This window comes from Pleionea sp. CnH1-48 (assembly GCF_024124665.1).
Classification (GTDB): Bacteria; Pseudomonadota; Gammaproteobacteria; order Enterobacterales; family Kangiellaceae; genus JAMXSB01.
This window is the reverse complement of sequence record NZ_JAMXSB010000006.1, coordinates 1-57,671: the sequence shown is the minus strand read 5'-3', so window position 1 is coordinate 57,671 and position 57,671 is coordinate 1. Positions and strand designations below refer to the sequence as shown.

Sequence of the window (57,671 nt, the reverse complement as noted above, 5' to 3'; positions counted from 1 at the left end):
TAGCGATGGCATCATTAGAGTTTGAGCTTAAGCGTTATAATCGAGTTAAGAGTTACTTGAAGCGCTATCGTGAGGTTGCACCTCACTCGCCTCAATCTTTATGGTTAGGACTGAGAACGGAACATCAATTGGGTGATAAAGATGCAGTGGCCAGTTATGCGTTGCAACTAGAAAAACTTTATCCTGATTCAGAAGAAACCGAAAAGTTTCTGGACACTAAAGATCAATGGCTATAACCGAAGCAGAACTTAATCATTCTACGGGCGAAATATTATCTCACGCCCGTCGCCAACAATCGATCGAACAGGACGATGTGGCGAAGCGTTTGTGTTTACCCTTACAGCGCATCAAGGAAATTGAATCCGAAAACTATGATGCTTCAATTTCTGCCGCATTTTATCGAGGTTATATTCGTTCTTACGCACAGCTACTTAAACTCAATGATGACGAAGTCATTAAGTTATTCAATAGCTCCGTCGATGAGAAAGCCGAATTAAAAACATTGAGTAACCTCGGGGCATACCGAACTCAACGTAAAGAACTTAATTCTAAGAATGCTGTTTTCAAATCCATTACTTATTTGATCGTCATTGCATTTATTGGTTTGGCTGTTTGGGGGATCAAAGATCGTTGGGCCGCCAAATCGAGTTCTGCTGCGACAACGGCATCCACAACCAATGTGCTGGCTCTTGATGTTGAAGACACTGGTTCGGCAAACATCGCCACAGAAGTGAGCGAATCTGCGACAGGAAGTATCAGCTTGTCCACAGAGGATGCCGCTACTGTTGTTACATCCGAACCTCCTCAACAGTCTGTCCCGCAACCTTCTGAGTCTGCTGTTGTTGATTCTCAAACAGCTGGTGCACAAGAGGTTGAGCCCGAAACTAATATCGCTCTAGAGCAATCTCAAACAGAACAGCTTCAAACGAGCAACTTTACAGAGACAACTGTTACAGAACCTGTTGTCACAGAAGCGACTCAAGCTCAGGATATATTACTAGTGACTGTATCGGGCGATTGCTGGCTCGAAATTTATGACAACACTGGTGAACGTTTAGCTGTCGGACTTAAAAAAAGTGGCAAAGTGATGTCGTTGCAAGGACAGGCGCCGTTTAAAGTAAAACTGGGTAATCCTTCTGTTGTTGGCATCCAGCTAAATAACGTAGCGTTTGATATGTCTTCTTTTGCGCCCGGCAAAACAGCGAATTTTGTAGTAGGAAAATAAATTATGAAAGGTGTTTCTTGGATTAAGCGTCGACAGTCACGCAAGATATGGGTCGGCAATGTTCCTATTGGTGGTGATGCACCTATCGCTGTGCAGAGCATGACAAACACTGAGACTTGCGATGTAGAAGCGACCCTTCATCAAATTAATCAACTGGCAGACGCTGGAGCCGATGTGGTTCGTGTTTCTGTCCCTACCATGGATGCTGCCGAAGCATTTAAGTTAATTAAGCAACGGGCTCCAGTTCCTCTTATTGCTGATATTCATTTCGACTATCGTATCGCCTTAAAAGTGGCCGAGTATGGTGTGGATTGTTTGCGTATTAACCCGGGTAATATTGGTAACGAGCAACGTGTTTCGGCCGTTATTGAGACGGCGCGAGATAAAAATATTCCTATCCGTATCGGTGTGAATGCGGGTTCTTTGGAAAAAGACTTACAGAAAAAATACGGTGAGCCTACGCCAGAAGCATTGGTTGAATCAGCACAGCGCCATATTGATATTTTAGATCGCCATAACTTCGATAATTATAAAATCAGTCTAAAAGCATCGGATGTTTTTATGACGGTTTCTGCTTATCGTATTTTGGCATCACAAATCGATCAGCCTCTGCATCTAGGGATCACCGAAGCCGGTGGTGCTCGCGCTGGTTCGGTTAAATCTGCTGTTGGTCTGGGAATGTTATTGGCAGAAGGTATCGGTGACACCATTCGTGTTTCGCTTGCTGCAGATCCTGTAGAAGAAGTTAAAGTTGGTTACGACATTCTAAAAAGCTTAGGCTTACGCCAACGCGGCATTAACTTTATCGCTTGTCCATCATGCTCTCGTCAGCAGTTTGATGTGATTAAAACGGTGAATGCTCTTGAAGGTCGACTAGAAGATGTTCGAGCGGCAATGGATGTGGCCATCATCGGCTGTGTGGTTAATGGGCCGGGTGAAGCAAAAGAAGCTGATATTGGTCTAACCGGAGGCGCAGGTGCCAGCCTAATGTACTCTGAAGGTGAGAAAGATCATAAGATCGATAATGAGCAATTAGTGGATGAATTAGAAAAGGAAATCCGTAGTCGAGTTGCTCAACGAGAAGCGGATATCGCTGAGAAGTCTCACGGTCAGGAAGTGATAGCAACTTCCTAAAAATTAAAGTCTTGATGTGTTTGTCTGTAAGGCGGTATTTGTTACCGCCTTATTTTTTTGTTCTGGGTTTTTAGTACTATCGGCCTTATGGAGTTCTATGGCCTGGCAAATTGCAATGGAAAAGAATTGATTCTGGGGTTCAATATGAAAATAAAATTAGAAGTTTTGGTTTCACTGACTGCGATGGTCACTGCTATTGCTGCTGTTGTTGTTGCTATTGTGCAAACTCAGGTTATGAGAGAAGAAGCAGAGCTAGAGCGTACTCATACCCGTCTTTCTGTTCGCCCTTTTATTGTTATTAACTCTCATACGGATACTACAAATTCCCAAGGTTCATTTTCTATCGAAATAAAAAATGAAGGATTAGGACCTGCAGTTATTGAAAGCTTTTTGCTAGAGCTTGAAAAAAAGAAAATTTCTGGTTGGCGAGCACTGGTGGATGCAGCAAAAAAGAATGAAAAAAATAATCAACTATCGTTAAAAATATCCGAGTCAACGATCAATAAAGGAATGCTTCTTCCTGCTGGCGGTCATCGCCAATTTCTTAGGTTAGAAGCCGATGTAGAATTTATTAAAAGAGTCAAAAATGTTGGTGATAAGGCTTTATTATCATTGTGCTATTGTTCATTGTACGAGGAATGTTGGGCGATCACGAGTGAAATGGAACGCCCCGATAGAGTCATGAGTTGTGAGCAATAAATAATAAGGTTACCAATTTTCTCTAAAATCTTTGGCCCAATATTTCTGAGGTAGTGTCATTGCATAATAGGGCTCTTGAGGTGAAACTAAGATAGGAAGCAAACCTCGGCGTAGATAACCTTGAGGCAAATGTTTTCTACAAATCATGATGGATGATTCTCTCAGCTTAAGACCAGAAGACAGTTCATCTGGAATTTTTAGGCCGAAAGTACGAGACACTTCACTAGTTAGCATGGCTGCTATTTTAGCCTTCTCCGGATCATCTGGTGTGGTATTTTTAAGTTCATACAGAGTGTGGGCGACAGTTTTAAGCGTTTCAAATTGAACACTTATATTTGGCTCTGGACAATAAACAATGCTCGCAGGACAGTCATGGTCGTCATTGGGAGTAAAAAGTAGCTGATTGGCCTGAACAATGTGTCCCCAGACAATATTTCCACGGCTGATTAGTTTTCCTTGGTTTTGGAAAAACTGGTAGAGATTATCACTGGATGTGCACCAGTTTGGACGGGGGATTTTTAAAGTAAATTGCTTTTTAAGTCGTAACAAAAAATTATTGTGATCAGAAAAATAGTTTTTCCGGCATTGATCAATGTAATTATCAAAATGGCTCATAATGCACTCTTATATAAACTTTCCATACTTTATTTGGGTAAAACTCCTTTTTACCTTAAGATTTAAGTCAAATTGTAAAACAAAAATGAAAGTGCTTAAATAGCTTTATCGAGTAGATGAGCATGTTGCTCTACTTATTTGAAAACTGGAGTTGATCATCATGTTGTATTTCGCCTATGGCTCTAATATGTCACTAAGACGGATAGCTGCAAGAATTCCTTCTGTAAAAAAGGTTGGAGTAGCAACATTAAAAGGTTATCGATTAGCTTTTCATAAGAAAGGTAAAGATGGTTCGGCCAAGTGCGACGTTATTCAAACTGGTGAGAGCAATGCTTCTGTACTCGGTGTGCTTTATGATATCTGTACGAAAGACAAAAGTATCCTGGATGAAATTGAAGGGGTTGGCAAAGGATATGAATTAAAAGAAGTTTTTGTCTTTAATGATAAAGGTGAGGAAAAGAATGCTTTTCTTTATGTTGCATCTGTTATTGATTCTACAATGCTTCCATACAACTGGTACAAGGAGCATGTGCTTAGAGGAGCAAAAGAAAATAAACTCCCATCAAATTACATTCGTGAAATTGAGGCCGTTAATTCAATCAAAGACCCCAACTTAGAACGCCATCAAAAAGAAATGGGAATTTATTCTCCCTGAAAGCTGATTTTTACCATTCTTCGGCACCCGTTGTGGAGTCACAATAAACGCTGACAGGATTCATTGGATTGCAAGGGCTGTTCGCTTCGCTTTCTGGGCTGGGCTGCTGAACTCCGTAAAGAAGATGCACAGCCAGGATATCCAAATCACTGACTGATGGCTGATGCCCGATAGTACTCTGATACTGAGGTAATAAGGTGGTAATCGTGTCGTATGAATTATCACGAGCAAATGCGTTTCGGCTAAGGTGAGTAATAGAATCATAGTCGTAGGGCAGGCTAAGATCATTGATACCCAGTGTTTTATCGAACAGAGATTCCATACCGGGTGCTAGGTTTGCAAAGTTTATGCTTACATGACTATCTCTGTTAGCTCTTTGGTTCTCATGGTGAAAGCCTAAAGTATGCATGATTTCGTGCTGAATAACTGGAGTAGTTACACAGCTACGAGTGATGCCGGATTCCAGATTTAAAGTCGTGACGCCATTTTGCTTTCCTACAAAGCTATAGCAGCCTTCGTAATTATTGGTTATCGATACGTAGTCGTTATGAATGGTAGGGTTATAAGATTTAAATTGGATAGATATTTTTGACTGTAAATCCTCCAGTGAGTCTTCAATTGTCTGTAAGTCCGTAGAGCTAAAACTGCCATCAATTTTATAGGGCACAATAATAACATCATAACCATTGTGCCTTTCTACAGGCCACAAATGGTTTTGGATATTGTTCATTACCGCACTCGAACTAAAAGCGCTGCTGGAAAGTACTGCAAAAACAAAGCAGAGCGAAGTTTTAAATAGATTATTCATAAATATTTCCTGATTTTATGAGCAAGGTAAGAAGAAACCGATTAATCATGAGATTATATTTACTTGGTTTTGTATGGGTTCCTTCCGTAATGTAGAAAAGTAGTTTAATGGATTATCTCTTAATAGGTATGATTATTCGAAAATAAATCTCCAATAAAGATTTGTTTTCTCGTTTAGGACTTTCTATACAACACTTTTCATTCATACACATCCTTACAAATTTCTCGTTTGCCTTGGTGTATTCTTCATTAATCGGAATAGGCACTTTCTTGTGCTTTAAGTTTAAGACAACCCAGCTTTAATCGTTCGAAAAATAAAAATCAAATAGGAGAGCTCGATGAAAAGTGATGTTAAGAAACTCATGCTTGTTGGTGCATTAGCTGGAATAGCTACTCATACCTTTGCTGATTCTATTGGAGAATATGATTCTGCAAATTGGGTCGCTCAGGTTTATCAGGGACGTGGGCACACTACTTTAAGACAGATGGTAATTCCTGGAACCCATGATTCAGGAACATACAATATGAATTCTTCTTCCGACCTAGCTCCAGATGCTAATGCTATTTATGCTGCGGCAAAAGGTGTCGTAGCTGACTGGGGAAGGACGCAAAGCTACGACATCTATACTATGTTGCAAAAGGGAATTCGTCATTTTGATCTAAGAATACTTCGCAAAGACAATGAGTTTGTGATCGTTCATGGACTTGTCGGCATGAAAGTGAGAGATGTTCTGGCACAAGTTCAACAGTTTGCCAATGAACATCCTAAAGAGCCTATTATTCTTGAGGTCGATAAAACGCCAAGCGCTAGTGACATGCCTGCGTTGTTAGATATGTTTGACGAATATCTTGCAACCAGAAAGCCTGATACCAATATTCGCGCGGCACACTTAACACTCAATGATTTATGGAAAGAGGATCCTGTTGACGGTGTGAATAATAATGTTGTAGTGATGTGGGGTTCGAGCAGCTCGCAAGGAGAAGCGCGTGGTTATTATGGCGCGTCACAGAAGGAAGGTACCTGGGCCGATACTGAGAACTCGACGGACTTGCATAATCGACTATTGAATGGTTGGGTTCGTAATGGCCGAGTTTACAAGGGATTGAAAAATGCGTCTCAAGATAAAATAGTTTCTAGCTCCTTTACTTTCACTCCACAAACCTCAACCATTATTGAAGATGTTTTTAATGTATTCAGCTCCGGCAGCATTTTAAAATGGACACAAGATTGGATGCGTCCTTACCTTGGAGAATGGGTTCCTGGTTGGGTGGAACAAGGCTATCGACCTAATATTATGACGGCTGATTTTTTTGAATATACAGCCATGATTCCTTTGGCGGTAAAATTAAATACCATTGAACCTGCTCAGCCCACACAATCATTGATTGTTGCTAGAGCGCCAGGTGTTGATAAGATTTGGGGCGATCATGGTTCTGGTGCAGATCGAGATGGTGCCATTTGGCGACCCAGAACAGCTAATGGTTATTATCCTTTGGGTGATATACCTACAGGCTCTCATCATTTCGATCATAATGTGCAGCTGTATTTAGTCAAAGGCGATCAAATAGGTGTTACCAAACCACTCGGATATAACTGGGTCTGGAATGACAGAGGAACGGGAGCGGATACTGATGCTAGCATCTGGCGACCTATTGCACCCAACGGGTATGTTTGCTTAGGAGACGTTGCTACTACGAATCATGGGTTAGCGCCCTCAACGGACTTGATTCGTTGCGTTCATAAAAGTTATGTAACGGCTTCGCCATATCAGAACTTTAAATGGAATGATGCAGGTTCGGGTGGCAAGTATGATGTATCGTTATGGGATGGCCACAACCCTGATGGTAGTACACTCAATATTGGTTCGATGAGAGCAAATCGAAGCCATTCACAACCCAGTAAAAACTTATTTCAACTAATAAAAAGAAAAAGCATTGAGGATATTGGCTTGTAAACTTTAACTAAAGCAGTGGATAGGCTATCCACTGCTTTAATTTTATTGTTCCCAATAAAACTAATGTTTTTATAATATTAATGCATGTTGCGATTCTCTATTGTATCGCAGATTTAATTCCCTTGCTTTTCCTATTCTAAAAAGTTTGATAATGAGCCTGCTACCTTACTGGCTTCTATTTTTGAGGATGCTTTTAATTCTAGTCAGACAAAGAAAAAAAGACAGAGTATGTCCTCAGACTTCAAGTTGTTAGCGAGAAGCCTGGTGATGGTAGACTATTTTGAGGACGACGTTTTGACCGTTTCTTTAGGTAGAATAGTGCCTTTCAGCATAGGCTTTTCTTTCAATATTTTTTCCATTTCTGGAATGTTCTTTTCTGACAAAGCTGACTTAAGAGTTTCTGAGTTGGTTTTCATTCGTTCCAGTCTAGCGTTGTTCTCTCTTGCTGGAAACACTTTTAATTCGTCAAGATGTTGCTGACCATTGCCTTCTTTATCCAGTTTATTGAGAGCTTCTAAATTTGATTGAACGAACCCTAGAGCGCCTCGCTTATAAATATGCAAGTCGGGCTCTTTGTATTCTATTCCGGCATGGCCTTCAGCACATACTATATAGTCTTTGTCGGCCATCACTACGGTAACCGCATGATATTTACACCCAGTCGGGTTTTTTCCTTTATACATACAGACCATTTTGTCTCCCGGTTGCAATTTAATCTCTGCTAACTTCCGTTCAGTGCTTTCATTTAAGTTTGAAAGGGTTTGTATTTGGGAACTCGGTGAAGGGGCAATATTTTCATTGCGCATTAACTGCTGCAGTATCGTTGCAACATTACCACAGTCATTTTTCATAACCAGCGACTGTTGAGCATAACGTGTAATATTCTTTTTCGAGGGCAGTTTTTTAATTTGTGGATCAAGTACTTCTTCAGATGTTTTCTCCAAGTTTTTCTGGGCCGACTTTTCTTGAGAAGATGACATTAACTTTGGAAAGAAGCTTTTTTCATCGTATTTTTTCGCTTGTGAGCTGTTGTGCTCTATTTCCTGAATTTCTTTTTTAGGAAATAGTTGTGCATTGAATCGGTAAGCCTTAAAAATATCACCATGTTCATCTTTCACAAATCCTTTTGTAATAATTGACTGTGGTCGTGGTGATAGCTTGTGTGAATCATTGTCTTTTAGTGAAGAAATGGAATCTAGAGCCTCATCTGGAGCCTCGCTATCATATAGAACATAAAGAGTATTGTGTTCATCGTTTATTACTACTTTTCCGTCAGGGCTTGAGTTTTTAAATTCATCCATTTTCACGACTTCGAGCTCTTGTAGCACTGGAGCGGGTTGTATCTTCAGTTTTAAAGTAAGGCTTTTCGAAGCTGGTTCTGTAAGTTTTGAAGTCAAAGCCTTTGAGCTTGAAGGAGAAGAGGTAGGTATTTTCCTTTGTGTTTCTATGGGTTTTAACTTAAGTCTTTGACTTTCCTTTGTTTTATTTGATGTTTCTTTGCTCGTATGAGGTTTCGGGGAAGTATTTATTTGGGTCGAATTGGTGATACTAGTTTGCATGGATGCCTCCTTTTTAAGTTTCACTTTTGATGACGGAGCTCCTTAAGGTTTCAGTAATAAAAAGTTGAAATAGATTCACTTATTTAGCAGTTACTTCCAATTTCCTCTTATTGGTAATGTAACATTCACCTAAAAAGGTAGTTGTAACTCTGGTGTTAAGAATGAGAGCTAAAAGGATGTTAGTTAAACGAATGGAAGCTAAGTTAGTAACTCATATAGGACTAAGGTGGACTACTCGTTATGTGATTTTTCTCAAGCTGTGTCATTTAGCTGAGCGCAACTACGCTGAAGGAATCCATCGGTTGTGAAGTAAATGATGCCTGAATGGGAAGCAACTAAAGAGAGACTGGATGATTTATCGACTCTTCTATTCAGGCATTAGCAAGCGCTTTAACCTTTCAGTCAAAAGGCGAAAGAAGTAAAAAGGTTGCAGTTCTTATAACTCTAGGTTGTGTCGTTGGCAGTCCAATAGCTTAGAACGCTTAAGGACTGCTCTAAGTTTGTATTAAGTTGAGTTAGAATGTATCGATTTGACAGCCTTGTTCAAAGGTTTTTTCTATCGGTAAACCTTTGTCTAGATATAGGACGATAGTTGAATCATCAATGGCCTCCACATTTATATCTTTTTCGTCTAGTGCTTTCATGTATTCAGAACAAGACTCGATATTAGATAACGAAGATATTTCCACCAAGCTAATAAGTGCTTGCTCGATACGATCAACTTCTAAATTATCTGTACTTTGAGCATTTAAGGACAACAAATTTTGCCTCATTTGGCTGTTGCCTTCACCAACTATCTCTAGTTTTGGAGTTTGGTTGTTGTCCTTATCTACTATTTCTAGCTCTGAAGTTTGAACCTTTGTCGTCGAGCAGCTGCTTAAGAAAGCTATAGTCGTAATCATGAAGACTGCATTCTGTAGTTTATTCAGAATCATTCATTTGTCCTATTGGTTATGTTGGTTACTAAAATAATTAAGAAATTAAATAAAAGTTAATAAGGGCTTAGCTTAATCAAATTGATCAATTGCATCCTATCTGCACCTAGCTAATGCCACCTTTATTGCCCTGTAACGGGTTGATAATTCAAATAAATATGCAGCAAAGCTGCTGACTTTAGTCGTTCCCTTGATTAAAGTCTGTTCAAAAAACAGGCAGGATTCTAACGAATGTTGAATTCTAATGCAAAGCTTTTTGCTTTAGGGTTAACCGAAGGACAAGATATCCATCGATAGACATCATAACACTTTAAAAAATCATCCGACTCAACTATATTTATCTCTCAACTTTCAATAACTTATTGCGTAGTTGTCCTTGTGTGAGGTTTTCACCTGAATGTGGTCTAAAACATCTAAAAATAACTGCTTCTTGGCAACTTTTGTCGTCTTTTCTGGATACTCTGTAGGCGCAGAGAAACAGACTGACGATGATATCTATTCAATGACCATGGAAGAGTTGTTGGGGGTTAAGGTTTCTACAGCGACTAAAAATGAGCAATCTATTGCAGAAGCGCCATCAATCATTAGCGTTTTAAGTGCTCAAGAAATTAAAGAAGCTGGTATTACCACTTTGTTTGATGCGTTGCGGTTGATCCCAGGATTCTCACCGCTCAACCAGCTAAAAGGCGATCAACTGATGGTTGTTCGCGGTATTGGTCTCAGAGATGGGGTACTTGTCTTAATCGATGGAGTGCCCGTTAATGATGCGTTAGAAGGGCGTTTTGACTTTTATTCTCGCACCCTCGATGATATTGAGCGTATTGAAGTGATTCGAGGGCCAGGCTCCGCGCTGTACGGAAGTTATGCGGTTTCATCTGTTATCCAGTTATTTACAAAAAAGCCTGGCAGTCAAAAAGAGCGTATTGAGCTTAAAGTCGGTGCCGGTTCTTTTGATGAAAAGCAGTTTAAGGTCAGTTTTAATGATGAAGTCACTTCTCTTAGCCCTGATTTGAAGGTAAGCGTGAGTTTTAGCTACTTTGACAATAAGGGCGATGAGCTGCCTATTGTACAGGATGCTATTTTTACGCCAGTTCCTGGTCGCTTTTTACCTCCGCTATTGAATCCCACATTAACGCCGACCATCAGGCAGGCAGAAACCGAAAAGTACAACGGTCATGTTAATCTGAGTTATAAAGATTTCTCGTTAGGTTTTGTTCATAGTCAGATTATTAGCAATCCTATTCTGAGTCATTTGGGGATAGTGACAGAGCCTGGAAAAACGATTCGAGAATCAACGCAGGATGTTTTTTCTTTGACCCACCATTGGCGTGATCTAGCCAGTTGGGAAGTCACTAGTAAATTCTACGCTGTATTAAATGAGTCTAAGCTCTTTGGTCAGAGCCAACCTCCACAAATTCGTGGCGATGAAGATCAGGACGGGCTAAATGAAAATTTTCCTTCGGGCATTATTGAGAACTTTCAACACAAAACACAAAGTTTGGGTATTGATATTGCTGCAACTTACGAGTTTTCTGAAAGTCATCAATGGTTGATTGGTGCAACCTTTGATTCTACGGAGTTAAAGGAAGTGCACAAAACGGCGAATGTTTCATTGGCTGGACGTGGACCTATCGAGATCTTTCCTGCTCGTGATATGACTTCTGAATTTATGCCGCAAGACATTAAGCGAGACTTTAACGCGCTCTACTTGCAAGATAGTTGGCAGGTTAACAATAAAGTGCAGGTGACTACGGGGATTCGGTTTGGTGATTACAGTGATTTTGGTAGTACTCTGAACCCGAGACTCGGTATTGTCTATCGAGTGACGGATGCTGTTTACAGTAAGCTTCTGTATGGCCAAGCTTTCAAGCCTCCTGCATTCTCTCAGCTATTTGATGCGACGCCGACATTAAGTGCGAACCGTCGTCGTGGAAATGCTAATTTACAGCCCACAGAAATTAATAGTATTGAATGGCAAGTTGGGTACGAGTTCTCGTCAACGATGGTCTCGTCATTAACGTTTTTTAATAATGAAACCAGCAATGAAATATTCTTTAATGCAACATCGGGTATTGAGCAATGGCAGAATGCTGGCGAAAGACGTTCTCGGGGTGCTGAGGTAGAGTTTCGGGGACAGTTTGCTGGGTTAGATTACGTAAACTTTAATTACTCGTATCAAAAAACGACCGGAGTGGATACCGGGGCTGGAGCTAATATTCATTCACCTCATCGATTCAATGCTTACGGAGCTTATGAGTTTAATGATTGGCAACAACTCGGTTTTGGTTTTTCATTTTACTCGTCGCCTGAGCGAGAAGAAGGGGATGATAGAGCGAAAGTTGGCTCTAAACGATTAGTTTATCTAAATCTTCAAAGCAAGAACGTTTTTACTCACGGGCTAGACTTTACATTAACAGTGTCAAATTTGTTAGATGATGATGGTCGTGATGAGATTGAGGCATCCATTGGATTGTTAGATGACATTCCAATCGAGGGCCGAAAAATTCAAGCGTTTTTGAGTTACACATTTGACTGAGGGGTAGCTAGTGAAAACTCGTGTAATTAACTATTTTTGTGCGTGCCTGGTCTTGTTTTGTCTGGGCAGCTGCCGCGATACGCAATTTGAAATTACCAACGAAGGCTCTTCATCGAGTGGTTCGACTCAGTTTGCTGATGTGGTTGGAACGGTCACTGACTCACAAGGGAATCCCATAGCTGGTGTTGCTGTTGTGACGATACCTTTTAATCGAGAAGTCACTTTAGATAGCAATGGTCGAAAAGTCATACAACAAGCAGTGACCGATGCTAATGGCCGCTATCAAATTGATGAGCTACCTCAAGGAACTTATAAACTATTGTTTCTTGCTAGTGGGTTTATAAAAGTTAGCGTACCAGTAGGGCCTGTAGACTTTGTTCCGGATAACTTAGTGAATGGACAAATCAACAAGGGAACCGTGTTGCAAGTTTTTCCTGCGCAGAACGATGGCGATTCGCCAGCCGTTGCTCTTTTTGATCCCGAAGATAAGCAACGCATGACCGAACTATTAACCGCTCATGGTATTCGTTATCAATCGATGATTGGACAAATGAACCAGCTTGATGCAAACAATTTTAACGTGTTGGTTATAGGTCTTGATGCGACGGTGTTTTCACCTTTTTCAGAGCTAGTTACCAATCAAGCTGTAATTGATAACTTCCTGGCTAATGGCGGTTCTATTTATATTGGTCAAATTAATGACTTTACGGTTGAAGCCACGCCGATTCCCTTTTTAATCGGCGATCAGCAGTTCGCACTGCACACAGAAGACGCGCCTTTTAATGACTTTGTATCCGGAAATATTGTGGATCCTAATCATCCTTTGGTGGCTGGTGTCTCTTTTACTGACTGGAGTTATATTGAAGCAGGACAGCAAACCGTTAAGCAAAATGTAGTGTTTGATGCGGCACTCAAGTCATCCATAGAAAACAGTCCTAACTGGAACATTGTCGTGACTACACCAGCAGAAGATTTTACCAGTGGTTCGGGAACGGTGTTGGCTGAGTCTGATGTGATCATTGCTGAGTACACAGATCCTAGAAGCAGTTCTAAGATTGTATTAAATCAAGCGGCCTACTATCAGTCGACCTTTGGTGACGTGACAGATGCCAACGGCATACGATTGACCAACAATGTGATCGCTTATATTAAATCTTTAAATCAATAGCCACTGTCTTATTAGCCCATTGCAAAAGCTATGGGCTAATCTTTACGATTTCTTTGCGCGAAGAAATGCTCTGAATAATGAGCATATTGTCACCCTTTATGTCGCTAGGCCACCAAACCTGTTCTTTGAGTTGTTTTACAACCTGATAGTTTTGAGAGGTGATATTTAGCTTCCAGAGCTGATCTTGAGCATTGATTCCGTATAAATCATCTTGTGATAAAACAAAGCGCTTTCCGTGGAACTTGTGAGGAGCTGAAGAAATCTCTTTAACGACTTCTCCAGATTTTTTCCACAATCTTGATTTCCAGTCGATAAATAATATGGTGTCATTGTTGATGACTTTGGCCCACTTTACTGGTCCGATACCAGTAGAGGTAAATGTTAGTGTATTGAGATCAAGTTTGAGCCATTCATTGAGTTGGTGATGGTCGGCTACCACAAGCAGTTGATTGTCATTGTTCCATTGCTGTAGGAATTTTAACGGACGTTCTGTATCTATGGCTCGATAGTCTCCAGATAAACTGACAATAGTGAGCTTGTCATCAACAATTAGGGCTATGCGTTCTCCGTCCGGAGACCAGCTAATACCATTAATACGGCTATCAGGAGGCAACTGGCTTAGTTGCCAGAGCTTTTTGTTATCAAACAACCAAAGTTGGTCGGCTCCAGAACGATTCGAAACAAAGGCTATTAGATGACCATTGGGCTGGTAGTAAGCACTGCTATCATAAGCTGTCGATCGTGCAATGCTTGGGTAGGGTAAATAAACCTGATTGAATCCAACGGATGCTGGAGGAGAGTCCGGTTGTGCCAAACTAATGGCTGCAATATCCAGATCAACATGGCCGTAAGTCGCTACAAGTGAGTCCTCGTTTGGGTGAAAGGTGGGTGTGTAAAGATCCTGGTATGTCGGAGCTTCTAATTGAGTCATCTCTCCATTTAACGAGAGTTTATAAAGACCTTTGTTCGTATTGGTAATTAAGTATTTTCCACTGTGATGAAAAGCCGGAGAAAAGTGCTCATAGTAAGAAAAATGCGAAGGAGGTTGAATGTTTGCCCTGGTCGATACTTCGCCGTTGGTTGTTAGTTGTTCCAGTTTGTGAGTACCATCGAGAGTTTTGCTCACGGCTGCGAGCATGTTGCTTTTAGGGGAGTAATCAAAATCATAGAGCTTTGAATCTTGCGGCTGATAAAAGTCACTTAAGGTATGGCTGCGCACATCATAGTGCACCAGCTTATTGGCCTTAACTCCCTGCCGCAACATGACGATATTGCCATCATTTAACCACTTGGGAATTTGAGTGAGCTGGGTATCACAATCCAGGCGTTGAACTGGAGCAACAGGCCCATTGAGTGCACTGATAAAGTCGAGTGTCTGGAGGCGCCAGCACATGCGCAGTTGACTTGGGGAGGCGTGACAGTTTTCTTGAAGAATAAAGGCCAGTTGGGTTCCATCAGCTGACCAACTGTGGGGGCCGTATACTCCTGGTTCCTGCGTTAAGCGAAATTCTTGTTGGGTCTGCAAATCTTTGGCCCAAATATGGTTTTGGCAAACATCGAGGTATCGATGAAAAACCAGGTAGCGACCGTCTGGCGAATAGTTTGGGTAGAACTCTTTTTCGTCGCTTGCGGTCATAGGTTCTAGCGTTTCAAAGGATTGAATACCAGGCTCCCGAATAAAAAACGCACTCAGCAGCAGAATGCCTGTAATAACCGTTGCGACGGCGGCTACTCGATAAGGATTGGCTGTTTGCGTCACTGTCGTGGCTATATCTGTTTGCCATCTGACATCGGCTTCGAGACTGTAGCCCTGTTTAGAGTGGGTTTTAATGATCGTCTGGGTCTTGCTATCGTCTCCCAATGCTTTGCGTAGTTGAGCGATACAACGCTGTAGAGTATTAGGGCTTACAGAACGATCACTCCATACCTCATCCATTAAATGGTCATGGCTGACAACTTGCCCTTGATGTTTGGCCAAGATGATTAGCACCGAGATCATCTTGGGCTGTAGCGTTTCAGCACTTCCATTGTGCTCAATCTGGTTACGAGATATATCAATCTGATAGTCATTAATAGCAAAGTTTTTATTCATACTGATCAAAAAGCCAAATCCGTCGATCAAGACAACATTTACCTATTTTATCGGATCAATTGACCAAAATGGCCAGTTATTAAGGCTACACAGGTAAAAATCAGCTTTAAATCAGTCAAAGCAACACTCTTTTTGAGCTTCTGGCTCTAAATTTCCTCAATAGTGAGCCAAAGGGGTCGTCAGTCATTTTGACTTACTGCCTTATATTTGAGTGGCATTAATGCAGATAGCTCGATGATTGGCACCTATTGGATCGCTTCCGATCTATCTACCAAAGCTACTGTGAAAAGGGGAAAACTAATGAAGTTGATTATAGTGTTAACCGGGCTTCTATTGGGGTCTTTGGCCCAGGCCGAATCAGGTAAGGCGCTGGTTGAAATTGTTGAGGAGTACTACGAGCGACATCATGCTTTGTCGAAACCGGTTGCTTCAGAAAAAGACATCGACAAGATTTTTGAGCTCTTCTCTGATGATTTTGTATACATACATGAAGGTTATGGAGGTGAGTACTCTCGGCAGAGAATCTACCAAGGGTATGTCAGAAATTTTCAGGGAGGGCGTTATAAGGACGATCTACAAAAACATAAAATCGCTAAATATGTGGTGGGATTGAATATGGTCGCTTTAACAAGAGTTGATGGAAAAACGACCTTGTATGAGTTTCGAGATGGAAAGATAAAAACGATTAAAGAGTATTGGTAATGCTTGTGGGTTGTTCTGTTATGCCAATGACAGTGGATAGAGAAATGCACCCGCGGTTGTCATCCAATGATTTTAATAAGGGTTAGGTAAAGCTCAGATGAAGATTAAAAAATATATTGTTCTATTAGTGTTAGCCGTCGGGTTTTTAGGGCTGGCTCATGGCGCAGGTGTTAGACCTGGAGCAAAAATTACAACCAAGAAAATCAATGATAATTTCTATGTATTGCTAGGTGGTAATGGTTTAGGAGCGAATTGTGGGGTTGTGATCGAAGATAGTGGGATTTTGCTGATCGACTCAATGAACATTCACGAACAAAGCCATACTATGTTACTCAAGGCTATTCGAGAGATATCAGATAAGCCTGTTCGTTATGTTATCAATACTCACCATCATCGCGATCACAGTGGAGGAAATGCGTTTTTCAAAAAAATGGGGGCAACGATTGTTACTCAAGAAAATGTTCATTATCGACCAGGAGACAGTCTGGCGGACATAACCTTTAAAGATAAGCTAACGCTGGAGTTTGGTGACGAAACGGTGGAGCTATATCACGTAGTCTCTCATACTTTTAATGATGTTTTAGTTCGACTTAAGAAGAATAATGCGCTTTTTACTGGAGACAACCATGCTACCAGTTGGGGGCCATCGTCAGGTTTCTATGGCATTGCAGGGCAAGTAGAGTTGCTCGATAAATCTATCAGTATGTCAGACCCCAATACAGTGGTTGTGCCAGGACACGGTTATTTAACGGACGTAAAGCATCTTAAGCAGTTTAAACGAGATTCTATTGAATGGACTCAGCATGTTATGGCGATGCATAAGAAGGGAGCTGCGCCAGAAAGCATGATCAAAGACTCGACCCTACTTGAGTTATTTCAGCGCTTTAATGGTGAAAAGCGAGAAAACTTTATGACGGATGACATGATGAAGCGTCGTATCGGTTATCAGATAACATCTGAAACTATTAAACCTCCAATTGTTCTTTGGCATTACGAGAAGTTAAAGCCTTATCTTGGCATCTATGAGCTTAATGACAAGTCTTTGATTGAAGTGATAGAACAGAAAGGGCACTTGTACATACGCAAGAAAGGCGCATATATGACGGAACTTATTTTTCGTGGTAAGAATACATTTGAGTTACGAGAGTGGCCCAAGGGAGATGAACTGACCTTTGTTGATAAGAGCAATAAAACAAAGCATATTCAGTTGGTGGTAGAAGGGAAGTCGTATGCTGGAAAGAAGATAAGTGACCTATAAAACATAAATTTGTTATGAGTTTGAACTTATTGAAAATTGAGTTTAAATGATTGCTACGACAAGGAAGTCAAACGACCATAAGCTCTTAGAGTCATGGTTCTCATTTTCTTAATATACCCATCGCCTTTCAAGATGCGGCGCTGATGTTCAAGTTGCAGCGCTGCGCGCACTCACCCCAATCACTTAGTCTATCTAAGCTCAGGGGATTCGCTTGCTGGCCGTCTACCTGCACCTTGAAATACTTTGGCTATAAAAAGTGGTGAGTTGATACTCTACTGCAAGTTTGTTAAGTTTCTTTGGTAGTGAGTGCTCTGGATCGGGCATTAGCGAAAGGGAAACAATATGACCACCGAAACTAACATCAAAGGATTAAAGCTTTTCTCAGGTATCGCATCGATAGTCTGTTTGATATTGGCTTATCACTCTTGGGCATTACAGCAGAAAGTTAATCAATTAGAATTAGAGCTGCAAGCCGCGTTGCAGCCTCAGATTGATTCTGACTGGGATATTTTAAGTGGACTATCCGCCAATACCAAAAGCCAGTTGGCTGTTGTTCACCAACAAGTTGAATTGCTGATGAAGCAGTTTTCTGCTGTAGGTATGGGGGGCGGTTCTGGCGGAGGCAACTTATTTGTCGAACCTTCGATTGAACAGGAAGACTTGCCTGAACTCTACATAATTAGAGTCAGCGTGCCTGAAGAGCAAGACGTTGAAGTTCAGACAGAGTTCTCAGATGGCATGTTAACCATATCGGGCAAGGTGATTCATTTGCCTCATCAACACAATACATCGAATGGCTCTTCACAAACAGAATTTACGCGCTCAATGTCATTTTCTGAACCCGTAGACCATTTTAGAATGACCATCGAGCACGAAGTCGATGGCGTCAGCATTATCCTGCCAAAGAAGTGATAATGAGTTTTTAGATAATAATTTTTACTTCTCTAGTGGCTTCTTTAGATGTGGAGCTAGCCCCTAAAAAGTTCATCGTAAAGAAAATCAATAGTGATACTAATACTTTTGAGATAAAATAGGGCGTCCCTAGTCACAGTTGCCTGATTGATATGTTAAACGCTTTTCACCAGTTAAAGGAGAAAGTTAAGTCTGAGTCTAGCAAGACTTATCGTGCTCGAGGCATTCTTGTGGAGCGTTGTTCTGATTGTCAGATAACACCTGTCCATTGTATATGTGGAAAGCAGCCAAATTTAAAAAGCAATGTCGACTTTATTCTTATCTATCATCGTGATGAAGTATTTAAGCCAACTAACACTGGTCGATTAATTGCCGATACATTCCCACAAGGCACTTACGCTTTTTGTTGGGATCGCAAAGAACCTCCTACGCAACTATTGCAGCTATTGAAGGAGCCAGACCGCGAGTGCGTTATTATTTTTCCTGCTGATGACTCTCAACAACGGGAAGTTTTTTCTGCTAATACTAGCGCTACTGATAAGAAGCTCACGTTTATCTTATTAGATGGCTCATGGCGTCAGGGGCGACGAATGTTTAACTTTAGTCAGTGGCTAAAAGAATTTTCTATTATTAAGCTAAACCCTGAAGAAAAAACGTTATATACCACTCGAAAAGCAGCCTGTGATTCTTATCTTTCTACAGCTGAGTCTGCCGCTCTGGCATTGGCTACGGTTGGAGAGTCAGAGAGTGCAAAGGCATTGTTTGAGTACTTTGCTTTATTTGATAAGCACTATCAGGCGATGAAGCAGAATTTACCAGTGCAGCAGTATTGAGTTAAAAAAGAAGTAATTTATTGCATGATTAGCGGCCTTTTATTTGTAATAAGTTAGTAAGCGCATGGACTACTAACTTTGTATGTAAGATATGGAGCTCTTTTTAATCGAAAGCACATTAAACTATGGGCTTAATCTATTGAATTTATAATAGTTTATTTTCTAGAACGATTTTAGAGCATTGAGCTGCCAAAAACTGGATTTTGGCACTCTCATTAAGATGGTTTAAGTGGCCCTGTAAAAAATATGGATATTATTCACAAGAACAAGTACCCATACTGAAACAAATCTCGTTTTGTGGTATTTTCGCGTCGTCAAATTTTAGTAAGAGTTTAATATGAGACTGTTAATTTTTATTTTATTATTTTTATCGTTTAGTGCCAGTGCGTCGGTTTACTACCAAGGCAAGTTTTATTTGGATTGTCAGTCATGTACGACTACGGAGCACTTTAAAGCACGTGCTAAAAACCACTTCGAAACTGTTTTTCCTCAGAATCAATACTTAATTACGCCTGAAAAGACTTACATTGTTAGCTCGATTCAGGAGCGACAAGTAACTGCTAAAACCATTCGAATTCAGCGAAAGATCGCAATGCTTCCTGGATTAAGAGAAGGGGCCAGTCAGCTCCAGATAACGGTTAAGGTCGCTGCGAATGATAGCTGGACTAATTTCTTAGTCGATGAGTACATATCTAATCACTATGATTTTTCTCTAATTGATTTCGGCACCATAGCCAGAGTTTGGAATAAAATATATCTGCATGATAAAAATATTATGTGGGAAGGAACACCTAACTTTGGTGGAGCAATTGAGCCTTTCATTAATTCTGAGTTAAGTTCTTTGGGTTTTAATCCTTTTCATTTTGTAAATACACCATTAGCTGTGGAAGCTGTTACCACTGATGGGTATTACGTTACTCTGTTTCAAAAATCTCCTGTTAAGGAAAGCCCTAGTTGGGAAGTTTTTTCAGTCCAAAAGGGAAACTTGTATTTAGATAGTTCTGGTAATCAATTAGGTGGATTGTCATCTGAACCGCCTAACGCTACTTGTTTTACAAGTTTATGGAAAGAAATTTGCCGAAGTCGTAGTGAAAATACTGTATATGGAGGTATTTTAGTTCGGGAAAATACCAATAAAATAGCTGACGATGGAGGTGGCGCAAAAGTATCTGGATGTCCAACTGGTGCAAAGAACTGCAAGAGAAACTAACTTTATTAGCTTTAAAATTAAAGACAGCTCGGTGATATTTCCAAGCTGTCCTTAATCTTTGGCTTTATTTCTGGCTTAAGGCTCGCAACGCATTCAATAATTAACAAACTCAAAGGTAGTTTTATTTGTAAATTTAGCATAGATATGGCTGGAAGCTTTGATGCAAATGTTTTCAAGCGACTCGGCATCAGTTGGTTTTCAAATAGATGGTGAAATAAGGAGTGAATAAGGAAAAGTAAGGAGAGTACGCGATAAAGGATTATTTGTAATGGTATATAATGTTGTTGTATCTGTATTTATGTTATTGTTTTATTAAGCTTTAGGAGAGAAGTGACTCAAAAGGTTTGAACTTGATAATACACAGGGAATTTATTGAAAGCTGGATGCTTTCGGGAGTTAAAACGTAACTATTATGCAAGTTAGTAAAAAATTGTCCCCAAAATGACTAATTAGAACTGATCGTCATCTCTTTTTGTGGTATTTTTGCGTCGTTAATTTTAGGAAAGTTTATTATGAGAATTTTGATCTTTATTTTATTATTTTTATCTTTTAGTGTTAATGCTTCAGTTTATTACCAAGGCAAGTTTTATCTGGACTGTCAATCATGTACGACTACAGAGCAATTTAAAGCTCGTGCAGAAAGTCATTTTGAAACCGTTTTTCCTCAGACTCAGCATCTAATTACACCAGAAAAAACTTATATTGTTAGCTCGATTAAAGAGGATGTGGTAACTGCAAAAACGATTTTAGTGCAACGTAAAATAGCAATGTTACCGGGTCGGTTTCGAGAAGGTGCAAGTCAATTACAGGTTACTGTTCGAACCGTTGCTAACAGTGCTGAAACTTCTCAGTTGATAAGCGAGTACTTGCAAAATTACAATGCATTCTCAGCCTATGAGTTTACCGACATCGATAGCTCTTGGCTGATTAGAGAAGCCGATGACTCTATTGCAGGCATTTGGAATAAGCTCTTTCTAGAAGAAATGACAACGGTTGGACTCGAGCCAGAAAAATACCCAGCATGGCAAGGGAGTGTGAACTATAATGTGCTTGTCGAAAATTTAGTTAATGCCGAGCTGGCAAAGATTACTTTTAATCCTTTTCACTTTGTGAATACGCCTATGGCGCTTCAAGTAAAAACAACGGATGGCTACTTTGTTGATTTAATACAGAATTCGCCTATAAAAGAAACTCAAAGTTGGAGTATCTTTGCTGTTAATAAGGAAGCTAAATTTTACGATGAGTCTGGTAACCTATTAAACCAAGAGCTTACGGTACCTGATAATGCGTTGTGTTTAGCGACTGGTTGGTCGGAAGTCTGTCGCTCTGTGGTGGGTAATCAGCCATATGGCCATATTTTATTCAGAAGTACCAGTGATCCCCATCCATCAAGAGTTGGAGGTTGTCCTTCTGGAGCCAAAAACTGTAAAGTTAACTAATCCAATAGATATTTATGATAGCTCGGTACCTACCGTATTTAACCATTATATTTCTTTCCATTGCTGCTCCTATAAGTAGCAACGCCGAGCTATTAAAATCTACTTATCCCGTTAAGCGGCTATCTGGAGAGATAGCCCTTCCTCAACAAACCGTTCGACATATCATTAAGGATGAAATGGGATATGTGTGGATAGGCACACAGGATGGTTTGAGTCGTTTTGACGGACATTCCATAAAAAACTATTTGGTAAGTGAGCAGGAGAAAACTCAAGGATTGGGTAGCCAGGTTCGACATCTTATGTTGAGCCGCAGCGGCCATATATTGGTGGTGACTGAAAAAGGCATTGTTGAATACGATTTTAATAAAGACCAGTTCAGTCCTGCATTTACTGACGATACCCAGAAACAACTAACTGGCACGCTATCGTATATTTTTCAGGATAATAAAGAGCGTTTATGGATTGGTACTCACGACAGCCTTCTATATGAAGTAAATCAACAGCAAGTGACGATTCATCGACTGGACGAAAAAGAAAGTGATGGCCCCATTTTTATTAAGCATATCCAACAGGATGCAGAAAATCGACTTTGGATAAGCACCAGTCATGGCATTTGGATAAGAGAAAAAGATGGTTCTCCATTTCTTACATTAACCAATAACTCTCACCAGTATGCTAAATGGAACCGTCGACCTGCCGAAAAAGTTGAGTTTTATCAAGGTGGCATTTTTATCGCTTCCTATGACGGATTTTATCATCTGGACGCAAAGAGTCTTCAACTCGAAAACCTATCAATAGTAAATAAGCACGAAGATCCCAGAGTAAGAAGTTTGTCTGTTACTTCTGACGGCATTGTTTGGCTTTCTACTTTTAGTGGATTAAAAAAATATGATGCGAAGAAAAAAGAGTTTGTCGGTTTTACTTTAGATGAAAAGATATTTTCCAATAATAGCGTTGTGAACACAGCTTTTGTTGATTCTAATAATGTTCTGTGGATAGGCAGTGAGTTTGAAGGTGCTTTTTACAGTCATTTGATTACAGAGCGATTCGGTTTAAAGAGAACTGAAAATCAAAGCCCTGACTGCCTGTCAGGTAACGCAATATTTTCTCTATCAAAAGAGGAGCATGATCAGCTTCTTGTCGCAGTCTGGGGAGAAGGTCTGCATATTCTGGACTACAAAACGAATCGCTGTCAGGTGATAAATCAACACGATAATGAAGACATTTCCAGAGCTATTAAGTCCATCATGATTATGAAGAAGGAGGGAGATAGCTGGTGGTTTGGTACGTCCGGAAATGGTCTGCTGCATTACAAACCTAAGACACAAAAGTTTACTCTCTACGCATCAACGATCAACTCCAAACCTGGTTTTGCAAATCTTGATGTTTTTGGGTTGGCGCGAGATGAGAAGGATAATCTTTGGGCTGGTACTTTAGGTGGGTTGTATAAACTGCATTCTGATAGGAAAACTTTGCTTCATTACTCTGAGCAAAGTGAATCGCCCAAAAAACTCCTAAACAACGAAATTCAAACCATTGCCATGGATGTTGCTAGTGAATCACTCTGGATAGCAACAAATAAAGGCGTCGACCGTATGTTTCTTGAGACTGAAACCTTCACTCGAGAGCAACTGCCAGACGTGATGAAAAACGTAGATAATGCTATCTATGCACTAAAACCAACACCTGATGGCGGGCTTTGGATGGGGACTGCAAGTCAGGGACTCTATTATTTCGATGGTAAAGATACTTTTAAGCATTTTACGGAAAAGTCAGGACTCCCTAACAATACTATTTATGCTTTAGAGCTGGATACACGGAATAAACTATGGGGAAGTACCAATAACGGTATTTTTCGGTTGGACACAAAAGATTATACTATTCGTCACTATGGCGAAGCTTACGGGTTACAAAATAAAGAGTTTAGTCCAGCAAGTAGTTATGATGCGAAAAATAATACACTTTATTTCGCTGGCTTACATGGTTTAAATGAAATCGATCTTGAGCAACTGAATAATTTTTCTGAGAGGTCTACTCCTGTTATCGATGAGTTTTTAATTGATAATAAGTCAGCGGATTTAATAACGGAGCCTCGGTATACCAAGGGCCTAGCTATTCAAGCTACTCAAGACGTTACTTTAGAGTATAGTGATAAATTTGTGGGCTTTAAATTTAATGCTCTACGCTTTTTTGAGTCTAACGATGTGAAATATCGTTATCAACTCAAAGGATATGATGACCGCTGGATTTCAACATCGTCAAACAATCGTGTTGCTACTTTTACTAATTTACCCGTTGGGAAATTTGATTTACTTATCAATGCTACAGACTCTTCTGGCCAATGGGGGAAACAGGTTGGTAAATTAAACATTACTGTTAATCCGCCCTGGTGGTTAACTTGGTGGGCGAAAGCTGCCTACGTTTTGTTAGCGGTTTTTATCCCTACGGTGATTTATATCTATCGAACTCATGCCATTCGCAAAAGAGCAGAAGAGTTAGAAGTGACCGTCAATCTCAGAACTCAAGAGCTGGCTGTTCAGAAAACATTAGTAGAGAAGCTATTACATCAAAAGAATAATGACTTCATTAATGTGTCTCATGAGTTCCGAACACCTATTACCTTAATTCTTGGTCCTGTTAAAAAGCTACTGACACATGCAAAGCAGGAACAAAAAGCACCGCTCGGTATGATTCGGTCAAATGCAGAGCGCTTGCTTAAGTTAGTTGATGAGTTATTGGAAATAGAGCGTCTAAAAGTTAATAAAGCATTGCCCAAGCAAAGATATGCTTTAGATGAGCTGGTGAGTGATATAGCCAGTGCCTATGAATTAGCATCACACAATGGGAGTTTAACTTTTACTTCATCCATTGAAGAAAATATTCAGGTTGAAGTTTTTCCTGATGCGATTGAAAAAATCCTTTCGAACCTGTTATCAAATGCAATTAAATACAATGTCGAGGGCGGAACCATTGAGTTAATGATTAAAGCTCAAGGGGAGCACTTAATCATAAAAGTTAAAGATACGGGCATTGGTATTCCTAAAGAGGTTGTAGCCAACATATTTCAAAAGTTTAATCGTGGTGAAGAAGGTAGACTACAAGCTCATGGCAGTGGGGTGGGACTTGCTGTGGTTCAAGAAATCGCGAATGCTCATCAAGGCAACGTAGAAGTCATCAGTAATAAGGACAAAGGCACTCTTTTTACAATAGATATGCCCTGTGTGGTAGAGGTTGGCGCAGTATTAGAAGAAAACATTGAGTCCGTTACTCAAGCCGATGATAAGTTGATGTCAGTTGATTCAAGTGCTTTTGATGACATCGATGAGCAGCAGCCTCTTGCATTGATCATCGAGGATGATACTGATATGAGACAGTATCTGGGAGAAGTCGTCGAAGCCAACTATCAATGTATTAAAGCTCATACTGGAGAGGTCGGTATTGAGTTAGCGCAAGAGATGGTTCCTGACATTATTATTTGTGACATTATGATGCCCGGAATAACTGGGCATCAGGTGTGCCAGCAACTCAAGATGCACGAGTCTACCAGCCATATCCCAATACTCATGCTCACAGCACGGGTTGATAAAGAGAGCCGTATACAAAGCTGGAAGTTGCTTGCCGACGAATATTTAACTAAGCCTTTTGATGATGAAGAGTTATTGATTCGACTCGACAGCTTGTTATCTATTCGAAAGAAACTGCAACGTTATTATACTGACCTGTCTTTTGATAAAGTTGAGCTCGCTAGCACTAACGCATCCGATGCTACTCTCGAGACTCAAAGTAGCAAAGATGATAAGAAGTCTGTTTCAACGGAAAAAGACGAAGCTTTTGTAGTAAGACTCAAAGCCTATTTAGAAGAGTATTATGCTTCAGAAGACTTGTCAGTGACTTTGTTAGCGCAAGACTTGCATCTTAGCGAGCGTCAGTTCCGAAGAAAAATTAAGGCGCTGTTAGGAGTTTCACCTATGGAGTTTGTGAGGAATTTCAGAATGGAAAAGGCTTCAGTTTTGCTTAAGGGGGGAGAAGTGCCTTCTAATGTTTATTTAAAAGTAGGTTATTCATCGCACACCTACTTCAGTCGAGAGTTTAAAAAATATACAGGAAAGGCTCCTTCAGACTTCAACTAGTCACAGTTATAGTGAGCAGGATACTTAGAATAAAAATCCGAAGGTTTAATAACTATGCCAAATCTATCCCGATTGATGACTGTCATTCTATTGGGAACTGCATCTATGGCTGGTGCCGCAGATGGTTCTTACGAAAAAATCGAAGACTTCCGAATATGGTTTCCTAAAGCTCCTCTTTATAATACCCATGAGGGAACGGGGGATGCCGCAGGACTCTATTGGAAAATATGGACGGCTTCTTATCAAGGGGTTGAGTATGGATTTTCGATTACCGAAGATCGTTTGATAAAAGAAAAAATTGATCGTAAAGACATGTTAATTGAAGGCTCAAAATTCAATTCTGAGCGCTGGGGAGGGAGTACTCAATACGGCGACTTTTCGGACGAAGGTGATTTTTTGTGCTTATCTTTCTCAAACACTATTCCCGAGCATCAACGCTTCGCAAAGAATAAGCTATGTGAAAAAGATGGCAAAACCTATCACTTCTTGATGGTTTATGGCGAAGAAAACAAGGCGCTTGCTGCTAAGTTATCTGAGCAGTTTAAGTTTAAATAATCGTCAGAAAACATGACCTACACCAATCAAAATGGTGTTTGATGGCTTGCATTATATGGATGCCATTAAGTTGTAAGGTTTTGTAATTAAAGGAAAAATTTTAAATGGCCGATTTTTACCACAGGATGGCCGAATAGTTCTAACTCGCATTTCTCCGCTATGAGAAGATCGCGCTGATGACTGAGTAGTGCAGTGTGGGCACGTGTGCAGAAAGGAGTCTGCAACTCTAACGTTGATTAATAAGTAATCTGAATAACTTGATTGGTGAAGGATAAATTATGTTCCCCATGTCGATGATAAAACGATCAATGATCTATTTGTCTGCTCTATTTATTACCTCGATGGTACATGCGCTAGCATTCCCAGAAAAAGGAGGTTTTGTTCCTAAGGAAGGCGGCGGCTGCCTGCCCGGGTTTAATTGTGGGGGAACACCGACTCCGCCCGCTCCACCAACTAATTTGGTGGGGCCTACAACCAATACGAATGGGAGCTATACACTCACCTGGACGTCGCCAAGCATCCCGTTGTTCAGTTCTTATGAGCTTTATGAGACCAAGAATGATGGTAGCATGGTACGGATTGCAAGTTTGTCCAATACGGCGACCAGTCATTCTATTTCAGGTCGTAGCGATGGAAAGTACCGTTATTATTTGAGAAGTTGTCGTACAACGGACACTAGCCTGCTCTGCTCTGGCTACACCTCCAGCTCATATACGACTGTAAAGAAGATACCTTCTGCGCCTTCGGCACCTGCCAATATTAACGATAACGACGGTAGCTATACGGTTTCATGGAGCGCTGTTGCTGGAGCGACCTACTACAATGTCCAGGAACGTTTAGCTGGAGGTAGCTGGGTTAATATTGCGTCTAATTATTCTTCCTCTTCTATCAGCCGTTCAGGAAAAGCCAACAATACAACCTACCAATATCAGATTCAGGCATGTAATGGAGAATCTTGGGCATGTTCAGGTTTTAGTGCTTATAACACGGTGAAGGTGCGGTTTGCGCCATCTAAACCCAATGCACCCGTCAGTCTTGATTCAAAGTCGACCAGTTACACTGTTTCTTGGTCAAAACCATCTGGAACCGTGACCCACTACAATATTCAGGAAAAAGTGGGGAGTGGCAGCTGGACGAATTTGGCTCTCAATCATACATCGACCAGTATAAGTCGTAGCGGACGAACCAATAATGTGAATTACCAATATCGAGTTCAGGCCTGTAATGATTTTACCTGTTCTTCTTTTGGATCGGCTAATCTGGTTCGTGTTCGATTAATTCCGGCTGCTCCTACTGCTTCAATTTCTTCTTCACAATCTAATGGAAGTGTTACCGTCAGTTGGAATAAATCGGCCAATAAGGCTGTTTATTATGATTTACAAAAACGCTTAGGCAGTGGCTCTTGGACATCAGTAAACAGTGGATTATTTGTTAATTCAAAATTAGTGTCAGGGCTAACGGATGGTTCTTGGACCTTCCGAGTACGTGCTTGTAATGAGTATTCGTGGTCTTGCTCTGGCTATGGCAGTGCGTCTGCCAGTACGACGGTTCGTATCATTCCATCTATGCCGTCTGCGCCCAGTGTGCCTGTTAATGATGTCGACGGAAGGTTTAGTGTTTCGTGGAGCAAGCCTAGTGGAAATGTCACTGCTTATGATGTGATTGAATATAAAAATGGTAGCAGCAGTTATACACTTGTGGCTTATCGCACCAGTGCAACATCGTTAACCTTAAGTAGTCGTGGCAATGGTTCTTATACCTACCGTGTGCGAGCGTGTAACGATTTTGCTTGTTCATCTTATGGTAGTCATAGCCAATCGATTCCTGTGCGATTAAAACCCAGTGCACCGACGCCGTCGATTTCGTCTTCTCAGTCAAATGGTGGTGTCACTGTGAGTTGGACATCGTCTCCCAATAGTGCTGTTTATTACGATTTGCAAAAACGTCTAGGTAGCGGTTCATGGACACCTGTAGATAGCAAATTATCGACATCTTCTCTAAGCGTTTCGGGTCTTACCGATGGTTCCTGGTCCTTCCGTGTGCAAGCTTGTAATCAATATTCATGGTCTTGTTCTGGTTATGGCAGTGCTTCTGCCAGTACAACGGTTCGTTTAATTCCTTCTGTGCCTTCTTCTCCCAGTGTTCCCGCAAACGATGTTGATGGCAAGTTTACGGTTTCTTGGAGCAAGCCGAGCGGCACCGTCACTTTTTATGATGTTATCGAGTATAAAAATGGCAGCAGCAGTTATACGGTTGTTGCTAACGATACCAGTGCAACATCGTTAACCTTAAGCGGCCGAGGTAATGGTTCTTATACCTATCGTGTTCGTGCATGCAACGATTTTGCTTGTTCTTCTTATAGTAGTCATAGTCAATCAACTCAAGTTTTGTATGTGCCAGCGGCACCAGCATCTATCAGTGTTGTTGCTCAAAGTACCAGTAGCGATGTTGAAGTGAGTTGGGCAACAGCCAGTGGGCAAGTTTCAGAGTATCGTTTGGAGTTTCAAACTAATGGTCATTGGGAGCAAATATGGAGTACTCCAAATGCAACGCGTAAGCTGGTAAGTGGATTAACTAGCGGTACTTACTATTTTAGGATCCGAGCTTGTAATGCAAGTGGATGTAGTTCTTATACAACTAGCAGTTTGCTAACTGTCGCGATAAAACCTCAATCACCAGCTATTGTAGAACTGCCTGAAATTTCAACAGGTGAAGCTGATATAAGTTGGTCGGCAGTAGACCATGCTACTTATTATGATGTTCAGAAAAGACGCAATGGTGGTAGCTGGGTTACAGCGCGAGTTAGTGATACCAAAACCAGCGGAAAAATTTCAGGTTTAACCGATGGCAGTTGGGATTTTAGAGTCAGGGCCTGTAATGGTTATGCATGGTCATGTTCTGAATATGGCGCTGATTCAGGAGAAACTTTAGTAAGATTAGTTCCTACTCTTCCTTCGGCACCTTCTGGTCCCGCAACAAGTACTAATGGTTCTTATACAGTAAGTTGGAGTAAGCCTTCAGGGAATGTATCCGTCTATGAATTAATTGAACGCAAAAATAATGGCGGCCAATGGAGTGTTGTTGCAAAAGATACAACTGCTACTTCTGCAATGTTATCAGGAAAAACTTCTGGTGATTATGATTATCAGGTTAGAGCTTGCAATCAGTATGGGTGGGCTTGTTCGGAATACAGTCCTGTTTCTGAAGATGTAAAAGTAAGATTAATTCCAGCTGCGCCAGTAATTGCGTCTCCGACTTCAAATACCGATAGTGATGGTAAGTTTTCGGTGAGCTGGAACAGTGTGTCTCATGCAACTTTCTATGTGTTGGAGAAGCAAGTAAACGGCGGCAGCTGGGGTGCTGTTTCATCCAATATGTCGGGTACTTCTTATGATGTTAACGAAAGCTCTGATGGTGTTTATGGCTTCCGTGTTAAAGCCTGTAATCAATACGATTGGTCATGTTCTCAAGAAAGCGATGTAAAAACGGTCAGTGTAAATATTGTTCCTGACTTTGCAAATAAAGATGTTGTTGAAATTCCTGATGCGGCTCTGGTTTCCATTCAGGTGCCTGAGCAACAGGCTGTTGGAGCAGTACAAGGTCAGGCAGGTGTTTCTGGTGGTGCTGCAACCTATAGCATTCCAATCGCTGTACCTCCTGGCCGTAATGGTATGCAGCCCAGTGTCTCGTTGAACTATTCCTCTCGTAGTGGGAATGGTGTCGCTGGTATGGGGTGGAACTTAAATGCAGCTCAGCTTATCAGTCGTTGTGATGCTACTTTTGCATCAGATGGATTCACTAAAAAAGTGAGCTTCTCTGAAACTACTGACAGACTTTGTTTAGGGGGAGAGAAGCTGAAACTTGATAAAGACTCTTCGGTATCTTACGGAAAAGGTGGTGCGATTTATCGACTAGAAACGAATCCAAGAACCATTGTTAAGCAATATAACGACTTAAACACGAATAGCAGCTACTTTGTTGTTCAATTAGATAATCATCAAACCTTAACATTTGGTTTGGCTGAACAAGCGAAGCATAAGCTCTCTGGAAAAAGTGAAACCTTAAGCTGGATGCTAAATACACAAAAAGATCAGTTTGGTAACCAAATTGATTATGAGTATGTAATCGATTCTGGCGCTATTCGCCTGGTCGATATTTTTTATACTGGTGATGGAACTACGAAAGGTGATAGACAAGTCCATTTTGATTATGAGGTTCGTGATGATATTAACGAATCTTACATGGTGGGTGGCTTATCGAAACAGCAATATCGACTAACTAAAATCACGACGAAGTATCAAAGTAGTGAGGTTAGAAACTACACCATTGATTATGGTGATTATGCGAAAGGAACTGGCCGTTCGCTAGTCAGGAGCGTTACTGAGTGTGCTGGTAATATGTGTTTACCTGCGACTACTTTTGATTGGAGTGAGTCTGAAATTAACTATGACTCGGCCAAGCGTTTACCAATTGATGATTATTTGTTCTATGAAATGAATCAAAGGAGTTCTACTGTTTCCGTCTCGCAAGATATTAATGGAGATGGCGTTAATGAGCTGATGATTAAAAGTCCCTATCATAGCTTGGGCGATTTGCTGATGGATGGGAAGCGACCTAATCCTGAGTTTATTTCAATTAATAGCGCTGGTAATTTCGATGTAATTAAGCCAACTGAACATGAAGTGATTGCAAATATAGCTGGAAGTTCTAGGCAGAGAGTTGACTTTGATCAAGATGGCAAAGTGGACATCTTATATTGGAAAGATGATGAGCTGTATTTTGCTTCATGGAATGGAGGTACGTTTTCCTCAAAAAGTACTGGTCTAAGTGGTAAAACTGATTATCACTATGTATATGATGTTAATGGAGATGGTCTTCAGGACTTTGTTAGCAAAAATGTTTATTACCCCAACTGCTCCACAAAAGGGAACTTGAAGTTTTGCTCTGCTGTTGAGTTGTTTAATGAGTCAACTATTTTCTCAGGATTTAGTAGGTTTGATTACTTCAGACTAAAAGATATTGATGGTAATGGAACTTTAGACTATCTCGTGACTTTATCTCCCAATGAAAACTATGGGGATTTAGATGATGTATATGCAATTATCTACTTTGAAAGAGGAATAGATGGAAAGCTGACTGCTGTTCCTAAGTTAGCTTCTAATGTGAACTTCCCCTCTAAAGCACAAAACTTGTATTACATATTTGCTGATTTAAATGGCGATGGTTTACAAGACATTTTGACTGCTCAGAATGGATTCTGGAATTATCAAATAAATCTAGGAGATAAAACATTTGGAGACCCTGAAAATACTCAGAAATCTCAATGGTTGTATGAAAAAAGGGGGGTTGCAGGAAAAACATACTGGGCAGCGAAGTCTGGTGTAAAAGTACTCGATTGGAACGGAGATGGAAAAGAAGAACTGATGCTTCCAGGGCAAAATACGTTGGAGTATTGCGTAGATTACATGGGATATCGACTTGGAGCTGAATCTGTTAATTCTACAGTTTTTGATTTAATGACAGATGGAGGCTCCACTTCAATCTTCGGGTTAAGTGCAATAGATGTGCATGGCAGCTTTTTTTCACAGTTCCACTCATTAGGTGGGTATAACTCTATAACGAGTATGGCAGCGGAGCTTCAAGAGCAAGCTGTTCAAGCGATGGAAATGACTCGTGAAGAAGTTGACTTATTGGACGTTGCTGTTATTTGCGGCGAGGGATTATATGCTCAAAATGGTATGCTTGCTCAGTTTGATAGAGGACTATATAAGTACGATGCATTTAGTCTAAGTGGCACTCTACAGTTTGTAAAAAATACTACCGATATAACGGCTACGCCCAATCACTTTAGTGGTGACATATACGGTAATGGTGTCAGTAATTTATTTGATATTCGTGGATATTCAATAAAGAACTTTAATCGCTACTCTAGTGGCGGAGAAGGTATGTCTGGAGTAACTCAAGCTGATTTGGTCGGTGGTCCAGGCACTGAAAATGGTATCTACGAAATTAAAAATGCATCTGGTCATCAAGATATTCTTCAAAGCGTCAAAAATGGACTAAAGCATGAATCTCGTTGGGAGTTCGCAACGTTAGCAAACACAGATTCTCGAGCGCTAGGTATTCCTAAGCTTTATGAAATCCCCAATGATGCTGATAAAGAAAGTCTTCACTTACATCAAAACTTAGTAACTTCTTCGATGCCTGTTGTGAGTGTATTTCATCAACAGCATGGTGCGAAAGCTGGCGATGAGTGTTCTAGTTCTCCGTCTATTTATCACTCACACTGTAAGGCCGGGTTCAATACCAAGTTATATAGTTATCGTAATGCTTTAGTTGATCATAAAGGGCATGGCTTCCAAGGCTTCAAGCAAATGATTGTTGATGACCTGGCAACAGGAATTCGCAGTGTATCGAACTATCATCAAACCTTTCCTCTCGGCGGACAGATTAAATCTGACTTGACGTGTTTGATACGTGATGAAGATGAAGATTGTTCAGAACATGCACTAACAAATAGTTCGATTGATTGGACGATGATTCCTGATGACTCAAAAGAGCTGGAGTTAACGGTGCTTTCGAGCCAAGACAATTTTTCGTATCCACCAGGTAGCTACTTCTTTATTGCACCAAAGTTTAGTGTTATTACTAACTATGATTTAGTCAACCGAGGAACTGAGCTTTATAAAGTTAGTGAGTCGTCAACCTATGATTATCTAGGTAATCCTCTTATGGTATCAAATACTTATGAAGAGTCTGGAAGCACTCATAAAAGGAATGTTGTGACCAGTCATAGTTACGACTATAGCGATGTTTCTGAAGGATGGCTGAATAAACTAAAAACAATTACTAAAACGACTAATGCGATCGTTTCAAGAAATGGTCTACCTATTCAACCTGGTACAGATACAGAGCAGTCAATCTCGACGACTTATGAATCATGGAATAATCGTTTGCCTAGCAGTATTTTGGTTTCTCCCAGCTCAGGTAAGTGGTCACGAACGGCCATGACATATAGTCAACATGGGCTACTGGCATCTAAGTCGCTATCGGCAGAAGGAGAAAGTTCTGCTCGTGTGGAAACATCAACATTTAGCTCTGATGGATATTTTGTTAAAGCAGTCAACAACTCGCTAGATCATAAAGTTGAGCTGAAAACGTCAGAAAAACATGGTGAAGTTGAATGGAACGAAGATATCAACGATGTCAGAACTTCATTTAGTTACGATAGTCTTGGAGGGTTGGTTGGCCAACAAACACAAGGAGCTTCACATGTTTCCACTCGCATGCAATGGTGTCTCGGATATGCTCCGGAGAATGTGTTATCAGAGAGTTGTGACGATCCTCTAGCCGCATATATTAGCTCAGCGTATCAGTCTGGCTCTCCAACGGTTAGAACCTACTTTGACAAGGTGGGAAGAGCAATACGAGTAGAAAGTGCAGGGTTTTCTGAAAGTGACACTGTCATATCAAAAACAACTTACGATCACTTGGGGCGAGTTACTTTTGAGTCTGTCCCACAGTTTTCTACTGAGTCAACAGAAGGTACTCACTACACCTATGCTGATGACTTAGGCCGTCTTACTCAAAAGGTTATCGACCAAACAGCTAGCCAAGAACTTGTAATTAAGTATCACTATTCAGGCTTTAAAACCAATATTGATGCTAATGGCATTTCAATGAGCCGAGAGCGAAATGGACTTGGACAGCTGGTAAAAACTACCGATGCCTATCAGGGCGTTTCTCGATACGCCTATAATGGCATGGGCTTACCTATTCTTTTAGAGGATGCCAAGCAGCAGAAGATTGTTGCTCAATATAACGCGCTCGGACAGAAAGAATGGGTAAAAGATCCCAATATGGGACAAAAAACTTTCACGTATCATGGGTTCGGTAGTGTTGAGTCGGAAAAGGATGCCAATGGTCAGTTATCCTACTATCACTATGACATACTTGGACGACTAACTCAGAGGGATGTTGATGGAGTTAAAGAAGCTAGCTGGACGTATGATGATGCTCGCAAAGATGAGAATAGTCTTTGTTTGGGAATGAAGTCAGGTGAGACAGTCCATCGGTTATCTGAGAGTTTCAGCCGTGAATACAGTTATGATGCTCTGTGCCGTATTGCAACTAAGACAACTCATATTGATGGTTATAGCTTTTCGCTGGAAAATCATTACGATAAGAACCATGGTCGGTTGAAAGGTAAAACTTACCCCAATAATCTTGTTGTAGGTTATGAGTACAATGATAGGGGCTTTTTGACTCGCACTTTTAATGTGGGTAATGACTATACTTATCGTCGAGTAGATGCAATGAATGCTCAGGGGCAATGGGAAGCCGTTACTCTGGCCAATAATATTGTTGGTATTGATAGAAACTACTATCCAGAGACTGGGCAGCTTGCTCTAAGTACACTTACTAAAAATGGAAGTGAGTTACAAAAGCTTATTTACGATCAATATGATGCTTTCGGAAACCTTAAGAAGCAAGCAGTTGATAATTATGGATTGAATGCGAGCAGAGGTGAGGAGAGCTTTGATTATGATAATTTACATCGCCTAATTCAATCGAACAGAGTTGTTGATAACGTTCAGTATAGGCCTGTTAGTTACAGTTATGATGCGGTCGGAAACTTACTCAAGAAAACTGACTTTAGTATTGATGGTAATAATGCTTATGTTTATGGAAGCAGTGAAAGAAGTTATGGCAACGCTGGCCCTAATGCTGTTCGTAGAGTGACTCAAAAGAATGGTAAGGGATATCGCTACTATAACTATGACAATAACGGAAACTTGGTTTCAGACAGCCTAATAAGCGATGGAGATTTAGTTTCGGATAGCATTCGACATATTACGTATAATGCGTTTAATAAGCCTACAAAAATAGTTGTAAGTGGTGGAAGTTTCCTCAGTCCGCTTGACCAAGTAGTTACCTCTTCGTCTACGACTCAACTTTATTATGGTGCAGATCAAATGCGCTATAAGCAAGTGAGAGATGCGGCAGGTATTGCTACTACGACTTTCTATATCGATAAGGTTTTCGAGAGGACTACGACAGGAACTAAAACAGAAAGCAAAGTCTACCTAGATGATATTGCGGTTATTACTGAAACTGTTGATAGTCACTCGGCTGTCCATAGTATTGGATTTTTCCATCGTGATCGTCTTGGCTCAATGGCCGCTGTATTGGATGAAAAAGGAGCAGTAAAAGAAACTCATAGTTTTGACCCCTTTGGTCGACCAAGAGATGAGAAGTATCAAGATAAATTGATGCAAGTCCTAGCCTCTGATGTTACAAATCGAGGCTTTACGGACCATGAGCATTTGGATTCATCGCAAATCATCCACATGAATGGTCGAGTATATGATTATAATCTTGGCCGCTTTATGAGTGTTGACCCATTCTTGCAGGAGCCAGGTAATAGTCAATCGTTTAACCCTTATTCTTATGTGCTAAATAACCCAATGGCAGGGACTGATCCGAGCGGTTATCTGTTCTTTTTGATACCTGTTGCCGCCAAAGCAATTTCTTGGGGGCTTGCGGCTTATGGTGCTTACGAGACTATCGATTCTGGTGTTGATGCTTACCAGAAGCTTTCAGCTGGTGAGGTTTCTGCTAGCGCTGCCATGATATCTGTAGGAAAAACGGCTGCGGAGGAACTTGCTCTAAAGAAAATGAAGATGGCTAAAGAAGCCATCGGCTATGTTAAGGATAAGGCAGGTGCACTTGCCAACAAGTTGAAAAGCAAGGTAGGAAGCAACGGAAGTAAGAGTGTCAAAACAGATTCAAATAGCTCTAACTCGAGTACTGGAGGAAAAGACAGTGAGAGAAACAGCAGTATTAACTGTGTTAACTCATTCTTAGCAGGTACTTTGGTTCTAACTAAGGATGGTTATCGGCCTATAGAGGAATTGAAGGTTGGAGATACCGTTTTTTCTCAAGACGAACATGGTGATGAGCAGGGCTTTAAAAGAGTATTAAAAACCTTCAAAGAGTGGCACGAAGATGACACACGTAAACTTCAGTTAGAAGATAATGATGGCAATATAACGGTCATTTTTACGACAGACGAGCACCCTTTCTTCGATATCGCAGATGGTTGGGTTGATGCTGATGCTTTAGTAGTTGGTGATAAAGTTGCCACTGATAAGGCAGGTGTTACATTAACAGTTATCACTAATGAAGATATTGCTGATGAGTACTATGCTTATAACTTGACAGTGGAAGACTTTCACACGTATTTTGTGACTGAAGCGGATGTTTGGGTTCATAATGATAGTGATAATTGCAGCGATGGGATCAGTGGCTCTGGTGATGTAGAAGATATTAACTTATATCGAGGGATGAAAGGAGACTCAAATGGTCCCGAAACAGGAGCTTCTGCAAGAACGCTAGGAGCTAGACCAGATACAGATATTCCTGTGGACTGTAAAGGCTGTGTTCATCCAGATACGGGTGGGGTTTCTGTTGCTCCTGACACACCTCAAAATTTACCAAGACATAGAAGGCCTTCTGAGCATGGTGGAACGGGAAAAGATCCTGTTTGGTCGATTAAGAGCTCTCAACTTGGTGAGAAGTTAAAATACGTTCAAGACTCTGATACACATGGAACAATTCAGCCATCTAAAAGTATGAGGTTGGAAGAATACCAAGAAGCACTATCTGAAACTAAGGATTCATGGAGCAAAGAATGATTGATAAAAAGTTAAAGCTGAAAGTAGGTTCCGCTATTCGTGGTAACTTGGACCTAGCTGGAATGTCTCTAATTTTAAAAAAGTATGAACAAAGTGGTGGAAGTCAGTCTGATGCAATTGATACTCTAGAGTCAATGAGAGTAGGTCTTGAAGAAGAGTATGAAGATAAACTACTAGAAATGTTGGATGTCGCATCCGGCTTTTGTAATTCTAAATTTAAGGTATGGTAATAACAGGGTTACACATAGCTCTAGTAAAGACTCGGCTTACAAGAGGTAGCATATGCTTCTTGTAAGCAGGTGTGGAAAAAGAACTATCTGACGTCCTGTTTATGAGAAGTTACAAATGCTTTCCGTAAGCAGGGCGCTTTTCAATCAAAGGTACATAAATGAGAGAAGTTAAGTACATGATGCATGCAACTAGTGGTTGGCGAATTAGAGAGTATTGAAGGAAGAACATAAAGTTATGAAAAATAAAGAAGTGATAGACGGTTTGGATTTTGAAGGGAAAGTAGTCTCGTTTGGAACAGAAAGTGAGAACTTGGCAATAAAAAATATTTCATTCGAAAAACAGTTTGGAAGAATCTTTGTTGTTGGAGAAGTCCCCGCAGGAGCGACGAACAATGATTGGGCGGCTGGTCGTCCATGTGCGATTGCGTGGGATTTAATACAGGACTACATGGTGTTTGATAGTGAAGATCAATACTCTGAAGCCTTGGAGAAAAGCTGAGTGCAGAAGTGAGTGAGACTGTTTTTTATCATTAGAAGGTAATGAGTTGTGGACAAGATGGAGCTTATTAGTAAACAGATCGCTTCTGGTTCTGAGGGAGCTATTGAAGCGGCCATTAAATATTTAATGAAGTTAGATGTGATTCTTGACTCGGTTTTGCGAGAGGTTTCTTAATGTGGTTTAAGCTAAGTGCTATGGTCGGAATATCTAGTGAATTTTCCTGAATTAAAAAGCTCTGCAAATCATCGAATGTAGATACTGGACGATTTGCAGAACTTAGTATTTGCTATTTAAATACCTTTGGTGAGTTCTCTGAGTGATTTAATGTAAAGACTCATTCTGTATAAAACGTATCCTATGGTGATTGCGAAAAACAGGCTAACAGGCGTTAAGGTCATTTCATGAAACTTGAACAATAAATAAATCGATGGAACTGCTACAATCGATAAGAATCCAGCCCACTGATTTTTTTTTAAAACGCCAAAGAGCAGAGAGCCTAACACCACAAGCGCGATAATTAACAGCGGAGGCATTACAACAGAGTTAGTAGTAGCATGAGCTGTTTCTGGCACAATACTGGCACCAAACCACTGTATTTTTGCACCACTTTCTAAAGCTGCGTTAATAATTGCGCTATAAAATATTGAGTAAGTCAGCAAGAAAAATCCGATTATTAGAGTTCCTGCATAATAAAACACCTTCGGGATATGGAGTGAGCTAAGCCAGTTTAAACTCTTCTGTTTATTAGGAGTGCTCTGGGATTCGGCTTCCAATTCAAGCCTGCTAACGCCAAATGCAGCTAATAGAGCATTTAAGGTTTCTAAAGAGCAGGTATGAGTGTTTTCCAGTCGTTGTATAGTGCGAAGACTCACATTGCATATCTCTGCCAACTGTTGTTGAGACCAGCCTTTGTTATTGCGTAATTTCTTTGCTACATCTGTTTTCAAGTTCATATTCATAATGGAAAGCTCCAGTGGTTGAAAACTCTAATTTAACCTAGCTTTCCCTTCTCCAATGACGTTACGACACCGACTGTCATAGTGTTTACGTATAAAAACGCTCAAAAAACAAACTTTTTAGGCGTTTAATTATCTTTTCCCTATTCTACTGAGAAAAAACAATTATTAGCAATGGCGATACTTTGTTAAATATTGGCCTTTACCGACCCTTTGCAATGTATGAGTTGCATACAAAAAAAGGGGGCATCTCTAGATTTAACGTATGGCTTGGCTGTTTCTGACATCCAAGAACATAGCACTTAAGTTCTTGAAATATTATCCTTGTAATTAAGTTGTATATACCCAAAGAGCGAAGCCTGCAGTCTCAAGTTCAAAGGAAAGTTGAGTTGCTTTTGACCTAGAGGAATCCATATTGATTATTGGTTGGCTTGGTTCATCAATTCAGAAGAGTGGGGACTACTAGACACCCTGTTTGTGAGAATCCATAAGTGCATCTCGTGAACGGACGTTTTTTGATCAAGAGTGCTTATCTATTTGAGTTTTCATCAAATGCTAAATTCTACGTATTATTGGAAAATCACTCTGCGAAAAAAAGCACTTTCTCTTCATGAGATAAAGCTTCATTTAACAGTTAGGATAAAAGGAATTTGTTGATTAATGTCCCTGTATTTTCTCTGGTAAGTTTATATGATGGTGGCATTGGAACTGGAGAGAAATTAGCTCTCGTATATAAAGGAAAAGTATGAAGATACTAATCGGTTTGGTATGTCTGCAAACTATAGTGCTGGTCTTCTTGGCGGCAAAAATATTCTCCATTGAAGAACAGGTTATTTATCTTAAGCCTGAGAGTCAGCGTAATTATGTTGAAGTGAGAACTGATGACGCTCAATACGAAGATATAGAGCCAGAGACTAAATCTATCACACTAACGGATATCCAGCAGGTAGTAAAAAAAGAACTCGCTTTGGCTTTGAGTGAGCTGAATTTATCGAGTGAGAGTTCTCACGTCAGTCTGAACTCGCAGCATGAAGCAGAGTCTAGTCCCGAGGCGGTGATGTCAGTTGATGAAAGCCTGGACTTATACTTAAGTGATGGTGATTTTTCCTTACAGGAGCAAGGCGAATTTGAAAAAGCTTTAGCTCAACTCAATCATTCTGATAGAAAAAAGCTCTTGCAAAGTATGTCGAAGAAGTTAACGCAACAAAAAATTGCTATTTATCAATAATCATTCAACGATTCTAGAAAAGGAAAATATCATGAAAATGAAAAGTATTGTACTGTCTGTTCTTGTTTCTGGGTTATCACTTCAAGCTTTCGCTGGTTTAACTCAGCCTGCGCCAGTTACTATTGATACGGAAAATCGATTTGCATCCGGTGATATGGCCACAGCACGTTTTTCTAAGAACGCATCTGAAGCGATAGGGTGTGGCATTCGGAAAGTTGCCGTTTCGGATGAAGAAGTTATTTCTTTTGGATTTTGTCAGGCAAGAGTATCGGAGGAAGATGATGGTTTTGTATTTTGTTCTACCCAAAACAAAGAACTATTAGATGGCATTAACTCCATTAGCAGCTACTCATTTATCTCCTTTGCTTGGAATGAAGACGGAGAATGTACACGTATTGGTAATTCTACCCAGTCCCACTATATTCCTAATTTTAAGCGCAAGAAAAACAAGTCATAATGCAACGAGGCGTTTGTTTATATAAACAAACGCCTCGTTGAACTTTCTGTACGTCTTCTGTGTCTATTGTTCATGTTTTTTCTGATTAATTACAACATGAACAAGAAAAAGTTATTATCGTTATTCTTTTTGTCTACATTTTCGGTATCTCTACTGGCTGGTGAGTTGTTTACTGGTTTTCCTGAACAAGTAAAACCCAATGACAAGTATGTTTTTTATTCTCATGGTTTTATTGTTGAAGGGGATAATCCAACACCGGAGCATCCTCGTTGGGGAGTCTACGACTACCCTCTGGTCAAAAAGTCACTGTCTGATGCAGCCTATCATTTGATTGCCTATCATCGTAAAAAAGATATTCAGCCTATCTTGCATGCAAAGGAGTTAGCGAACAGTGTTAACCGTTTGATAAAAGCGGGGGTAAAACCTGAGCAGATTACTTTGCTTGGTTTTTCACGCGGTGGCTCGTTGTCAGTAATGGCTTCAAATGAGTTAAAAAACAGTAAGGTAAATGTGATTATCCTCGCAGGATGTGGTGGCATATTACGTAGACATTCAGAAACACAAGCGTACGGTAGAGTATTGTCGATTTATGAAACATCGGACAAAACCGGATCATGTGACCATGTGATAGAAAGAAGTCCTAATGTGGTTGATTTCAAAGAACTGGCAATATCCACAGGTAAAGAACACGGTGCTTTTTACCTGCCTAGAAAAGAATGGGTAACTCCCGTTAAAGACTGGATTAAGAGCAAGCCATCTATTAGTAAACAATAACTGCAGACAGCCTGCCTTTTATGATAGTGCTAGATATTGAAGGTCACTCTTTCGATATCTAGTACTTTCTGAAAACTTGGTCGCTGAATCGTTGTTTTAATCATTCGAGTAACGTTTTTTCCTAGCGTAATATCAATATCAAAAAAACTCCCCCAATTTGCATAAACACATAGCAAATAATCAATAATCGAAGGGTGCTCACCCATCATAAACGTCCGAGTCGCGAGTTGTTTATCAACAAGGGTCCAAAGTGCAGAGATAGCGGAAGCTCCCTTTTGATACATTTGCTTTTGTGCGTCCCCGTCTAAGTTCTTCATAGCAAAAAACAAGCGGTTATAAGCGGGGTGCATCGTCGCATAATTGAAGAATAAGTGTTGGTGGAAGTTAGCTTTCTCAGCGAGACCTCCTGGCAGGTTTGAGTCTTTGTGTTTTTCGAGAAGATAGAGTGCAATAGCTGCGCCTTCACGTAGTTGAAGATCGCCATCTTCTAACACAGGGACCATCATAGCAGGGTTAATCTCTGAGTAATTATCAACTTCATTAATGTTTATAATGTTCACATCTTGTTGAAGCTCATTGAGTAGAACATGAATACCCATCGAACACGAACCGGGTATAGAATAAAGCTTGTACATAGTGGTTTCCTTTTATCTGTTGCTAGCGTGAAAAACTCTGCATTTGCTCGATAATTTCATTAAATAAATCGAGAGCTTTGCGATGTTTAATAAGGGGAGCACCCTGACCTGCATAATGAGAGGTATAACCAGGATTACTTTGTTGGCTGGAGGCGTGTTTAATCGGGCCAGTAAAGAAGCTTTGCATTGGAAAGGGCAAAGGTAAGTGAGGAGATTCCTCGATATTGTTAACAAAAAAGTTAGGAATAAACCGTGCGAGCCGTCCTGTGAAGGCTCTACTTAATACGGTGTGATGAACGGCATCGCTAAACAAGGCTTCTCGATGGAATGCATCGGTTCCTGATTCATCACAGGCCAAAAAAGCTGTGCCTATTTGTACTCCCTGAGCACCGAGTGAGAAAGCCGCTTTAACACCGCGAGGATCAGCAATCCCACCTGCAGCGATGACTGGCGCTTTTACTCGGTCGACAATTTGTGGTACAAGCGCCATGGTTCCATGAAGAGAGTCTTCTGCTTCTTTCATAAAGGACACCCGATGTCCGCCCGCTTCGAATCCTGTGGCTACGATGGCATCGACTCCTGCATGGTCTAAGGCGAGAGCTTCGTCTAAAGTTGTTGCTGTGCCGATAGTGGTGATGCCTTTGCGTCGGCAGGACTCGAGGATATCTTGGTGGGGAATACCAAACACAAAACTGAAAACTGGTGGTGCTGCTTCTATTAAAGCTTCGACTTGTTCTTCGAAACGTTCGGTGTATTGAGAAACATAAGTTGGAGGTGTGATGTTCAGCGCTTCGTAAAAGGGTCGAAAAAGCTGAAGGTAGCGCTCGAAATCTTCTTGTTGCATACCCAAGCCACCTTCATCATGGTCAGAGACCCACAAGTTGATAGCGAAGGGATGCTGAGTTGTCTGTCTAACTTGATGCACCAAGGTATGAAGTTTATCCGGTGACAAAATGTGCGCGCCGTAGGAACCTAACCCTCCTGCATCTGATACTGTTTTGAGTAATTGAATGCTTGATAGGCCTCCGCCAAAAGGTCCTTGAATAACGGGATATTGAATTCCGAGTGTGTGGCTTAATGCATTGATATTCCACATAGATAAATCCTTCTATGGTGAGTGTGAAGTCTAAATCTATTGTAATCATACCAAGTTACTTTTGGATACTAAGTTCTTGACGAAAACTCAAAAATGTAGTTACCATTTAGTAACTTAGTTCTTCTTTTCAGGTGAATTTATGGCGGTTGTTAGACGCAAAAATAGAGTAGCTCCCCCTCCAGAAAAGTGCCCTCTTACGGAATGCTTAAGTATTATTGGTGGTGCCTGGACACCCAACATCATCTGGTATTTGAGTGTTCAGCCACGACGTTTTAGCGAGCTCAAAAATGATCTGGGAAGCATATCACCAAAGGTGTTAACAGAAAGGCTTAAACGACTAGAAGCGGATGGTGTGGTTTTGCGAGAAGTAAAACCTACTTCTCCTCCCACTGTTGAATATTCATTGACGGAATTGGGGAATGAGTTGAAGCCCGCGATCGAAGCCATTGTCAATGTTGGGCACCGTTTAAAAGCACTAAAGCAGCAATAAAAGTCTCTGCGCTATTAATTCTTTCTGTCTTTTTCCAGCGAAGATAAAACACCGCGCAGCATACTGATTTCTTTGGCCGATGGTTCTGCTCTGCTGAATAGATGCCGTAATCTCTGCATGGTTTCGCTGGGCTGCTTGGTTCGTAAGTAGCCAGAATCCTCCAGTGACGATTGCAGATGTTGGTAGAAACGATTGACGTCTTCCTGCGTAGCAAACTGCGCTTCTTTGTCGGTTATTTCTTCGTTAGTAGCAACATGATTACTTAGTTGTTTGAACAGCTCATAACAAACAATCTGAACCGCTGCAGCCATATTTAATACGTCGTATTCGGGGTTACCGGGGATATAGAGAATTTGCTGACATAAATTAATATCGGCGGTACTCATTCCCATTCGTTCTCTACCAAACACGATGGCGATCTTTTCGGCAGGATTTTCTTTGATCCACTGAACTGCTTGCTCACAGGTGCGTTGAGGCCGTCCATAACTGTGTTGTTGTCGAGCCGTTGTTGCAAACACCTGAGTACAATCCGCTATGGCTTCCTCAAGACTGTTGACCAATACCGCTGACTCTAGTAAATCAACAGCTCCTGCTGCACGGCTGGTGGCTTCTGGATCAGGGTATTTTTTTGGATTAACCATATAAAGCTCTTGCAGCCCCATGGTTTTCATTGCTCGGGCAACGGCGCCAATGTTTCCAGGATGATAGGTTTGAAGTAAAACGATTCGAATGTTTGGTAACTTTGCAGACATCTAAGTGCTCGTTGTTTGGCAGTATAAAAAGTTTTAAAGTTGCTGACGATAAGACTCGCCAAAGCCGCTTATTGTAATCTTTCACCAGGCTTTCTTCTAGAGTGTTGCCTTTACATTCTAATAAAGCACCGGGCATGGTTTTTTGCCAGTTATCTAAGTTTTTGTAATCTCACCGAGTAATGCCGCACTGAGTGGGCTTTTATCTCAACTCAGGCTCTTCTAACTTATTGTTGCTAATGATATTTTTTTAAAGATTAGATACTTTACCTAGGTTACAACTTTGTACTTTACGGCCTGTTGGTCTATAAGTTGATCTTTACAGGTTCTATTTTTACCCAAAGAAGAAACAACGAGAAAAGTTATGTTCAAAGTGCTCAGCTTTAAGATGAAGATAGCACTGCCTTGTGTAGTGATGGCGCTCTCAATGTTGGCAATCGGTGGATTGTCAATCAGCACTAAGTCGAGACTGGTTGATAACATACATGTTGTTGTTAACCAACATTTGCCCGCCGTTTCTTTAATTCTTAATGCTGATCGCGATCTGTATCAGGCCAGAGTCGCACAGGAGAATCTGGTTATTTTTGGCAAAAACGGGCAGCCAACGGATACCTTTAAAAAAGAGTTTGATGAAAATGCCACTCAAGCAAAAGACAGAGTTAAGCTGTTTTTAGATAAAATGAACGACCAGCGGGCCTCTGAATTATTAGCTCAGTTTGATAGCCACTACCACTCCTGGTTTCAGGCTGCGCAAGAAACCATAAACTTGGCTCAAAGCGGTCGCTTTGATGAGGCCTGGCGTTATAACACTGAGGTGACGGTTGCGCGGTTTGAGCAGCTGCGAGACTATTATGATAAAGCCGGTGAGCTTGCCGATGCTAAAGCCGCTGAACATGTTGAACATACACAATCCATTAGTGAGTCGAGTGCTTATTGGGTGTTGATAATTCTAACGGCGACCTTACCGTTGAGCTTGTTAGTAGCATGGGGAGGTTATCGCTCTACACTCAAAGTAATGAGAGAGTTCCAATCTCAGGTGAGTGCTGTTTCAAAAGGAGATTTAGCGGCTCGCATGATCGTCCATTCGAAAGACGAACTGGGAACTATGGCTGAGGACTTTAATAAACTGATTAATCACTTTCAGGATATTATTCGTTCTATTCGTGGTCATGTTGACACCATCAATCATGAGACTGCTGGCTTGGAAAACATTGCTCGTGCAAACAGTGATTACGTTAATCGACAGACCAGCTCTCTTGATCAAATGGTATCGTCGATAGAAAAAGCACAAAGAGCCACTCAGGATATGGCTCATAATGTGAGTAGCACTGCAGAGCGGGTGAGTGAAGCCACTGGAGCGGCGACACGAGGATGTGATATTTACAGTCGTTCAAACGAGAAGATGCAGGCTTTGTCTACCAAGATGCAAGAGGCTCGTGCAGGCATCGAGCGTTTGGCCGATGGTTCAAAGAAAATTGCCTCCATGATTGATGTGATTCAGGGGATAGCAGAGCAAACGAATTTGTTAGCTTTAAACGCTGCGATAGAAGCTGCCCGAGCGGGTGATCAAGGACGCGGGTTCGCAGTTGTAGCGGATGAAGTGCGAGGTCTTGCAAGCCGAACTCAAACATCGACAGCAGATATTAATGCCATGATCGATGAGCTGAATGCGAATGTATCTGGAGCTGTCGATTTGGTTATGGATGGATGTGAAACCGCAGAGGATACGGCATTACTCTTTGTTGAATCTAACACCGCGAATCAACAAGTGATGACTTATATTCGAGATATTGACACTATGTCTACTGGAATCGCCTCAGCGGCTGAGCAACAAGCTCATGTTACTCAAGAGGTTCATGACAATATTCAAATCTTAAACAGTGGTGCTTCAGAAAGTACTCAACGTTCAGATGAAGTATCGCGAGCCACCAGTGAGTTAATGGGCAGAGCCAGCGAGCTGTCTAAACACATCAGTCTTTTTCAAGTAGGCGAATAGGGGAGGATTTAAAAGCTCCCCTCTTTGCTCAAACTGCTTTTCTTCTCTGCATAATCTTTCTTTAAAAAATATTTAATCGTTTTAATCTAGGTCTTAGGTCTGATTTTTCCAAAGTGCAAAAGCTTTAGGCTCTTTAAACCACTTGGGCAGTGGTAAACCAAGGCGTATCTCTGCAGTTGAAGAATTCTCATTCTGTTTGAGATAAATGCATGTTCAATGTCTAACTACAGGAGCGAAGTGATGGACGTTAAACTCAGGAGTATCCGACTATGTTTACTTTTTCTCATTCTTTCGATGAGTTCATTAACTTATGCACAGGGTAAAAGTTTTAACAATCCAATCAACAACTCGTTGCATAAATTTGTTGCTGCGAATTACACCGACCTCGGTGTTAACGCTGATGGCAGCATGCCATCGGACCAAACGACATTAGTTAATAATGCTAGCGCAGATCTTGAACGGTTAAAAAATCTAGGTGTAACTAATGTTAGAGTCTGGGCCTTCATGGGATACGACACACATGAATACAGCAAGATGTCTAACCGAGTCAATTGGCTGGCCAACTTGGCAAGAAGCAAAGGGATAACATTAACCGTTGATCTCTTCGACGCATCTGGAGAAACCACACTACAGACCTTGCTTAATCATAACGATCATATTAACAACATGATCAACTATGTTATTGGAGGGAATGCTAACAAGAATTATATCTACTGGTCACTAGGAAATGAAGTCAAGGGGCATACTGATCCGTTAGCATTTGCATCTTACTATAAGGACAAAACCGATATGATGCGACAGAAAGGCGCATTGCATATCAGCTTTCATCCTGTTCCCGGCTCCTTGGAGCACCTATGGAATGGCGTCACTAGAGAAGCGGCTAAGCAAGTGATTGATGCATCCGATGATATCTCTGTTCATTTTTATGCTGCGGGAGCCAGAGCTAATGAGATGAGTGTGAATGGATTAGAGTTTGGTTCTACCATTCAGTGGATTAATTTAGCTCATGAACGATGCAAACCTGCGATTATTGGCGAGTTTGGAATTTCCAATCTAAGCCAACGAACGGACGCTAACGTTACCGACTGGTTAAACTACTTTAGAGAAAATCTGAAAGTGGATCAGGTATCTTTTTGGCAGTTTACTAAAGACGAGGCCGGGCATGTTGATCCTCAGTGTTTTTGTGCGACAAATCTCGGAGTAGGTAACGGCCCTCATATTTCTGCAATGAATGGCTATCTTGGTGTTGCGGCAACACATCCTGGACAGTCTAGTTGTGGCTCTCAACCTCCAGGTGGTGGCAACATCAATTTTGCAACAGGAAGATCTAACCCTGTTTATATCAAAGCTTATCATGGTCAGTACCTAAGTTCCGAGAATGGTACTCAGTTTATTAATGCCAATAGAAATGTGAGAGCTGATTGGGAAACTTTTTATATCTTTCCCAATAGTGATGGCACCTACAGCATTCAGGCAACCAACAATTTATACCTGGACGTTAATCAGCGCAGCGGACATTATTTGCAGTTTAATAATTCAAACAGACAATGCTCAGACTGCAAGTTTATTATTGAGCCTATTGGAGGTGACGTGTATGGAATAAAGCCTGCTGCTACAGGTAAGTATATGTCATCGGAAAACGGACAAAGTGCAGTAAGAGCCAATCGAAGTCATCTAAATATTTGGGAACAATGGACCATAAAAAATATTAGTGGTGGCAGTTCTAATAACTGGAAAACCGTATTTTCCAATGCAGCGGAGCTGGTTGTTGGCCAAGTCTATTATTCTAACAACAACGAGTTTCGTTTGGTGATGCAAGGCGATGGCAACTTGGTACTTTATCGATCCAATGGAACACCGGTTTGGCATACTTCAACTCATGGCAATCATGGTGCCCGTTGTTTTTTGCAAAGTGATGGAAATCTAGTGATTTACAGTACAAGTGGACAACCATTATGGCATACACATACTTATGGAAATAGTGGCGCAATATTGCAAATGTCTAATGATGGAAAAATTCGTATACGAAAGAATAATCAGACGTTGTGGCAGTCGTCTTAAAGTAAAAAAGTGGCTGCTCAATAGAGAGCAGCTGCTTTATATAAACAATGGTAAGCTAATAATTTTTACACATGTTAGTCAAATAGCTCTTCGTAGCGGTCTTCAGATTGAATGTCTTTGTTCATCACTTCGTATTCCATCAAATCGATATCCATAGCGCCAGCTTCTGCAGCATTTTCTAGATGTTGCCACATCATTGCCTTATCTCCTACATGATGATAATAAGATGCAATAGCCATTGATAAATACATATCCGCTTCGAGCTTTTCTAGCTCGGCTACCAGACTTCTATGGCTTTCAGCTCGCTCAAACTTTACCAGAAAAGTGAGCAAGAAAGTGCCCGTACTGATATCTGAAGGGGCAATGTTATAGGCTTGTTGAAAGCATTCTTCTGCTTTCTCCAGGTTGTTATTTTTTGAATAGAGCTCTCCCATTCGTAGGTACAGATCGTCGCGACCCTCAAAGTAGGTAGGGTTAATCGATTGCATTTGCTCCATGAGTTCAATCGCTTTACTGTGGTCATCTTTTTCGAGCGCTTGCTCTGTTTTAGACTTAATAGCCAAAAATTCTTGTTCATTCATGATTGATATCTTCCTCGTATTTTTCTACTTAAAGCAGTAAAGTCACTGAGAGTTAAGTTTCTTTTTATTAGTGTAGACTCCATAGTGACTCATTAGCTTATCCAGTTTGGGCTGAATAACCGTTTGACAAAAGGGTTTATCTGGATTGCTATAATAGTAGTTTCTATATTTTTCGCTATTCTCTTTAAAACGATTAAAAGCCAAAACTTGGGTGATGATCATTTTATTAATATCGGCTTGTACTTTTGTGATGCAGTTCTCGGCTTGTTGAGCCTGATGTTCGGAGAAGTAATAGATGGTGCTGCGATATTTGCTTCTCATTGAGTGGTTAGAGGTGCTGCTGTGAGTGGCTAGATGTATAGTAATGAGTGCTTCCAGAGGTAGCTTTTGTGAGTCAAAGTGAACAATAACGCCTTCAGACAGTGAATCATGCTCATCGAAGGAAGCCAGCCAACCTTGTTCTACCTTTGTCACTCCTGATAAAGATTGAAATACGGCTTCTGTACACCAGTGACATCCACCGCCAAAGCCTATTTTTTGGTGATGAGAAGTCGTCACTTTTATATCCCTCTTCACCTGAATATCTTCAAAGATAGGGTTTCACTGACTCAGATATATAGAAGTCCACCGACTTTTCAGTAATGTCTTTTGGATCGTGTATTTTAATGTGCCTTCTTCTTTTTCCACCACCTTCTAAAACTTTATGAGGATCAGGGAAATCTGCTCCATCACTGAACTCGATAGAAACATGCTGTTTATAAGAAAATATGCCACCGACTAAATAACCCGAAACATTGAAAACGATTCCGCCGTATTTAATGTCTTCATCTAGTGGTACTTCGGCTTGATGAAATAGTTTTCTTATGGCGCTGATGGTGTCGTATCGTTCACTAGAAACAAGCTGTATATCCTTAAGAAAGTCTTCTAACTTTGATGACATAATGGGTTTCCTTTTCTAGAGTTCAGGGTTTCTTGAAGCTTATCAAATTTAGTAGTGTGTATCACTTTTTCTATCAGCTTTTATAGGGTTAGCAAGGCTCTTCCCACACTGGCGTATCGGCGAGTTTATCAGAAATAAAATCGATCAAATGTCGACAGCGAAGCGAAAGAAAGCGGTTCTTTGGATAAACCGCATACGCATGCATGGTTGGCAGCGAGTACTCTGTTAATAAGGGAATAAGTTTTCCTGCTGTCAACTCTTGATGAGTGATAAACGTAGGCAAACAAATAATGCCATGACCTTTGATTGCCATTTGTTTTAAGAAGTCCCCGTTGTTGGCTTTCATTTTGGAGTTGACTTCGACACGCCTTGGTTGGCCTTGTTTGTCAGCTAATAAAAGGCTGTTGTTGCCACCGCTGTATTGCAGAAAGGCATGCTGACTTAGCTCTTCAAGGTTTCCTGGAGTTCCATTTTGTTGAAGATAGTCAGGGCTTGCACAAATGACATGTCGCACCGATGTAATGCGTTTGGCCTGAAGACTGGAGTCGTCTAGTTTGCCGATACGAATAGCCAGTTCATATCCTTCTCCTATCAGGTCAATCTGACGGTCGGAGAGATCCAGTTGAAAGTTGAGTTGTTCATTTCGACGAGCAAATTCATCGATGATATTGCCCAGTTGCAAAAGCCCAAATGACAAAGGCGCGGTGATTTTTAAGGTGCCTTCAATACGGGAGGTTTTTCCACTGGTTTGCTCATTCAGCAGATTGACTTCTTCAAGGATGCTTAAAGCGTGCTGATAGTAGCGATTGCCTGCTTCTGTCAGATTGGATTTTCGTGTCGTCCGGGTCAATAGCTGAGTGGAGAGTCGCTTCTCAAGGGTATTCAAACGCCGACTAACCGCTGACTTCGCGATATCTAGCTGTTCGGCTGCTTTGTTAATACCGCCTGCATCGACGATACGAACGAACATTTCCATATCTTCCAGTTGGCCCATGGGTGTTCTCAAAATCAGAATAATGATTTGTCATTCTCTGTGTTTATCCTTTTTTCGTCAACAGTTAAGCTATTGTCATTGTTTAGAGACACATTACATTTTGGAGAACACAATGACTAAAGTACACGAGCTTAGCGCACCTGCAGGTCGCTTCTTATTAGCAATGGTTTTTATCATGTCTGGCCTTAATAAAATCGGTGCTTATGCTGCTACTCAAGGCTACATGGAGGCCATGGGCGTTTCTGGGATGCTATTGCCTGCGGTTATCGCGCTCGAAGTGATTGCAGGAATTGCGATTGTGATTGGCTGGCAAGCTCGTATGGCTGCCTTTGCATTGGCTGGGTTTAGTGTCTTATCTGCCATACTGTTTCATGCAGACTTTTCTGATCAGACTCAAATGATCATGTTTATGAAAAATATCACCATCGCTGGTGGCCTATTAATGATCGTTGCGCAAGGTGCCGGTGCCTATGCCATCGACAGCCGAAAAACAGCGGAAGCTTAGGCAGAAAATATTCATAAAAAGTGCATCAGGTTTGAGTGACCTTTGAGCTCACTCAAATCCGTTGTAACTAAAACATGCTCTGATATGACAACGAAATAACTAGGAGACACACATGGGACTGCTTGTTGAAGGCCAATGGCGCACCGACTGGTACGACACTAAGTCGACCGGAGGCAAATTTGTTCGTAAAGATTCCTATTTTCGCAACTGGGTGACCGCTGATGGTCAGGCTGGTCCAACGGGACGAGCTGGGTTTAAGGCTGAGTCAGGCCGTTATCATCTTTACGTTTCGTTAGCATGTCCGTGGGCGCACAGAACACTCATCTTTCGTCATTTAAAAGGCTTGGAAGATATGATTTCGGTTTCTGTTGTTAACGCGTTTATGGGAGAAGAAGGGTGGACTTTTGAGCCAGGAGAAGGCGTTGTTGAAGACAACATTAATCAGGCCAAACGAGTGCATGAACTTTACACGCTGGCTATGTCTGATTATACCGGTCGAGTGACTGTTCCTATCTTATGGGATAAGCAACAAAAAACGATTGTTAGCAACGAATCGGCAGACATCATCAGAATGTTCAATAGTGCTTTTGATCATTTAGGAGCAAAAGCAGGCGACTTTTATCCCGAAGAAAAAAGAAAGCAAATTGATGAGCTAAATGATCTGGTTTATCACAATATCAACAACGGTGTTTATAAAGCCGGTTTTGCAACAACACAAACCGCTTATGAAGAAGCCGTTAATGAGTTGTTTGATACCTTGGAGCAGTTGGAGTCCATACTTAGCAAGCAGCGTTATCTGACTGGAAATCAAATAACAGAAGCCGATTGGCGTTTGTTCACCACCTTGATTCGTTTTGATGCTGTTTATGTCGGTCACTTTAAATGCAATAAAAAACGAATTCAGGATTATGTTGCACTGGGGGCTTATCTTCGCGATCTGTATCAGCAGCCGGGTATTGCAGACACCGTCAATATTGAGTACATCAAAGCTCACTACTATGCTTCTCATACCAGCATTAACCCGACCCAGGTGATTCCCGTCGGGCCTGAGCTCAATCTGAACGAGCCTCATCATCGAGAGGCTTTGTCTTAAACCGCGCATTTTTTGCTAAGAAACCCAACTTAAGGAATATCCCATGCGTTGGAAAAATACCGAAAGAAATTATGGTGTCATTGCAAAAACATTACATTGGCTGACGGCTTTATTGTTTTTAGGTGCTTATGTCAGTGTGTATTACCGACAATGGATTACTGAAGCAAAAACACCAGAAAACTGGACTGCGTTGCAGTTGCATTTATCGTTTGGAGTATCGATTGGCGTCCTGGTATTACTGAGAATTATTTGGCGCTGGATGAATCGGCAGCCTGATGAAGAACCCGGAACAGCATTGGAGCATAAAGCTGCTCGCTTCGGACATTACGCGCTTTACGCCGTTATGATCATTATGCCTTTGACTGGCTATATGGGGACGGGTGTTGCGACGGAGTTTTTCTTTTTATTTGATGCGGTTAAGTTTTCTGATACCTGGATGTTTACCGGGTTGATTGAGCAAGGACTTGGAATAAGCTTTGAAGCTTTCGAAGCGCCGATTGATTTTATTCATAAAGAGATTATGGGGGCCTGGGTCGTTTGGTTACTCATACTGGGACATATCGGTGCGGCTTTATATCACCATTTTGTAAAAAAAGATCGAACGATTAAAAAAATGACAGTCGAGCGTACTGAGAATTAACCATCTTTCATTCGGACCAGTGAAAGAGACTATTGAGAGGAGACATCATGAGCAACCCAGTTATTGCAGACAATAAACCTGTAAAGGTGAGTTTAACGAAAGGTGAAGAATATTATTTTTGCGCTTGCGGGCGTTCAAAAAATCAACCCTTTTGTGATGGCTCCCATGCTGGAACAGACTTCAAGCCAAAAGCTTTCACTGCCGAGGATGATGGTGACGCATACCTTTGTCAGTGTAAACATACGGGGAGTGTGCCGTTTTGTGATGGCACCCATAAACAGTTTGATGCAACACAGGTAGGCAAAGAAGGTCCGGGCGTTAAGGTTACGGATGCAAGTATTCCTGTTGCCAATGCCACTAAAGAAGAGCCTACGGTTGAGTTTATTCATCAACTGGCTCGTGAGGGACTATCTAAACTGGGGCATCATGGTCCTATGACTTCCATGGGGATACCTCGTTATCAGTTACCTCACTGGGATGAACTGCAAGTGATGACCGCACAAATGGCGGCCAAACCTTTGATGGAAGACATGCCTGTTAATACCGAGCTGGTGATAGGACCACAAGCTAAGAAGCCGCTTAAACTAAAAATTCCGCTGTTTGTTTCTGATATGAGTTTTGGGGCGTTATCCTTTGAGGCAAAAGTGTCTATGGCCAAAGGCGCTGACTTGGCAGGCACCGGGATTTGTTCGGGAGAAGGCGGCATGTTGCCCGAAGAACAGCAAGCCAACTCACGTTATTTTTATGAGCTAGCGAGTGCGCAATTTGGTTATGACGAAGCATTGTTAAAGAACGTTCAAGCGTTTCACTTTAAAGGCGGGCAGGGAGCTAAAACTGGAACGGGAGGCCATTTACCTGGCAATAAAAACGTTGGAAAGATATCAGAGGTTCGTGGCATTGAAGAAGGCCAGCCCGCCATTTCTCCTCCGACCTTCAAAGAGCTTCATACGGCGCAGGACTATAAAGCCTTCGCAGATCGTGTGCGTGAAGTAACAGGAGGAATTCCCATTGGTTTTAAGCTGAGTGCCAATCATATTGAGCAAGATATTCAATTTGCTTTAGACGCCAGCGCGGATTACATCATTCTTGATGGACGTGGTGGAGGCACAGGCGCAGCTCCCGAGATGTTTCGTGATCACATCAGTGTGCCGACAATTCCCGCTTTGGCTAGAGCGCGTCGTTATCTGGATGAGCAGGGCGCGAGTGGGCGAGTCACACTGATTATTACCGGTGGATTACGAGTGCCTATGGACTTTGTGAAAGCTTTAGCTCTGGGAGCCGATGGTGTTGCGGTTTCTAACAGCGCCATGCAAGCCATCGGTTGTGTGGCCGCGCGAATGTGTAATACCAATAACTGCCCTGCAGGAATTGCTACGCAAAAGAAAGATTTAAGACAACGGTTGAATATTGAAAAGTCGTCAACTCAGTTGAAAAACTTTTTTGAAGCATCAACCGAGCTGATGCAAGTAATGGCTCGAGCCTGCGGCCATCATTCGTTGAGTGAGTTTAATCAGGAGGATTTAGCAACCTGGCACCGAGAAATGGCATTGTTATCTGGTGTTCGGTATTCAGGAGTGAAAGAGCCTGGATGAGCTTGATGGTGTGATCTGTTATGATAGAAAGCTCTCAAGGTTGAGGGCTTTTTTGATGACGATAGAGAAACTATGAAAAAATATATAAATAAAGTATTAGGATTAGCGCCAGAAAAAATTGGCATTAACGATGAGCAGCTCGTGATAGAAAAGGAAGGGCAAGCGTTACAACTAGAAGTAAAAGATATAAAGGAAATTAACTTTCATTACCATGCCGTCAATGGCGTTATGTCTGTCTGGGAGTTTAAGGATATGTCTGGTGATACACTAAGTGTCAGTGGAGATGCTAAAGGTATGGATAAAGTGCTCTTGTTTCTCGAGTCAAAACTTGCCAGCTTTAACCTTGAAGGTTTTGACAGAATGTTAGCAGAAGGTGATGTTGTGGACTCTCTTTGTGTCTGGAAAACTCAATAGGTAAAGCTCAAAGAAAGACTCATCATTTTTAACAGAGAAAAATAGAAGCCTTTAAGTACAAGACTTCTATTCAAAGTGAAACTGGGAAGTGAGAACTTATACTTTCACTAATGAGACATTGCAAGTCGCCTTGTTGACAACGGCATTTGCAGTTGAACCAAGAAGCGCTTGAACACCTTTCTGTGAATGGGTGCCCAAGATAATCAGATCTGCATTTTTCTTCTCTGCTAGAGAACATATATGTTGGTAAGGCTTACCTACTTTTATAAACTGGCATTTCTCAGAGATATCAAACTCACTCGCTATCTCTCGAATTTTAGGCTTAGCTTCTTCTTCTAGTTCCTTTTGGTAATCCTTTGGAAGAAGAGCATAAGGGATAACATGGACAACAAGAAGCTGGGCATCACATAGCTTTGAAAGTTGAGATGCGTGCGAGAGTACTTCTTTTCCTTCATCAGAAGCTTCAATGGCGCAAAGAATGGTTTTAAACATAGTATTATCCCGTACAATAATGTTTTGTATTCTCAGTGTAACTACATTATAGCCATGCTGGCTTGATCTAGGTCAAGAGTCAGCTCATTTTAGGCATTGAGCTTTTTAGTCTTCTATTGTTGTTATCGCACTTGTGAATGATGTTGTTAAAGTCTTGCGCCATGCAAAAATTATGTGCTGTCCCAGATACCCCAAAATTTCCTCAAGAAACATTGAGAACTGTTACTTTTTACTCTCTAGTCGGTCAACTAATTTTATAGCTTCTTTTAAAGCTTGTTCTCGCTCTGGCAGGAACACATTTTTCACCCAGTCTCGATGAGGTGGCAGAGTCTCTCCGTTTCTTTCTTTTTCTTTCAACACAGGTTTGAACTTGTGCCAATGCGCATGAGAGCCATCTTCGAGGTATTCATTAGCTTTCAATATATCGCTTTCTATTTCCTCGATTCGATCCATTATGGCTTTTTTCTTGTATTTTGCTTCCATTATTATTTCAATCCTCTAGATGAATAACGCCGCCAACAGGGGACGAAAAGCCAGAGCTAAGAGCCAATTTTTTGCTCCCTCTAGCCTTGTTAATATTAGTTGCACGACAATATCTCATTGAATCTTGGTTTCGTATATTTAATCTCTGCCACAACGTCTTCGGGGTCGCCTCGATGATGATATTCGCCCTCATCAAAGGCCAGGTAAACATCGTAAGCTGGTGATGGTAGAAGTATTGTTGTTTGATGATAAAAATACGTCATCTGTCATGAAGTCAAAGAGCCAGTTTGCAGCGCCATCACTAAATTCAAAATTGTATCGACCATCTTGGTATCCCTTTGCCAGAGCAATTGCGAATGAATTTACAAAATCAACTAGCGAGAGGTTTTGCGAACTTGCGAAATCTACTGCCGTACTATAGCTCAGCTCGTACTCGCTTGCTTGATTCAGAATCTTATCTAGATTCATTGGTATTCCTAACTGTGTGATTAACAGAAATTTTTCTTGCTCTGAGAGTATTTATATTTTTCCCGATTTTATTACATAGATAAAGCATAACATATCAGCTTTCATTTTCAGGTTAAAGGCTTATGGAACATGTGCTGAATGCTTACAAAAGTCTCTTTTCTGCCTAAAAAGGTACCAACTTCGAAAGGCCGTTTTTAATTGTGGATGTTAGTCAAGCTCAAGGTTCGTACAAAGAAAATGGAGATGGGGTTCATTACGCTATTTGTAATCTTTATTTTCACAGCTTTACTCATTTTGAAGCTGTGCTGAGCCTATTGTTGTTAATAGAAATTGAAAACTCAAAATGGCGAGACGTCATAGACTTGAACTGTTGTATAGAGCGTTCTGGAGAGAGTTCCGTAAAGAAAAAACAAGAAAACTCCGCAAAGCCTTGTAGCAAAAGACACGAAGTGTTGACTGTATGGGAAAGTGAAAACTGGTAGAGACTCTTGCGAGTCTCTAAATTTGGTGGACACCTAAATAAGACTATCTATACAGATGAATAAATGTCGTTGATTTTTTTTTCGATTATTTCAGACATTCGTAATAATCAACGGACTGACTTAATCAAGTATCCACATTTATGATTCGTCGATTTCCAAGAATTGCATTAATTTCACAAAAGCAATTCATCAAATTTCGGATTTGTAGTAGTTTAGGATTACTTTTTCGATAAATGGGGTAAAGAATTGCATTCTGATTTATCGAACATCAGTGCTTATAAGAACATGTGAATATTGGATTATGACTCCGTCAGTTAAAACACTCGTAAATGAGAGGCTTGATAAAGAATCTAGTAAAGAAATGCTAGCTTTATTGAAAAGAATGGGGCTGGTTTGGCCCGAAGAACTTAAAGTTGCCGCAACTACACGCTAAGTTCTAAATAAGGTGCTTACGATGAATAAAAATGAACTGATTGACTCTTTAAAGAAAATGTCTGATTACGAATTAGTTCAAGTTATGTCAGAAGTACTCCCTTTAAGAGAACCATTTAATACTGAACTTTTGGTCAAAACTGACCGGCTCCCATTTTTAGATCCACCTTGTAGTGAAGACGGGCTCATCAAAATTCGCTGTTACTTAGGAACTCTTTAGGCGACAGATTATTAAGAGCTTGATGAGGTCGACTCTCGTTGTACTCTA

Annotated in this window: 47 protein-coding genes (1 of these 47 running past the window's edge); 31 read left to right on the top strand and 16 right to left on the bottom strand. The window is 41.0% G+C overall.

What is annotated here, in order from left to right:
* From pilW to NH399_RS10670, 4 genes are all read left to right on the top strand, one after another.
* A protein-coding gene (pilW, locus tag NH399_RS10685) for a type IV pilus biogenesis/stability protein PilW (protein WP_253040217.1) crosses the window boundary here: on the top strand, window positions 1-236 show its final stretch. It extends 568 nt beyond the left edge of the window; 236 of the gene's 804 nt are visible here — the last part of the coding sequence; the start codon falls outside the window, past its left edge; its stop codon occupies window positions 234-236.
* Window positions 227-1,225: a RodZ domain-containing protein gene (locus tag NH399_RS10680; protein ID WP_253040207.1), complete on the top strand. Its 999-nt coding sequence runs from the start codon at window positions 227-229 to the stop codon at window positions 1,223-1,225. Before pilW ends, NH399_RS10680 begins: the two co-directional genes overlap by 10 nt.
* Window positions 1,226-1,228: 3 nt before the next feature.
* Entirely contained in the window at window positions 1,229-2,359 is a 1,131-nt protein-coding gene (gene ispG / locus NH399_RS10675) for a flavodoxin-dependent (E)-4-hydroxy-3-methylbut-2-enyl-diphosphate synthase (protein ID WP_253040205.1), read from the top strand.
* Window positions 2,360-2,503: 144 nt separating this feature from the next.
* On the top strand, window positions 2,504-3,058 hold the full coding sequence (locus NH399_RS10670; RefSeq protein WP_253040197.1) for a hypothetical protein: 555 nt from the start codon (window positions 2,504-2,506) through the stop codon (window positions 3,056-3,058).
* A 9-nt stretch (window positions 3,059-3,067) separates the two neighbouring features.
* Here NH399_RS10670 and NH399_RS10665 read toward each other — a convergent pair whose 3' ends face one another.
* Window positions 3,068-3,673, bottom strand: a complete 606-nt coding sequence (locus tag NH399_RS10665) for a hypothetical protein (protein ID WP_253040196.1) — start codon at window positions 3,671-3,673, stop codon at window positions 3,068-3,070.
* 160 nt (window positions 3,674-3,833) lie between these two features.
* Between NH399_RS10665 and NH399_RS10660 the strand changes: the two genes are divergently transcribed.
* On the top strand, window positions 3,834-4,328 hold the full coding sequence (locus NH399_RS10660) for a gamma-glutamylcyclotransferase family protein (protein WP_253040194.1): 495 nt from the start codon (window positions 3,834-3,836) through the stop codon (window positions 4,326-4,328).
* 10 nt (window positions 4,329-4,338) lie between these two features.
* Here NH399_RS10660 and NH399_RS10655 read toward each other — a convergent pair whose 3' ends face one another.
* The gene (locus tag NH399_RS10655; protein WP_253040192.1) at window positions 4,339-5,136 is read right to left on the bottom strand and encodes a M12 family metallopeptidase; all 798 of its coding nucleotides are present in this window, start codon (window positions 5,134-5,136) and stop codon (window positions 4,339-4,341) included.
* A 337-nt stretch (window positions 5,137-5,473) separates the two neighbouring features.
* Between NH399_RS10655 and NH399_RS10650 the strand changes: the two genes are divergently transcribed.
* Window positions 5,474-7,090, top strand: a complete 1,617-nt coding sequence (locus NH399_RS10650; RefSeq protein ID WP_253040190.1) for a phosphatidylinositol-specific phospholipase C domain-containing protein — start codon at window positions 5,474-5,476, stop codon at window positions 7,088-7,090.
* Between the two features lie 275 nt (window positions 7,091-7,365).
* On the opposite strand, the gene NH399_RS10645 is transcribed toward NH399_RS10650, so the two are convergent.
* Both NH399_RS10645 and NH399_RS10640 read right to left on the bottom strand, forming a co-directional pair.
* Complete coding sequence (locus NH399_RS10645) at window positions 7,366-8,649, bottom strand: hypothetical protein (protein ID WP_253040188.1); 1,284 nt, start codon at window positions 8,647-8,649, stop codon at window positions 7,366-7,368.
* A gap of 515 nt (window positions 8,650-9,164) precedes the next feature.
* Window positions 9,165-9,584, bottom strand: a complete 420-nt coding sequence (locus NH399_RS10640) for a hypothetical protein (RefSeq protein WP_253040187.1) — start codon at window positions 9,582-9,584, stop codon at window positions 9,165-9,167.
* 397 nt (window positions 9,585-9,981) lie between these two features.
* Here NH399_RS10640 and NH399_RS10635 point away from each other — a divergent pair, with 397 nt between their 5' ends.
* Together NH399_RS10635 and NH399_RS10630 are read left to right on the top strand one after the other, a co-directional pair.
* Window positions 9,982-12,120 (top strand): TonB-dependent siderophore receptor, encoded by a 2,139-nt coding sequence (locus NH399_RS10635; RefSeq protein WP_253040186.1) that lies wholly within the window; start codon window positions 9,982-9,984, stop codon window positions 12,118-12,120.
* A 10-nt stretch (window positions 12,121-12,130) separates the two neighbouring features.
* On the top strand, window positions 12,131-13,288 hold the full coding sequence (locus NH399_RS10630) for a carboxypeptidase regulatory-like domain-containing protein (protein ID WP_253040184.1): 1,158 nt from the start codon (window positions 12,131-12,133) through the stop codon (window positions 13,286-13,288).
* Window positions 13,289-13,316: 28 nt separating this feature from the next.
* On the opposite strand, the gene NH399_RS10625 is transcribed toward NH399_RS10630, so the two are convergent.
* Window positions 13,317-15,410 (bottom strand): winged helix-turn-helix domain-containing protein, encoded by a 2,094-nt coding sequence (locus NH399_RS10625; protein WP_253040174.1) that lies wholly within the window; start codon window positions 15,408-15,410, stop codon window positions 13,317-13,319.
* 270 nt (window positions 15,411-15,680) lie between these two features.
* Here NH399_RS10625 and NH399_RS10620 point away from each other — a divergent pair, with 270 nt between their 5' ends.
* The 11 genes from NH399_RS10620 to NH399_RS10570 all read left to right on the top strand — a co-directional run bounded on the left by NH399_RS10620 (window position 15,681) and on the right by NH399_RS10570 (window position 37,845).
* Window positions 15,681-16,082: a nuclear transport factor 2 family protein gene (locus NH399_RS10620; RefSeq protein WP_253040165.1), complete on the top strand. Its 402-nt coding sequence runs from the start codon at window positions 15,681-15,683 to the stop codon at window positions 16,080-16,082.
* Between the two features lie 97 nt (window positions 16,083-16,179).
* Window positions 16,180-17,340 (top strand): MBL fold metallo-hydrolase, encoded by a 1,161-nt coding sequence (locus tag NH399_RS10615; protein WP_253040163.1) that lies wholly within the window; start codon window positions 16,180-16,182, stop codon window positions 17,338-17,340.
* 342 nt (window positions 17,341-17,682) lie between these two features.
* On the top strand, window positions 17,683-18,252 hold the full coding sequence (locus NH399_RS10610; protein ID WP_253040161.1) for an Hsp20/alpha crystallin family protein: 570 nt from the start codon (window positions 17,683-17,685) through the stop codon (window positions 18,250-18,252).
* Between the two features lie 152 nt (window positions 18,253-18,404).
* On the top strand, window positions 18,405-19,085 hold the full coding sequence (locus tag NH399_RS10605) for a tRNA-uridine aminocarboxypropyltransferase (RefSeq protein ID WP_253040160.1): 681 nt from the start codon (window positions 18,405-18,407) through the stop codon (window positions 19,083-19,085).
* 337 nt (window positions 19,086-19,422) lie between these two features.
* A complete protein-coding gene (locus NH399_RS10600; protein WP_253040158.1) occupies window positions 19,423-20,295 on the top strand; it encodes a hypothetical protein in 873 nt (290 codons plus the stop codon).
* A 512-nt stretch (window positions 20,296-20,807) separates the two neighbouring features.
* Entirely contained in the window at window positions 20,808-21,734 is a 927-nt protein-coding gene (locus NH399_RS10595; RefSeq protein ID WP_253040157.1) for a hypothetical protein, read from the top strand.
* Window positions 21,735-21,748: 14 nt separating this feature from the next.
* A complete protein-coding gene (locus NH399_RS10590) occupies window positions 21,749-25,864 on the top strand; it encodes an ATP-binding protein (RefSeq protein ID WP_253040155.1) in 4,116 nt (1,371 codons plus the stop codon).
* A gap of 54 nt (window positions 25,865-25,918) precedes the next feature.
* Complete coding sequence (locus NH399_RS10585; protein WP_253040153.1) at window positions 25,919-26,419, top strand: hypothetical protein; 501 nt, start codon at window positions 25,919-25,921, stop codon at window positions 26,417-26,419.
* Window positions 26,420-26,706: 287 nt separating this feature from the next.
* Complete coding sequence (locus tag NH399_RS10580; protein ID WP_253040151.1) at window positions 26,707-37,116, top strand: fibronectin type III domain-containing protein; 10,410 nt, start codon at window positions 26,707-26,709, stop codon at window positions 37,114-37,116.
* Entirely contained in the window at window positions 37,113-37,346 is a 234-nt protein-coding gene (locus NH399_RS10575; protein ID WP_253040140.1) for a hypothetical protein, read from the top strand. The genes NH399_RS10580 and NH399_RS10575 overlap by 4 nt, the downstream gene beginning before the upstream one ends.
* A 235-nt stretch (window positions 37,347-37,581) precedes the next feature.
* Window positions 37,582-37,845 carry a hypothetical protein gene (locus tag NH399_RS10570; RefSeq protein WP_253040138.1) on the top strand — a complete coding sequence of 88 codons (264 nt, stop codon included), beginning with the start codon at window positions 37,582-37,584 and terminating at the stop codon, window positions 37,843-37,845.
* A 290-nt stretch (window positions 37,846-38,135) separates the two neighbouring features.
* On the opposite strand, the gene NH399_RS10565 is transcribed toward NH399_RS10570, so the two are convergent.
* On the bottom strand, window positions 38,136-38,804 hold the full coding sequence (locus tag NH399_RS10565; protein ID WP_253040136.1) for a helix-turn-helix domain-containing protein: 669 nt from the start codon (window positions 38,802-38,804) through the stop codon (window positions 38,136-38,138).
* 742 nt (window positions 38,805-39,546) lie between these two features.
* Here NH399_RS10565 and NH399_RS10560 point away from each other — a divergent pair.
* The 3 genes from NH399_RS10560 (at window position 39,547) to NH399_RS10550 (ending at window position 41,260) form a co-directional block, all read left to right on the top strand.
* Window positions 39,547-40,029, top strand: a complete 483-nt coding sequence (locus NH399_RS10560; protein ID WP_253040134.1) for a hypothetical protein — start codon at window positions 39,547-39,549, stop codon at window positions 40,027-40,029.
* Between the two features lie 31 nt (window positions 40,030-40,060).
* Window positions 40,061-40,486, top strand: coding sequence for a hypothetical protein (locus NH399_RS10555; RefSeq protein WP_253040132.1), 426 nt, complete (start codon window positions 40,061-40,063; stop codon window positions 40,484-40,486).
* A gap of 96 nt (window positions 40,487-40,582) precedes the next feature.
* Window positions 40,583-41,260: an alpha/beta hydrolase gene (locus NH399_RS10550; RefSeq protein WP_253040130.1), complete on the top strand. Its 678-nt coding sequence runs from the start codon at window positions 40,583-40,585 to the stop codon at window positions 41,258-41,260.
* A 29-nt stretch (window positions 41,261-41,289) separates the two neighbouring features.
* On the opposite strand, the gene NH399_RS10545 is transcribed toward NH399_RS10550, so the two are convergent.
* Complete coding sequence (locus NH399_RS10545) at window positions 41,290-41,895, bottom strand: glutathione S-transferase family protein (protein WP_253040128.1); 606 nt, start codon at window positions 41,893-41,895, stop codon at window positions 41,290-41,292.
* A gap of 22 nt (window positions 41,896-41,917) precedes the next feature.
* Window positions 41,918-42,991 carry a nitronate monooxygenase family protein gene (locus NH399_RS10540; RefSeq protein WP_253040126.1) on the bottom strand — a complete coding sequence of 358 codons (1,074 nt, stop codon included), beginning with the start codon at window positions 42,989-42,991 and terminating at the stop codon, window positions 41,918-41,920.
* Window positions 42,992-43,130: 139 nt separating this feature from the next.
* Here NH399_RS10540 and NH399_RS10535 point away from each other — a divergent pair, with 139 nt between their 5' ends.
* On the top strand, window positions 43,131-43,481 hold the full coding sequence (locus NH399_RS10535; RefSeq protein ID WP_253040124.1) for a helix-turn-helix domain-containing protein: 351 nt from the start codon (window positions 43,131-43,133) through the stop codon (window positions 43,479-43,481).
* 14 nt (window positions 43,482-43,495) lie between these two features.
* On the opposite strand, the gene NH399_RS10530 is transcribed toward NH399_RS10535, so the two are convergent.
* Window positions 43,496-44,233 (bottom strand): RNA methyltransferase, encoded by a 738-nt coding sequence (locus tag NH399_RS10530; RefSeq protein WP_253040123.1) that lies wholly within the window; start codon window positions 44,231-44,233, stop codon window positions 43,496-43,498.
* Between the two features lie 361 nt (window positions 44,234-44,594).
* On the opposite strand from NH399_RS10530, the gene NH399_RS10525 reads away from it, so the two are divergent.
* On the top strand, window positions 44,595-46,226 hold the full coding sequence (locus NH399_RS10525) for a methyl-accepting chemotaxis protein (protein ID WP_253040121.1): 1,632 nt from the start codon (window positions 44,595-44,597) through the stop codon (window positions 46,224-46,226).
* Window positions 46,227-46,466: 240 nt separating this feature from the next.
* On the top strand, window positions 46,467-48,287 hold the full coding sequence (locus NH399_RS10520; RefSeq protein ID WP_253040119.1) for a cellulase family glycosylhydrolase: 1,821 nt from the start codon (window positions 46,467-46,469) through the stop codon (window positions 48,285-48,287).
* A gap of 74 nt (window positions 48,288-48,361) precedes the next feature.
* Here the strand turns inward: NH399_RS10520 and NH399_RS10515 are convergent, their stop codons facing one another.
* From NH399_RS10515 to NH399_RS10500, 4 genes are all read right to left on the bottom strand, one after another.
* Window positions 48,362-48,868, bottom strand: coding sequence for a tetratricopeptide repeat protein (locus NH399_RS10515; RefSeq protein ID WP_253040117.1), 507 nt, complete (start codon window positions 48,866-48,868; stop codon window positions 48,362-48,364).
* Window positions 48,869-48,910: 42 nt separating this feature from the next.
* Window positions 48,911-49,444: a peptide-methionine (S)-S-oxide reductase gene (locus NH399_RS10510; RefSeq protein WP_253040115.1), complete on the bottom strand. Its 534-nt coding sequence runs from the start codon at window positions 49,442-49,444 to the stop codon at window positions 48,911-48,913.
* 10 nt (window positions 49,445-49,454) lie between these two features.
* The gene (locus NH399_RS10505) at window positions 49,455-49,808 is read right to left on the bottom strand and encodes a DUF1801 domain-containing protein (RefSeq protein ID WP_253040100.1); all 354 of its coding nucleotides are present in this window, start codon (window positions 49,806-49,808) and stop codon (window positions 49,455-49,457) included.
* Between the two features lie 88 nt (window positions 49,809-49,896).
* Complete coding sequence (locus NH399_RS10500; RefSeq protein WP_253040098.1) at window positions 49,897-50,802, bottom strand: LysR family transcriptional regulator; 906 nt, start codon at window positions 50,800-50,802, stop codon at window positions 49,897-49,899.
* 112 nt (window positions 50,803-50,914) lie between these two features.
* On the opposite strand from NH399_RS10500, the gene NH399_RS10495 reads away from it, so the two are divergent.
* The 5 genes from NH399_RS10495 to NH399_RS10475 all read left to right on the top strand — a co-directional run bounded on the left by NH399_RS10495 (window position 50,915) and on the right by NH399_RS10475 (window position 55,046).
* Window positions 50,915-51,307 carry a DoxX family protein gene (locus NH399_RS10495; RefSeq protein ID WP_253040096.1) on the top strand — a complete coding sequence of 131 codons (393 nt, stop codon included), beginning with the start codon at window positions 50,915-50,917 and terminating at the stop codon, window positions 51,305-51,307.
* 112 nt (window positions 51,308-51,419) lie between these two features.
* Window positions 51,420-52,400, top strand: a complete 981-nt coding sequence (locus NH399_RS10490; protein WP_253040095.1) for a glutathione S-transferase family protein — start codon at window positions 51,420-51,422, stop codon at window positions 52,398-52,400.
* 43 nt (window positions 52,401-52,443) lie between these two features.
* Window positions 52,444-53,040, top strand: a complete 597-nt coding sequence (locus NH399_RS10485; protein WP_253040093.1) for a cytochrome b — start codon at window positions 52,444-52,446, stop codon at window positions 53,038-53,040.
* 47 nt (window positions 53,041-53,087) lie between these two features.
* Entirely contained in the window at window positions 53,088-54,632 is a 1,545-nt protein-coding gene (locus NH399_RS10480) for a glutamate synthase-related protein (protein WP_253040091.1), read from the top strand.
* A gap of 72 nt (window positions 54,633-54,704) precedes the next feature.
* The gene (locus tag NH399_RS10475; protein ID WP_253040089.1) at window positions 54,705-55,046 is read left to right on the top strand and encodes a hypothetical protein; all 342 of its coding nucleotides are present in this window, start codon (window positions 54,705-54,707) and stop codon (window positions 55,044-55,046) included.
* A gap of 96 nt (window positions 55,047-55,142) precedes the next feature.
* On the opposite strand, the gene NH399_RS10470 is transcribed toward NH399_RS10475, so the two are convergent.
* From NH399_RS10470 to NH399_RS10460, 3 genes are all read right to left on the bottom strand, one after another.
* Complete coding sequence (locus NH399_RS10470; RefSeq protein WP_253040087.1) at window positions 55,143-55,538, bottom strand: universal stress protein; 396 nt, start codon at window positions 55,536-55,538, stop codon at window positions 55,143-55,145.
* A 222-nt stretch (window positions 55,539-55,760) separates the two neighbouring features.
* The gene (locus tag NH399_RS10465; RefSeq protein WP_253040085.1) at window positions 55,761-56,021 is read right to left on the bottom strand and encodes a hypothetical protein; all 261 of its coding nucleotides are present in this window, start codon (window positions 56,019-56,021) and stop codon (window positions 55,761-55,763) included.
* 192 nt (window positions 56,022-56,213) lie between these two features.
* Complete coding sequence (locus tag NH399_RS10460) at window positions 56,214-56,489, bottom strand: hypothetical protein (protein ID WP_253040083.1); 276 nt, start codon at window positions 56,487-56,489, stop codon at window positions 56,214-56,216.
* A 936-nt stretch (window positions 56,490-57,425) separates the two neighbouring features.
* Between NH399_RS10460 and NH399_RS10455 the strand changes: the two genes are divergently transcribed.
* Window positions 57,426-57,623, top strand: a complete 198-nt coding sequence (locus NH399_RS10455) for a hypothetical protein (RefSeq protein WP_253040081.1) — start codon at window positions 57,426-57,428, stop codon at window positions 57,621-57,623.
* Window positions 57,624-57,671: the final 48 nt, after the last annotated feature.

Excerpts from the sequence above, each read along its gene's own strand:
- NH399_RS10680 (WP_253040207.1), top strand. The coding sequence starts at position 227 with ATGGCTATAACCGAAGCAGAACTTAATCATTCTACGGGCGAAATATTA.
- ispG (WP_253040205.1), top strand. The coding sequence starts at position 1,229 with ATGAAAGGTGTTTCTTGGATTAAGCGTCGACAGTCACGCAAGATATGG.
- NH399_RS10670 (WP_253040197.1), top strand. The coding sequence starts at position 2,504 with ATGAAAATAAAATTAGAAGTTTTGGTTTCACTGACTGCGATGGTCACT.
- NH399_RS10665 (WP_253040196.1), bottom strand. The coding sequence starts at position 3,673 with ATGAGCCATTTTGATAATTACATTGATCAATGCCGGAAAAACTATTTT.
- NH399_RS10660 (WP_253040194.1), top strand. The coding sequence starts at position 3,834 with ATGTTGTATTTCGCCTATGGCTCTAATATGTCACTAAGACGGATAGCT.
- NH399_RS10655 (WP_253040192.1), bottom strand. The coding sequence starts at position 5,136 with ATGAATAATCTATTTAAAACTTCGCTCTGCTTTGTTTTTGCAGTACTT.
- NH399_RS10650 (WP_253040190.1), top strand. The coding sequence starts at position 5,474 with ATGAAAAGTGATGTTAAGAAACTCATGCTTGTTGGTGCATTAGCTGGA.
- NH399_RS10645 (WP_253040188.1), bottom strand. The coding sequence starts at position 8,649 with ATGCAAACTAGTATCACCAATTCGACCCAAATAAATACTTCCCCGAAA.
- NH399_RS10640 (WP_253040187.1), bottom strand. The coding sequence starts at position 9,584 with ATGATTCTGAATAAACTACAGAATGCAGTCTTCATGATTACGACTATA.
- NH399_RS10635 (WP_253040186.1), top strand. The coding sequence starts at position 9,982 with ATGTGGTCTAAAACATCTAAAAATAACTGCTTCTTGGCAACTTTTGTC.
- NH399_RS10620 (WP_253040165.1), top strand. The coding sequence starts at position 15,681 with ATGAAGTTGATTATAGTGTTAACCGGGCTTCTATTGGGGTCTTTGGCC.
- NH399_RS10615 (WP_253040163.1), top strand. The coding sequence starts at position 16,180 with ATGAAGATTAAAAAATATATTGTTCTATTAGTGTTAGCCGTCGGGTTT.
- NH399_RS10610 (WP_253040161.1), top strand. The coding sequence starts at position 17,683 with ATGACCACCGAAACTAACATCAAAGGATTAAAGCTTTTCTCAGGTATC.
- NH399_RS10605 (WP_253040160.1), top strand. The coding sequence starts at position 18,405 with ATGTTAAACGCTTTTCACCAGTTAAAGGAGAAAGTTAAGTCTGAGTCT.
- NH399_RS10600 (WP_253040158.1), top strand. The coding sequence starts at position 19,423 with ATGAGACTGTTAATTTTTATTTTATTATTTTTATCGTTTAGTGCCAGT.
- NH399_RS10595 (WP_253040157.1), top strand. The coding sequence starts at position 20,808 with ATGAGAATTTTGATCTTTATTTTATTATTTTTATCTTTTAGTGTTAAT.
- NH399_RS10590 (WP_253040155.1), top strand. The coding sequence starts at position 21,749 with ATGATAGCTCGGTACCTACCGTATTTAACCATTATATTTCTTTCCATT.
- NH399_RS10585 (WP_253040153.1), top strand. The coding sequence starts at position 25,919 with ATGCCAAATCTATCCCGATTGATGACTGTCATTCTATTGGGAACTGCA.
- NH399_RS10580 (WP_253040151.1), top strand. The coding sequence starts at position 26,707 with ATGTCGATGATAAAACGATCAATGATCTATTTGTCTGCTCTATTTATT.
- NH399_RS10575 (WP_253040140.1), top strand. The coding sequence starts at position 37,113 with ATGATTGATAAAAAGTTAAAGCTGAAAGTAGGTTCCGCTATTCGTGGT.
- NH399_RS10570 (WP_253040138.1), top strand. The coding sequence starts at position 37,582 with ATGAAAAATAAAGAAGTGATAGACGGTTTGGATTTTGAAGGGAAAGTA.
- NH399_RS10565 (WP_253040136.1), bottom strand. The coding sequence starts at position 38,804 with ATGAATATGAACTTGAAAACAGATGTAGCAAAGAAATTACGCAATAAC.
- NH399_RS10560 (WP_253040134.1), top strand. The coding sequence starts at position 39,547 with ATGAAGATACTAATCGGTTTGGTATGTCTGCAAACTATAGTGCTGGTC.
- NH399_RS10555 (WP_253040132.1), top strand. The coding sequence starts at position 40,061 with ATGAAAATGAAAAGTATTGTACTGTCTGTTCTTGTTTCTGGGTTATCA.
- NH399_RS10550 (WP_253040130.1), top strand. The coding sequence starts at position 40,583 with ATGAACAAGAAAAAGTTATTATCGTTATTCTTTTTGTCTACATTTTCG.
- NH399_RS10545 (WP_253040128.1), bottom strand. The coding sequence starts at position 41,895 with ATGTACAAGCTTTATTCTATACCCGGTTCGTGTTCGATGGGTATTCAT.
- NH399_RS10540 (WP_253040126.1), bottom strand. The coding sequence starts at position 42,991 with ATGTGGAATATCAATGCATTAAGCCACACACTCGGAATTCAATATCCC.
- NH399_RS10535 (WP_253040124.1), top strand. The coding sequence starts at position 43,131 with ATGGCGGTTGTTAGACGCAAAAATAGAGTAGCTCCCCCTCCAGAAAAG.
- NH399_RS10530 (WP_253040123.1), bottom strand. The coding sequence starts at position 44,233 with ATGTCTGCAAAGTTACCAAACATTCGAATCGTTTTACTTCAAACCTAT.
- NH399_RS10525 (WP_253040121.1), top strand. The coding sequence starts at position 44,595 with ATGTTCAAAGTGCTCAGCTTTAAGATGAAGATAGCACTGCCTTGTGTA.
- NH399_RS10520 (WP_253040119.1), top strand. The coding sequence starts at position 46,467 with ATGGACGTTAAACTCAGGAGTATCCGACTATGTTTACTTTTTCTCATT.
- NH399_RS10515 (WP_253040117.1), bottom strand. The coding sequence starts at position 48,868 with ATGAATGAACAAGAATTTTTGGCTATTAAGTCTAAAACAGAGCAAGCG.
- NH399_RS10505 (WP_253040100.1), bottom strand. The coding sequence starts at position 49,808 with ATGTCATCAAAGTTAGAAGACTTTCTTAAGGATATACAGCTTGTTTCT.
- NH399_RS10500 (WP_253040098.1), bottom strand. The coding sequence starts at position 50,802 with ATGGGCCAACTGGAAGATATGGAAATGTTCGTTCGTATCGTCGATGCA.
- NH399_RS10495 (WP_253040096.1), top strand. The coding sequence starts at position 50,915 with ATGACTAAAGTACACGAGCTTAGCGCACCTGCAGGTCGCTTCTTATTA.
- NH399_RS10490 (WP_253040095.1), top strand. The coding sequence starts at position 51,420 with ATGGGACTGCTTGTTGAAGGCCAATGGCGCACCGACTGGTACGACACT.
- NH399_RS10485 (WP_253040093.1), top strand. The coding sequence starts at position 52,444 with ATGCGTTGGAAAAATACCGAAAGAAATTATGGTGTCATTGCAAAAACA.
- NH399_RS10480 (WP_253040091.1), top strand. The coding sequence starts at position 53,088 with ATGAGCAACCCAGTTATTGCAGACAATAAACCTGTAAAGGTGAGTTTA.
- NH399_RS10475 (WP_253040089.1), top strand. The coding sequence starts at position 54,705 with ATGAAAAAATATATAAATAAAGTATTAGGATTAGCGCCAGAAAAAATT.
- NH399_RS10470 (WP_253040087.1), bottom strand. The coding sequence starts at position 55,538 with ATGTTTAAAACCATTCTTTGCGCCATTGAAGCTTCTGATGAAGGAAAA.
- NH399_RS10465 (WP_253040085.1), bottom strand. The coding sequence starts at position 56,021 with ATGGAAGCAAAATACAAGAAAAAAGCCATAATGGATCGAATCGAGGAA.
- NH399_RS10460 (WP_253040083.1), bottom strand. The coding sequence starts at position 56,489 with ATGAATCTAGATAAGATTCTGAATCAAGCAAGCGAGTACGAGCTGAGC.
- NH399_RS10455 (WP_253040081.1), top strand. The coding sequence starts at position 57,426 with ATGAATAAAAATGAACTGATTGACTCTTTAAAGAAAATGTCTGATTAC.